At 32.4% G+C, this 57671-nt stretch carries 47 protein-coding genes and 1 tRNA gene (1 of these 48 running past the window's edge); 24 read left to right on the forward strand and 24 right to left on the reverse strand.

Annotated features, from left to right (window positions below; all coding sequences use genetic code 11):
• Window positions 1-246 precede the first annotated feature (246 nt).
• From ACZIYX_RS13635 to ACZIYX_RS13645, 3 genes are all read right to left on the reverse strand, one after another.
• On the reverse strand, window positions 247-2559 hold the full coding sequence (locus ACZIYX_RS13635; RefSeq protein ID WP_462682801.1) for a DNA topoisomerase 3: 2313 nt from the start codon (window positions 2557-2559) through the stop codon (window positions 247-249).
• Window positions 2560-2785: 226 nt separating this feature from the next.
• On the reverse strand, window positions 2786-3490 hold the full coding sequence (locus tag ACZIYX_RS13640; RefSeq protein ID WP_462682802.1) for a LytR/AlgR family response regulator transcription factor: 705 nt from the start codon (window positions 3488-3490) through the stop codon (window positions 2786-2788).
• Window positions 3480-4505, reverse strand: a complete 1026-nt coding sequence (locus tag ACZIYX_RS13645) for a sensor histidine kinase (protein WP_462682803.1) — start codon at window positions 4503-4505, stop codon at window positions 3480-3482. The genes ACZIYX_RS13640 and ACZIYX_RS13645 overlap by 11 nt, the downstream gene beginning before the upstream one ends.
• 243 nt (window positions 4506-4748) lie before the next feature.
• Between ACZIYX_RS13645 and ACZIYX_RS13650 the strand changes: the two genes are divergently transcribed.
• The 7 genes from ACZIYX_RS13650 to ACZIYX_RS13680 all read left to right on the forward strand — a co-directional run bounded on the left by ACZIYX_RS13650 (window position 4749) and on the right by ACZIYX_RS13680 (window position 11305).
• Window positions 4749-5312: a YceI family protein gene (locus tag ACZIYX_RS13650; RefSeq protein ID WP_462682804.1), complete on the forward strand. Its 564-nt coding sequence runs from the start codon at window positions 4749-4751 to the stop codon at window positions 5310-5312.
• Between the two features lie 675 nt (window positions 5313-5987).
• Complete coding sequence (locus ACZIYX_RS13655) at window positions 5988-6992, forward strand: L-tyrosine/L-tryptophan isonitrile synthase family protein (protein WP_462682805.1); 1005 nt, start codon at window positions 5988-5990, stop codon at window positions 6990-6992.
• 46 nt (window positions 6993-7038) lie between these two features.
• Window positions 7039-7875 carry a TauD/TfdA dioxygenase family protein gene (locus ACZIYX_RS13660; protein ID WP_462682806.1) on the forward strand — a complete coding sequence of 279 codons (837 nt, stop codon included), beginning with the start codon at window positions 7039-7041 and terminating at the stop codon, window positions 7873-7875.
• A complete protein-coding gene (locus ACZIYX_RS13665; protein WP_462682807.1) occupies window positions 7872-9347 on the forward strand; it encodes an FAD-binding protein in 1476 nt (491 codons plus the stop codon). The genes ACZIYX_RS13660 and ACZIYX_RS13665 overlap by 4 nt, the downstream gene beginning before the upstream one ends.
• Window positions 9348-9434: 87 nt before the next feature.
• Window positions 9435-9638, forward strand: a complete 204-nt coding sequence (locus ACZIYX_RS13670; protein WP_462682808.1) for a tautomerase family protein — start codon at window positions 9435-9437, stop codon at window positions 9636-9638.
• Window positions 9639-9651: 13 nt separating this feature from the next.
• Window positions 9652-10452 (forward strand): nuclear transport factor 2 family protein, encoded by an 801-nt coding sequence (locus ACZIYX_RS13675; protein ID WP_462682809.1) that lies wholly within the window; start codon window positions 9652-9654, stop codon window positions 10450-10452.
• 160 nt (window positions 10453-10612) lie between these two features.
• The gene (locus ACZIYX_RS13680) at window positions 10613-11305 is read left to right on the forward strand and encodes an HAD family hydrolase (RefSeq protein ID WP_462682810.1); all 693 of its coding nucleotides are present in this window, start codon (window positions 10613-10615) and stop codon (window positions 11303-11305) included.
• A 59-nt stretch (window positions 11306-11364) separates the two neighbouring features.
• Here the strand turns inward: ACZIYX_RS13680 and ACZIYX_RS13685 are convergent, their stop codons facing one another.
• The 9 genes from ACZIYX_RS13685 to ACZIYX_RS13725 form a co-directional block, all read right to left on the reverse strand.
• On the reverse strand, window positions 11365-11730 hold the full coding sequence (locus ACZIYX_RS13685) for a DUF4907 domain-containing protein (protein ID WP_462682811.1): 366 nt from the start codon (window positions 11728-11730) through the stop codon (window positions 11365-11367).
• 489 nt (window positions 11731-12219) lie between these two features.
• Window positions 12220-13995 (reverse strand): IPT/TIG domain-containing protein, encoded by a 1776-nt coding sequence (locus tag ACZIYX_RS13690; protein WP_462682812.1) that lies wholly within the window; start codon window positions 13993-13995, stop codon window positions 12220-12222.
• Window positions 13996-14902: 907 nt separating this feature from the next.
• Window positions 14903-16216, reverse strand: coding sequence for a UDP-N-acetylglucosamine 1-carboxyvinyltransferase (murA, locus tag ACZIYX_RS13695; RefSeq protein WP_462682813.1), 1314 nt, complete (start codon window positions 16214-16216; stop codon window positions 14903-14905).
• A gap of 37 nt (window positions 16217-16253) precedes the next feature.
• Window positions 16254-16919 (reverse strand): DUF4290 domain-containing protein, encoded by a 666-nt coding sequence (locus tag ACZIYX_RS13700; protein WP_462682814.1) that lies wholly within the window; start codon window positions 16917-16919, stop codon window positions 16254-16256.
• Window positions 16920-17205: 286 nt separating this feature from the next.
• The gene (locus ACZIYX_RS13705) at window positions 17206-17499 is read right to left on the reverse strand and encodes a DUF493 family protein (protein WP_462682815.1); all 294 of its coding nucleotides are present in this window, start codon (window positions 17497-17499) and stop codon (window positions 17206-17208) included.
• 54 nt (window positions 17500-17553) lie between these two features.
• The gene (locus tag ACZIYX_RS13710) at window positions 17554-18180 is read right to left on the reverse strand and encodes a nucleotidyltransferase family protein (protein ID WP_462682816.1); all 627 of its coding nucleotides are present in this window, start codon (window positions 18178-18180) and stop codon (window positions 17554-17556) included.
• Window positions 18158-19144: an XdhC family protein gene (locus ACZIYX_RS13715; protein WP_462682817.1), complete on the reverse strand. Its 987-nt coding sequence runs from the start codon at window positions 19142-19144 to the stop codon at window positions 18158-18160. Before ACZIYX_RS13715 ends, ACZIYX_RS13710 begins: the two co-directional genes overlap by 23 nt.
• A 76-nt stretch (window positions 19145-19220) precedes the next feature.
• Window positions 19221-21374, reverse strand: coding sequence for a molybdopterin cofactor-binding domain-containing protein (locus tag ACZIYX_RS13720; RefSeq protein ID WP_462682818.1), 2154 nt, complete (start codon window positions 21372-21374; stop codon window positions 19221-19223).
• A 21-nt stretch (window positions 21375-21395) separates the two neighbouring features.
• Window positions 21396-21857 (reverse strand): (2Fe-2S)-binding protein, encoded by a 462-nt coding sequence (locus tag ACZIYX_RS13725; RefSeq protein WP_462682819.1) that lies wholly within the window; start codon window positions 21855-21857, stop codon window positions 21396-21398.
• Between the two features lie 177 nt (window positions 21858-22034).
• On the opposite strand from ACZIYX_RS13725, the gene ACZIYX_RS13730 reads away from it, so the two are divergent.
• The 5 genes from ACZIYX_RS13730 (at window position 22035) to ACZIYX_RS13750 (ending at window position 26578) form a co-directional block, all read left to right on the forward strand.
• Complete coding sequence (locus ACZIYX_RS13730; protein ID WP_462682820.1) at window positions 22035-22571, forward strand: AAA family ATPase; 537 nt, start codon at window positions 22035-22037, stop codon at window positions 22569-22571.
• Window positions 22571-24478 carry a RecQ family ATP-dependent DNA helicase gene (locus ACZIYX_RS13735; RefSeq protein WP_462682821.1) on the forward strand — a complete coding sequence of 636 codons (1908 nt, stop codon included), beginning with the start codon at window positions 22571-22573 and terminating at the stop codon, window positions 24476-24478. The genes ACZIYX_RS13730 and ACZIYX_RS13735 overlap by 1 nt, the downstream gene beginning before the upstream one ends.
• Window positions 24475-25422: a methionyl-tRNA formyltransferase gene (gene fmt, locus ACZIYX_RS13740; RefSeq protein ID WP_462682822.1), complete on the forward strand. Its 948-nt coding sequence runs from the start codon at window positions 24475-24477 to the stop codon at window positions 25420-25422. Before ACZIYX_RS13735 ends, fmt begins: the two co-directional genes overlap by 4 nt.
• Before the next feature lie 187 nt (window positions 25423-25609).
• On the forward strand, window positions 25610-25882 hold the full coding sequence (locus tag ACZIYX_RS13745; RefSeq protein ID WP_140589563.1) for an HU family DNA-binding protein: 273 nt from the start codon (window positions 25610-25612) through the stop codon (window positions 25880-25882).
• A 135-nt stretch (window positions 25883-26017) separates the two neighbouring features.
• The gene (locus tag ACZIYX_RS13750; RefSeq protein WP_462682823.1) at window positions 26018-26578 is read left to right on the forward strand and encodes a YqgE/AlgH family protein; all 561 of its coding nucleotides are present in this window, start codon (window positions 26018-26020) and stop codon (window positions 26576-26578) included.
• On the opposite strand, the gene ACZIYX_RS13755 is transcribed toward ACZIYX_RS13750, so the two are convergent.
• Window positions 26575-27423: an aminotransferase class IV gene (locus ACZIYX_RS13755; protein WP_462682824.1), complete on the reverse strand. Its 849-nt coding sequence runs from the start codon at window positions 27421-27423 to the stop codon at window positions 26575-26577. The two genes, ACZIYX_RS13750 and ACZIYX_RS13755, sit on opposite strands and share 4 nt — an antisense overlap.
• A gap of 60 nt (window positions 27424-27483) precedes the next feature.
• Window positions 27484-27876 carry an START-like domain-containing protein gene (locus tag ACZIYX_RS13760; RefSeq protein WP_462682825.1) on the reverse strand — a complete coding sequence of 131 codons (393 nt, stop codon included), beginning with the start codon at window positions 27874-27876 and terminating at the stop codon, window positions 27484-27486.
• A 199-nt stretch (window positions 27877-28075) separates the two neighbouring features.
• Between ACZIYX_RS13760 and ACZIYX_RS13765 the strand changes: the two genes are divergently transcribed.
• Window positions 28076-28149, forward strand: a tRNA-Met gene (locus ACZIYX_RS13765).
• Between the two features lie 361 nt (window positions 28150-28510).
• Here ACZIYX_RS13765 and ACZIYX_RS13770 read toward each other — a convergent pair.
• Together ACZIYX_RS13770 and ACZIYX_RS13775 are read right to left on the reverse strand one after the other, a co-directional pair.
• Window positions 28511-29314: a tetratricopeptide repeat protein gene (locus ACZIYX_RS13770; RefSeq protein WP_462682826.1), complete on the reverse strand. Its 804-nt coding sequence runs from the start codon at window positions 29312-29314 to the stop codon at window positions 28511-28513.
• Window positions 29311-29883, reverse strand: coding sequence for an RNA polymerase sigma factor (locus tag ACZIYX_RS13775; RefSeq protein WP_462682827.1), 573 nt, complete (start codon window positions 29881-29883; stop codon window positions 29311-29313). The genes ACZIYX_RS13770 and ACZIYX_RS13775 overlap by 4 nt, the downstream gene beginning before the upstream one ends.
• Before the next feature lie 532 nt (window positions 29884-30415).
• On the opposite strand from ACZIYX_RS13775, the gene ACZIYX_RS13780 reads away from it, so the two are divergent.
• Both ACZIYX_RS13780 and ACZIYX_RS13785 read left to right on the forward strand, forming a co-directional pair.
• Complete coding sequence (locus tag ACZIYX_RS13780; protein ID WP_462682828.1) at window positions 30416-31723, forward strand: S8 family peptidase; 1308 nt, start codon at window positions 30416-30418, stop codon at window positions 31721-31723.
• 190 nt (window positions 31724-31913) lie between these two features.
• Window positions 31914-34661, forward strand: a complete 2748-nt coding sequence (locus tag ACZIYX_RS13785) for a CHAT domain-containing protein (protein WP_462682829.1) — start codon at window positions 31914-31916, stop codon at window positions 34659-34661.
• Between the two features lie 129 nt (window positions 34662-34790).
• On the opposite strand, the gene ACZIYX_RS13790 is transcribed toward ACZIYX_RS13785, so the two are convergent.
• The 3 genes from ACZIYX_RS13790 to ACZIYX_RS13800 form a co-directional block, all read right to left on the reverse strand.
• Complete coding sequence (locus ACZIYX_RS13790) at window positions 34791-35558, reverse strand: hypothetical protein (protein WP_462682830.1); 768 nt, start codon at window positions 35556-35558, stop codon at window positions 34791-34793.
• 118 nt (window positions 35559-35676) lie between these two features.
• Entirely contained in the window at window positions 35677-37578 is a 1902-nt protein-coding gene (locus tag ACZIYX_RS13795; protein ID WP_462682831.1) for a T9SS type A sorting domain-containing protein, read from the reverse strand.
• A 722-nt stretch (window positions 37579-38300) separates the two neighbouring features.
• Window positions 38301-38846, reverse strand: coding sequence for a pyridoxamine 5'-phosphate oxidase family protein (locus tag ACZIYX_RS13800; protein WP_462682832.1), 546 nt, complete (start codon window positions 38844-38846; stop codon window positions 38301-38303).
• 367 nt (window positions 38847-39213) lie between these two features.
• Between ACZIYX_RS13800 and ACZIYX_RS13805 the strand changes: the two genes are divergently transcribed.
• Window positions 39214-42081 carry an esterase-like activity of phytase family protein gene (locus ACZIYX_RS13805; RefSeq protein WP_462682833.1) on the forward strand — a complete coding sequence of 956 codons (2868 nt, stop codon included), beginning with the start codon at window positions 39214-39216 and terminating at the stop codon, window positions 42079-42081.
• Between the two features lie 272 nt (window positions 42082-42353).
• On the opposite strand, the gene ACZIYX_RS13810 is transcribed toward ACZIYX_RS13805, so the two are convergent.
• Together ACZIYX_RS13810 and ACZIYX_RS13815 are read right to left on the reverse strand one after the other, a co-directional pair.
• A complete protein-coding gene (locus tag ACZIYX_RS13810; RefSeq protein WP_462682834.1) occupies window positions 42354-42851 on the reverse strand; it encodes a hypothetical protein in 498 nt (165 codons plus the stop codon).
• Between the two features lie 2 nt (window positions 42852-42853).
• Complete coding sequence (locus ACZIYX_RS13815; protein WP_462682835.1) at window positions 42854-43615, reverse strand: MBL fold metallo-hydrolase; 762 nt, start codon at window positions 43613-43615, stop codon at window positions 42854-42856.
• Window positions 43616-43783: 168 nt separating this feature from the next.
• Here ACZIYX_RS13815 and ACZIYX_RS13820 point away from each other — a divergent pair, with 168 nt between their 5' ends.
• From ACZIYX_RS13820 to ACZIYX_RS13830, 3 genes are all read left to right on the forward strand, one after another.
• Complete coding sequence (locus ACZIYX_RS13820) at window positions 43784-45232, forward strand: TonB-dependent receptor (RefSeq protein WP_462682836.1); 1449 nt, start codon at window positions 43784-43786, stop codon at window positions 45230-45232.
• Window positions 45233-45622: 390 nt separating this feature from the next.
• Window positions 45623-46204, forward strand: a complete 582-nt coding sequence (locus ACZIYX_RS13825; protein WP_462682837.1) for a helix-turn-helix domain-containing protein — start codon at window positions 45623-45625, stop codon at window positions 46202-46204.
• Between the two features lie 253 nt (window positions 46205-46457).
• Entirely contained in the window at window positions 46458-46895 is a 438-nt protein-coding gene (locus ACZIYX_RS13830) for a hypothetical protein (RefSeq protein ID WP_462682838.1), read from the forward strand.
• Between the two features lie 298 nt (window positions 46896-47193).
• Here ACZIYX_RS13830 and bcp read toward each other — a convergent pair whose 3' ends face one another.
• Entirely contained in the window at window positions 47194-47643 is a 450-nt protein-coding gene (gene bcp, locus ACZIYX_RS13835; RefSeq protein ID WP_462682839.1) for a thioredoxin-dependent thiol peroxidase, read from the reverse strand.
• 438 nt (window positions 47644-48081) lie between these two features.
• On the opposite strand from bcp, the gene ACZIYX_RS13840 reads away from it, so the two are divergent.
• The 5 genes from ACZIYX_RS13840 to ACZIYX_RS13860 all read left to right on the forward strand — a co-directional run bounded on the left by ACZIYX_RS13840 (window position 48082) and on the right by ACZIYX_RS13860 (window position 56945).
• Window positions 48082-50718: a tetratricopeptide repeat protein gene (locus ACZIYX_RS13840; RefSeq protein WP_462682840.1), complete on the forward strand. Its 2637-nt coding sequence runs from the start codon at window positions 48082-48084 to the stop codon at window positions 50716-50718.
• A 142-nt stretch (window positions 50719-50860) separates the two neighbouring features.
• On the forward strand, window positions 50861-53131 hold the full coding sequence (locus tag ACZIYX_RS13845) for a tetratricopeptide repeat protein (RefSeq protein ID WP_462682841.1): 2271 nt from the start codon (window positions 50861-50863) through the stop codon (window positions 53129-53131).
• A 171-nt stretch (window positions 53132-53302) separates the two neighbouring features.
• Window positions 53303-55447 (forward strand): tetratricopeptide repeat protein, encoded by a 2145-nt coding sequence (locus tag ACZIYX_RS13850; protein ID WP_462682842.1) that lies wholly within the window; start codon window positions 53303-53305, stop codon window positions 55445-55447.
• Window positions 55448-56197, forward strand: a complete 750-nt coding sequence (locus tag ACZIYX_RS13855; protein ID WP_462682843.1) for a LytR/AlgR family response regulator transcription factor — start codon at window positions 55448-55450, stop codon at window positions 56195-56197. It abuts the gene before it with no gap.
• Between the two features lie 82 nt (window positions 56198-56279).
• Window positions 56280-56945 (forward strand): endonuclease III domain-containing protein, encoded by a 666-nt coding sequence (locus ACZIYX_RS13860; RefSeq protein WP_462682844.1) that lies wholly within the window; start codon window positions 56280-56282, stop codon window positions 56943-56945.
• A 22-nt stretch (window positions 56946-56967) separates the two neighbouring features.
• On the opposite strand, the gene ACZIYX_RS13865 is transcribed toward ACZIYX_RS13860, so the two are convergent.
• Window positions 56968-57114 (reverse strand): hypothetical protein, encoded by a 147-nt coding sequence (locus ACZIYX_RS13865; RefSeq protein WP_462682845.1) that lies wholly within the window; start codon window positions 57112-57114, stop codon window positions 56968-56970.
• 78 nt (window positions 57115-57192) lie between these two features.
• Window positions 57193-57671, reverse strand: partial view of an RNA polymerase sigma factor gene (locus ACZIYX_RS13870; RefSeq protein ID WP_462682846.1) — the 3' portion only. It continues 106 nt past the right edge of the window; the window shows 479 of its 585 coding nt (coding positions 107-585); its start codon lies off the right edge, out of view; the stop codon is at window positions 57193-57195.

The raw sequence follows: 57671 nt of genomic DNA on the forward strand, positions 1-57671 counted from the left end.
CTTCGAACCACCTCAGTCACCCTTCGAACCACCTCAGTCACCCTTCGAACCACCTTAATGACCCATAGATGGTTGCAAGCAAGGGGGTACCCCCTTATGTGTATTCATTGTTTTTTGTCATTCCAGCATAGGCTGTGGAATCCATTTTGATATAGTATTGTCAATGAGTGGATTCCGTTCTTCAACGGAATGACAAATCTACTCATCCTATATATCACGTAAATTTTTGTCATGTACAAAAAACACTTAATTTGTTTTGTTTTTTTCTTGCAATAGCGAAAAAACCAAAGAAGCGGTTAATGGTCTTCCTTTTGCTTTTTCCCGAACTGTCTGGAATGGATATCTAAAGTCGCAACCATTTTTGTATGCGCTGCATCCATAAGCAGTTTTGCCTTTTACAACGGTTCCTGTATTACAAACAGGACAAGGCATAGGATTAGGAATCTTATCCGGAGTAGAAACACTTGTGGTTTTCTTTTCTTCTAAAAGTATTTTAAATTGATCGTCAAAACGAATCAATCCCTCTTTATCCCCTTCAGTAGTTTTAAAACCTTTAAGATTAACGGTACATCCTTTTTGGAGTAATCTAATATATTGTTTGTTGGATATTTTCTTACCTTCAAAATAAAAAGGAAGCACAAAATCACATCCATTTTTATAAGCACTGCATCCATAAGCAGTTTTACCTTTTATAAGTTTTCCTTGCTTACATTTTGGGCAAGCCTCGTCATTAATTGTTTTTTCTTTCTTTACCTTTTTAGAGTCAGAAACCTTAGTTATTTCTATATGTGAGATATTGGCATGTGTTTTTTCTGTACGAACTTCATATACCAAATCATCCACCATTTTTTTCATGTTTTTAATGAATGTACCTGCATAAAAGTTTCCTTTTTCGATTTCTTTTAACTGCTTTTCCCATTGTCCGGTAAGCTCGGCAGAAGTGAGCAATTTATTTTGTATAGTATCTATAAGCTGTATTCCTGTTAAAGTTGGCAGGATTTGTTTTTTATTACGTTCAATATACTTTCGTTTAAAAAGTGTTTCGATAATATTAGCCCTTGTAGAAGGTCTGCCAATACCGTTTTCTTTCATCAATTCACGCATTTCATCATCGTCTACTTGTTTGCCTGCGGTTTCCATGGCTCGTAATAAGGTAGCTTCGGTATATTGATTTGGTGGTTTGGTTTCTTTTTCTAAAAAAGAGGGCTCATGGGCTCCTTTTTCTCCTTTTACAAAAGAAGGCAGTATATCTTTTTCTTTTTTTTCTTTAGAGCTTGCTGTTTCAAATACTACTCTCCATCCTTTTTCTAAAATTTCTTTCCCTGTGGTTTTAAACGTTACCGTATCTGCTTTTCCTATTACGGTGGTATTTGCTACCGAGCAATCCCCATAGAATACTGCAATAAATCGTTTTGTGATAATATCATACACCTGTTGTTGATTGTACTGTAAATTGATCTCAACACCTGTAGGGATAATGGCATGGTGATCTGTTACTTTTTTATCATTAAAAACTTTAGTAGATTTTTTAATTTTCTTACTCAATATGGTTTGTGTAAGATTTTGATAGCGACTCAATTTTTTTAATATTCCGGGTACTTTGGGATAAATATCATTGGGTAAAAAAGTAGTGTCTACTCTGGGGTAGGTAATTACCTTTTGTTCGTATAATTTTTGCGCTATTTTTAAGGTTTCCTCTGCAGAAAACCCAAATTTAGTATTACAATACACCTGTAGCCCTGTTAGATCAAAAAGCTTTGGGGCATATTCTTTTCCTTTTTTTTTGGTTATGGATACAATCTCAAAATCACTTTCTTTTACCACTTTGGCAAAGGCTTCTCCTTCTTCTTTTTTTAAAAACCTGCCTTCTTCGCAATTAAAAACAGTGTCTCTGTATACTGTTTGCAGTTCCCAATACGGTTGTGGTTTAAAATCCTTAATCTCTTTAAATCGGGTAACCAGCATAGCTAATGTAGGTGTTTGTACTCTGCCTACAGATAATACTTGTTTATACCCCCCATGTTTAACGGTATATAATCGTGTAGCGTTCATACCCAATAACCAGTCTCCTATTGCTCTTGAAAATCCTGCATAATACAGATTATCATATTTTGCAGAAGGTTGTAGTTTTTCAAAACCTTCTTTAATAGCCTCTGTAGTTAATGAGGAGATCCATAAGCGTTGTACTTCTCCTTTATAATTTGCCTGATCTATAACCCATCGTTGTATCAGCTCTCCTTCCTGACCCGCATCCCCACAGTTAATAACTACGGTTGCTTTGTCAAATAATTTTTTTATAATACCAAACTGTTTCTTAATCCCCGAATTATCTACTACCTTGGTTTTAAACTTATCGGGCAACATAGGCAGGTTGTTAAGATCCCAGCTTTTCCAATATGGTTTATAATCATTAGGCTCCAATAGTGTGCATAAGTGTCCAAAAGTGTAGGTTACAGCATACCCATTACCTTCATAATACCCATCGCATCTGGTATTAGCACCTAATACAGAGGCAATTTCGCGGGCAACACTTGGTTTTTCGGCAATACAGACTTTCATAACTAAAAGCAAAAATAGCTAAAATATGATAAGAATATAGTTCTTATAAAAGAACCAGTGTTATCTGTTAAAAATTTAAGATCGATATGTTTTTAAGAAACAAAAGTTTAAACTAAATTTTAATGTTTTAACGACTAGTATTTTGAAATAGTTCCTATAAAAAACAGGGGTCTTTTAAGAACAGAAAAAAACAACCTCTTAAAAAATTATAAGGATATTCATTTTATTAGTTACCCCATTTAGAAAATAATATTTTTTTATAGGTTTCGCTAACAGGTATTTTTTGATTACCTACAGAAATCTGGTTACCTTCGATATATTCAATTGCCTCCAGATTAACAATATAGGATCTGTGTATTCTAATAAAATTAGAATCTTGTAATTCCTCTTCCAAATTTTTTAAGGCTCCCAGAATAAGTATTTTTTGTTTATTTTTAAGATAATAATTTACGTACTCATTTTCGGCTTTAATAAATAAAACATCAGATAGTGCAACTTTAATCTGTTTACTTTTTTGCTTTAAATAGATATATTTTGTTTTTTCTTGTATAGCGTTGTATGGTAAAGGAACAGATCTAAATTTATTCTCTACTTTATTAATGGCTTTTAAGAATCTTGAAAACTCTATTGGTTTAAGCAGGTAATCCAATACATCAAACTCATACCCTTCTAATGCATATTCCCTGTACGCTGTTGTTAAAATAACTTCTGGGGTTTTATCTAAAGTTTCTAAAAAATCAAGTCCGGATATTTCTGGCATTCTTATATCCAGAAACATGATATCTACTTGTTCTCTTTTTAAAATTGGTATTGCCCCCAAAGCGCATTTAAAGGCACCTAAAAGCTTCAGGAAATCTATTTTGGCAACATAATTCTCAATAAGTTTACGTGCAGGTTGTTCATCGTCTATTATTATAACATTAAATGTCATTAGTATCTATATTTAACTCTATACTATATATATTATCTTTAACATCTATACGCAATTGGTATTGTTTATCATATATCAATTTTAATCTTCTTTTTACATTACTAACTCCGATTCCTCTGGACGCATCTACAGATTTTTTAGGCGCATACGTGTTTCTGCAAATAAACTGTAAAACTCCATTGTTTGTTTTTAAACTGATCTCGATATATCCGTTCTTTACATCTTCTACATTACCATGCTTAAAAGCGTTTTCTACAAAAGGAATAAGTAGCATTGGTGCGATTTTCAGGTTTTTATCAATACCATCGTACACAAAAGAAACTTTTTCAATTTCATCATCTTTAAGTTTAAATAAATGTATAAAATTAGTGATGTAATTAATTTCTTCTTCCAGGCTTACTATTCCTTTTTTGGCACCATATAAAGAATAATCCAACATTTTGGATAGTTGCATGATCCCCTCTGCTCCTTTATTATTATCATTAAGGGTTAGCGAGTAAATATTATTTAAAATATTAAACAAAAAATGCGGGTTTATTTGAGATATTAAAAAATCTTTTTCTGCATTTATATAAAGAATTTCCTGCTCCTTTAGTTTTTTTTGTTCTGTATAGGTATAAATAATAAAACTTATAAAAATAGCCAAAAGCACAGGCATCATGTGGTTAAAAATGATTTCTAAACTGGTTAAATCAAAAAATTTATAATTAAAAATAGTGTCAAAAGTAAACCCATATCCGGATTTATCACAATACAGGGAAACTCGTATCAAAAAATCGATAACAAAAACTCCGAATAAAAGAAGCAGCACATTAAAAGAGCTATAACTCAGGTATTTTTTTTGCTTGTAAAACCCGGGTAATAAAATTTTTAGATTCAAATAAAATACTATTAATTGCATACTTACCATACCAATGGCTCTTAACAGGGCTTGATAAGAATCTGTAAGGATATTGAATATCATATAAATGAATACGCTATACAATACCCAAAACAATATGTGTTTGCTTTTCAAATAAAATCTATTTAACAATTTCTTTGTAAAAACAAATATAATCTAACCTGTAATTACAGAAGGTACTATTCTATCAATTACCTTTTATTTTAAGTGAATTACTTTAAAAGATCAGTAAAAGCTATAATTCTATCTTACTTAAAAAAAGTTACGCTTAACTGAAAATCTGCTTCTACTTATAGATTTTTATTTTTCAATAGAACGTACAAGAATACATTAGCGAAAAATTAAAAGAACTTTTAAATGAAAAAACAAGTTTTCACACTTTTAGCTATAATAACCCTACTATCTGCGAATGCACAAACTATTTGGAAAGTGGATAATGCACACTCTTCTATTAATTTTTCTGTGTCTCATTTTATGATTTCTGAAGTAACCGGAAATTTTACAAATTTTGATATTACTGCAACTAGTAATGAAAAGTTAGAAAAACCTGTATTTAAGGTAACTATTGATGCTTCCTCTATTAACACTAACAACGAAGGAAGAGACGGGCATTTAAAATCAGATGATTTTTTTAATGTGGAAAAAAATCCAAGCATTAGTTTTGAAAGCACATCCTTTAAACAATTAGAAGATAACAAATTTAGTCTTACTGGTAATATAACCATTAAAGACAAAACAGAAGCTATAACGTTTACAGGAAAACTTAACGGTATTATAAAAGACCCCAAGAGTGGTAAGCATAAAGCTGGTTTAAAATTAAACACATCCTTAACAAGAGAAGACTTTGATCTTGGTAACGGCATGACTCCCATAGGAAAAGAAGTTGAAATTACGGTTCATTTAGAAATGAATGAACAATAATTTTTTACACAAACAAAAAAAATCTTCCTTTTTAATTCTTAAACTATAAAAAAGGAGGTGATTATATCCAAACCTTCAGATTCCTAATCTTAAAGTGTATTGTAATAGAATATAAATACAGCATTTTAACTTTTAGAAACAATATACCGTTTCGCCTCGCAATAAAAACAAAACCCAATAGATAACATATTTCTCACACATATAAATCTGCTTTATGCCTATGTAAAAAAATACTTTTTTCTTAAAACCAAACTCAACTATGCCACATATTCAAAAGGCAATATACTATGCCTCTTCGCAAGTATCCAGAATTATAAAACCGGTAGTGAATGCAATAACCAACTATTATTGCATTCATGTAACCGAGGATAAAATTAGTATAAAAAATTGCGTTCATAAAACTATCCGGTTTTTAAAAGCATACCCCTGCATATTAATCAACAACAACTTGTTGATAGAAATTAGTGTCACGAAAATTCTTACTAGACACAAAACTATTTTTATACAAAGGTTAATCAACAACCTCAAAGCAAACTCACAAAGTATACTTGTCAATAATATAACCCTTTGGAGAAGAAAACCTCAACAAGGGATTAAATCTCTTTGTATTCCTTTCATTTAAAAACTCTTTCAAAAAAGTTTATTTAAAAACACCAACTTAAATATCAAATCATTATGAAAACCTCAAACAATGAACTAATCAAATCCATTAGCGTTGACAGAGCTACAGATCTGGCCAAAAATATTTTGACCAAAGTCATGCAGTTTAGGCGAATGGTAGAATCTGAAAACACTTGCTCTACTACTTGTACAAAATGCCATAAACCACATTTAGATAAAGTGGTTACAGCAATTATGCAAGAAAAGAAAGTTAGATTTGTCTTACCTGCATTTCCAGGAAAATCTCCTAACCCTGCAAAAGTTTTAGGACATCTGCCGGATATGGCAGAAAAGCAGGCACTTAAATTTTTAAATAGTTTATGCAAACAAATCCAGGAGATTTACGAACAGGGAGCTGAAGTAATAATATGCTCAGACGGCAGAGTTTTTAGCGATGTTGTAGGAATTTCTGAAAAAGATGTAACTTCTTATCAAATCGAAATTGATCGCCTTATTGAAGACTTAAACCTTACGGCACTTTCTACTTTTAACCTCGATGATATAAATATTAATAGTGATTTTGATCAAGCTCGTTCTGAGCTTATAAAAAATTATGGGCAAGACATAAAAAGTTTAAAAGACAAAATAAAAAAAGGAGGTAAAGACTCCAACAATCCTGAAGAAATAGAAGCCAATCGAATGTATTGTGGTCTTACACGTTTTTTAGTAGAAGATCGTATGGTTCCCGGGCAAACGAGATCTAAAAGTTCTATTCAAAAAGAATGTAAAGAAAAAGCCTATCTGGCAATTATAAGAAGTAATGCCTGGACTGCTTTGATTGCAGAAAAATATCCTCACGCCATACGATTATCTATTCATCCACAAGCGTGTGGTTCTAAAAAAATAGGGATCCAGCTTATTGGGATCGAAACATGGATGACCCCCTGGCATGCTGTTGCTGTTGATACCGGTAACAAATTTATATTAATGAAACACCGCGAAGCTAAAAAGTTAAATACAAAATTAGTTCAAGACAAAAATGGACGCTCCAGTCACTATGAACTTATTACTCAAAATTAAGAGGTAAACTACAAATTTTTTAGGCAACAAAATTAAAGAGCAGATTATGAATTTTAAAACCACAAAATTAAATCCATTTGGTTTATTGATTGAACCTGTTAACGAAAAAAAAGATATTCGGGATTTAAGTACAGAAGAATTGAAAGATATTTTATCCAAAGAACACCTAATTGCCCTAAGGGGATTTAAAAGCTTTGATAGTGCTGAAGATTTCTCGAACTATTGCGAAAAATTTGGAGAAATTTGTTTATGGCCTTTTGGAAAAGTTCTGGAACTTGTGGAACAAGAAAATCCCGAAGATCATATTTTTGACAACACCTATATCCCTATGCATTGGGATGGTATGTACCGTAAACAAGTCCCAGAAACTCAAGTGTTTCATTGTGTAAGTGCCCCTGGTATTGACAACAAAGGAGGAACCACTTTTAGCAATACAAAAATGATTATAGAAAATGCTTCTGAAAGTGCTCTGGAATCCTGGAGTAAAGTACGTTGTACTTACTCACGAAAGATGGAGTTTTATGACAGTAAAACTGTCGCTCCAATTCTTAATAAACACCCCGAAAGAGAGTATTCTGTAATTCGCTATTGCGAACCCCCTTTGGATACCGATGAATCTTTTGTTAATCATCCTGGTTTTGAAGTCGAAGGTATCCCGGAACAAGAAGTCGGGGATTTTCTTCAAAACCTTAATAAAACACTTTATTCCCCCGAATATCTTTATACCCACAGATGGGAAACAGGTGACGTCGTGTTTTCAGACAACAGCACTCTGCTACATGGTCGCGAACCTTTTACCAAAGGCGCTCCCAGACATCTTAGACGAGTACAATTAGTAGGAAAAAATACGCTTGGTAACCCACATCTTATATATACAAAATGATAACGACAGAAACAGATATTTTTATTGTAGGGGCCGGTCCTGTTGGACTGGCATGTGCCTATCTTGCAGAGCTTTCCGGACTAAAAACAATGATTATAGATAAGTCTGAAGGACCTCTGCAAGTAGGAAGAGCAGATGCACTTAACGGTCGAACTCTGCAACTATTAGAGGTCGCAGATCTATTCGAAGAACTTTACCCTCTTGGGTTACCCTGTAATACAAGTTCTATATGGGAAAACGGAAAATTTGTGTCCCGACAGTCTCATTGGTGGGAGGCACTCGAAGGTTGTTTTCATAAACATTTTTTAATGTTAGGACAATCCTTTGTAGAGAAGCTTCTAAATGAAAAACTTGACTCAATTAATGCTTCTGTAGTACGCCAGACAACCTTAGAAGATATTCAGGTTACAGATCAGGGATGTATTGCTACGCTCTCTAACGGAGATATTATAAAGTCTGATTATCTCATCGGCTCAGATGGTTCTCACTCTTTCGTTCGAAAATATTTTAATATCCCCTTCGAGATCACACGTCCGCAAATTGTATGGGCAGTAATCGATGCGGTACTCGACACAGATTTTTCAAAAGTACCCGAGATCATTGTTTTTCAATCAGAAACATCAGATGTTGCATGGATTCCCAGAGAAGGAAATATTGACAGGTTTTATGTAAGAATGGATCGTAAAGATTTTGTGATAGAAGATGCCATGAAAAAAGTTAATATCGCAATGGCTCCACATACTGTTACAATAAAAGAACTGGTTTGGCACTCTCAATTTTCTGTAAAAGAATCTGTTGCAGAAAAATATCTTATCCAGGATCGCGTGATTCTTGCAGGAGATGCTTGCCATATTCACTCTGTAAATGGTGGGCAAGGTTTAAATACAGGACTTGCAGATTCATTCAACCTGATTTGGAAATTAAACATGATAAAAAATCATGGAGCAAATCCAAATCTGCTTAATGCATACGAAAGCGAAAGAAAACCGGTAGCTCTAAGTGTTATTCAAAGCTCTGGAGAGCTTGTACGTTCTACGAAATATTCAAATACCGGTACCCATGCAAAAGATTATGTTAAAATAGTAGAAAACAGAGCTGGTAATATAACAGGTATGGGTATTCGCTACAGCCAAAAGGGAATAGCAGGAACAAGGGTTTATGATTTTATAGTAAATAACGGGAAAGAAAAAAAACGACTGTATTCCCTTCTTAACTATACAAACTTTACGCTCCTGTATTTTAGCGATCAAAAAATAAATTTGGAGGTACCGGATTTTGTAAAGTTAATACAAATTTACCCGGATAACTCACAACAAGGGTTTTGGACAGACAGCAAATATTATAAAGATCAGATTATTGTAGTGCGACCAGACTCTTATATAGAATCTGCAGGGGAATTAAGCGAAGTAGATTTCTTAATTAACAATCTTATGAATAAGTATTCGATAAATAAACACAGTATCCATTCTTGATGAACAACCTCAAAGCTGACCATTGAGGTTAGCTTTGAGGTATGAAAAATTAAAACGAGATAATCATAAACTTAAAATCTTAATAATATGCCATATATAGCATTTGAATCTGGTACGCTTGAAAAAAAAGTGAAACAGAAATTAATCGAACAGCTAACAGATATATCCGCAGATATTACAGGAATCCCAAAACATTTATTCCTGGTTTCTATAAAAGAAATCCCGGATGATGATATAGCTGTTGGAGGAAAGACTGTAACAGAAATGAAGAAAGAAAAAAATAATACTTGAAAAAACTACTTAGATGGATAATAAAGAGAAGGCTAAAGCATACTATACTGCTGTAAGTAACTATGATGAATCCACCATTAAGAAAATGGTGGATAAAAACTATATTCAGCATAATCCAAAAGTTGCTTCAGGAAGAGAGGCATTTCTTTCTATGATCCCTAAATTAAAACAGTACGGTAGTACAATCCAGAATATTCGCATGTTAGAGGACAATCAGCACATAATCATGCACCATAAATGGCTAAATGCTACTCCGTTTGGTTATGATACAACAGCTGCCTTTCATATCATTCGTTTTGATAATAACGGTTTAATTGCTGAACACTGGAATGTTATGACAGAAATGACTCCTGCAAACCTATCTGGCAGATCTTTACTTAACGGAGAAACAGAAATAAAAGACCTAAATAAAACTAAAATCAATAAGTCTAAAATCACAGCGCTTTTTGATATCCTAACAAGCCAATCCACAGAAAAGATAATAGCTGCACTACCGCAATTTTTTCAGCCTGATTTTCATCAACATAATGCAGCACTTGGGGATGGTCTTCAAAATCTTATACAAACTATTCGAGAGAAAACATTATTTTCTCAGTATAAAAAACAACATGCTGTTTTTGGAGAAGGAAATTTTGTTCTTTCGATTAGTGAAGGATTGTTTTTGGAAAAAAATTCTGCCCTATATGATCTGTTTAGGCTAGAACAAGGAAAGATAGTATCCCATTGGAGTATTTATCAAGACATCCCAACAAAAGATGTAGCCAATACCAATACAATGTTTAACTTTTATAAGAATATAACAACCTTAAAATAAGATTACACCAAGGTATGTTGCTAAAAACATATCTTGTTTTTGAAGCAAGCCCTAAGAAATAAAAAATTAACAAGGAATCAAATAACGTTTAACTTACAAAGAGTAAGAGTTTACAGAAATAAAAGTTTTTATATTTAGAACGTAAAAAAACAATGGCTATATGTCGATAAAAAAGAAATACAAAGGAGTAATTTTTGATTTAGATGGTACTCTTTTAAATACCCTTGGGGTATATACCCATATTATGAATGGGCTTATGGTAAAAAATAATTTTCCAACACATACTATAGAAAACTATCGTGAGTTTATCGGAAACGGAACTAAAAATCTTATAACGCGATCCATTCCTGAAGAACATAGAGAAGAAAAATTAATTGAAAACTTATTACATGAATTTCGTTTACTCTACGAAAACATGTACACACAACATACCCGAGTATACACAGGGATTTTAGAAATTTTAGACGAATTACAATCCTCTGGAGTAAAATTAGCTTTGTTATCTAATAAATTTCATGATTTAACATATAAATGTGCCAATCATTTTTTTCCTGATATTAAATTTGATGCGGTTATTGGTCAATCAGACCTATATAAAAAACCAGATCCAAAAGGAGTTTTAGATATTTCCTATTTACTTAAAATCCCTCTAAACCAATTAGTATTGGTTGGTGATACCGAGGTAGATATACTTACTGCCAAAAATGCTGGTATAGATAGTATCGCTGTTACCTGGGGATTTAGAAAAGAAGAAAACTTAATTACACAATCTCCAGATTGTATTATTAGAGATAGTAATAGTTTAAAAAACTACTTTTCTAATCACATTACAGCAAGTTCTGCAATACATTAAAAACATTTTGATCTCTTTTGCTACAAACTTATGGAAGAATTGGCATAACGTTTAATGTTTTATAAAACGTTTAAGCTATCTAACTCCTCTCTGGCTATAGATGGCGGAAATTGATTGTTTTTAATTTTATAGATTACGAGTTTTGCTACTTTAACAGCCTTTTCTTTTGTTTGAAAGCCTTTATTTCCTGGTTGCCCTGGGATTGTAGGTTGATCAATAAACAAACGATTATCCATCATAATAGCATACCCATATCCTGTAGTTTCTGATTTGGTAATTTTATAGGTTAATAAAGCTACATCTTTATTCATGGTTTTTTTTTCAATTGTATGGATGCCCTTTTTCTCTTCTGGTTTTTGTCTTTTTTCTGAGCATGAAAAAACTGTAAATAATAAAACGAAGAAAAAATATTTAGAATAATTCATATCATTTCATTTTAAAAAGTTAATAAAGAAGGAGTCGTAATACTCCTCCTTCTTTATCTAAATTTTGTAACAGATTATTAATCCCAGATTATGCAATAGAAAATCTATTTCATCTGTAATCTACTGCAAACACTGTCGCCTTGCTTTGTTTTTCACTTTAACCATAGCCCTTCGATAAACTCAGGGTAAACTGCTATGCTAAAAGTAAGAAAACAACAGTGTTCATTGTATCTCAAAGCTTCATAACGAAGTTCTATTGCATAATCTGGGCAATGTCGTTTAGTTAAGCTGTATCTTTTTGAGGATTAAATGTCTGTAAAAACAAAATACCCCTTTACTTCCATCATGGATTCCAACCTACGTTGGAATGACAAGCAGAAAGCATTGTGTTTTGGTTATTTTGTCATTCCGTTGAAGAACGGAATCCACCATTAACAAACTTTAAATCAATAGTTTAAATTCTTAACTAAACGACATTGATAATCTGGGTTAATTTGCTTTAGGAACATATTGCCAAAAATCTTTTGTTTGAAAAGTCATGGTTCCGGCTCCAGATCCTGATCTGCCATTTCCTGTACCAATATACCCTTTGTTTCCTATAGCAAAACCAAATGCTTTATCACGGTTTCCCCCGCCATAGTCGGCAACTTGGGTCCAGGTATTTGCTTGCGGGTCATACTCCCAAAAATCTTTATCTGATTGTGATGGTGTTCCCAGCCCACAATATCCTTTATTGCCGATAGAAAAGCCTGTAGCATTATACCTTGCATTGCCTCCAAAATCGGCTATTTGAAACCATTGATCGGTTGCTGGGTTATACTCCCAAAAATCTTTTCTTCTGGCAAAACCTGTATCTTCTCCTGATCCGATATAACCTTTATTACCAATAGCAAAACCAGCTCCTCTAGTCCTTCCAACCCCACCAAAATCTGCCTTTTTAGCCCAAGTATCTGTATCTGGGTTATACTCCCATAGATCCTTATTTCTTGTAAAAATATCGGGTCCCATTCCTGTACCAATATATCCTCTGTTACCGATAGAAAAGCCTACCGCATTTGCTCTGGTTCCTCCACCAAAATCTGCTTTTCTGGTCCAGGCATTAGTATCTGGGTTATACTCCCAAAAATCACCAATAAAATTAGTATCTGTCCACCCTGTTCCAATATATCCTTTTCCTTTGGACTCTATGACAAATGCCACTGCCTGATCTCTTGCTGCCCCTGCAAAATCAGCTTTTTGGGACCAAGTATTATTCTCTGGATTGTATTCCCAAAAATCTTTGGTTTTGGCACGAGCGTTATTATCAAATCCTAAGCCTACATATCCTTTATTACCAATAGAGAATCCCGAAGCTCCATCTCTTGCCATCCCTCCAAAATCTGCTTTTTGTACCCAAATATTGGTTACCGTAAACAGGTCACTACTCTCTGCTGTTTTACTACCTGTTGTTACAGAAATTTTTCCTCCTGTTGCTCCATCAGGAATTTTAAATGTTAAAGATGTTGTGGTAGCAGCACTTACCGTTACTATTGTCTCCCCTACTTTTACTTCATTTTCTGTAGCTGTAGTGCTAAAGTTTTTACCTGTAAGGATTACCTCTGTTCCTATCTCTCCCGATACAGGTACAAAACTTGTTATCACAGGTGGAAACTCTACTGTAAAATCGCCTGTACTAATTGCAGTGTTACCTCCAACTTTTACCGATATCTTACCTGTGGTAGCTCCTTCTGGCACAGTAACGGTTAACGAAGTGGTAGTAGCTGCATTTACGGTAGCTACAGTTTCATTAAACTTTACTTCATTATTGGATACTGTGGGGCTAAAATTTGTTCCTGTAAGGATTACCTCTGTACCAATTGTACCAATCTCTGGAGAAAACTTGGTAATTGTAGGAGGCAACACTACGGTAAAATCTGTAGTACTTGTTACCTCCATGTCTCCCACTTTTACTTTTATTTTACCTGTAGTAGCTCCTTCTGGCACAATAACCTTTAGAGATGTTGCTGTTGCTTCTTTAACTGTAGCGCCTATATTATTAAATGTTACTTTATTATTTGTTGTAGTAGTACTAAAATTGGCTCCTGTAATAGTTACCTCTGCTCCTGTTTCTGCCAGAGTTGGAGTAAAACTGCTAATCTTTAATCCTTCTGTAGGCTCTACTACTGGTGTTATTACACCATCATCATCTTTTTTGCATGATAATACACATATAATCGAAAATAAACCGACCATCAATAGCCATGCGCTGTTTTGTCTTTTTTTCATTTTAGGTTTCTTGTTATTTAATATTTGTATTAAACAATTTAAAGCCAAAATTAAGCAACTGTACAGACAACAAAAGTTATAATTGTTATTTGCCGGACTATCGCAGATATTTGATAGACCTTATTTGATATTTGAAGAATATTTAATGATTTTAGAAGCAGAGGAGTTTCCCAAAATCTTTATCCTAAAAGGCTAAATAGCAAAAAACTATATTATTTTTCACAGATTCAAGGTTGGAGGTTGGAGGTCGGGAGTCCGATGTCGGAGGTCGGGTGTTGGGTGTTGGGAGTCCGATGTCGGAGGTTGGAGGTCGGGAGTCCGATGTCAGGAGTCGGGTGTCGGGTGTCGGAGGTTGGAGGTTGGAAGTTGGAAGTCGGGAGTCCGATGTCGGAGGTCGGAGGTCCGATGTCGGAGGTTGGAGGTTGGAGGTTGGAGGTTGTTGGAAGGTTAAAATATCCCTGTTCTCACAGCACCCTGCGGAACATCAATCTATGTGTGTTGTAGTTATTCTGACAGGCTGATTTAAGGTGCAAATCCTTCTTTTTAACACATTTTTTTGTCGTGAATATGTAACCAAAATTATACAATAAAAAATCTATTACACCTTTAATCTACTGCAAATACAACCGTTACTCTTGATCTTTCAATTTAACCATAGCCTTTTATAAACTCAGGAGAGACTAACTATAGCTAAAACTAAGAAAATCATTATGTTTAGGATAGCTCAAAGTCTCATCATGAAGTTCTAATTGTATAACCCGGATTTAAAAAATAAATTCATTTTTATACACACAAATTTCAAAGTGAAAATGATATAAATTCAAACAATAACTGGTATAACAAAGCCCCCAATGTGTGTTTGTAAACACACATTGGGGGCTTTGTTATAAAAAAAGGTATTTGTTATTTATTCTATTCTAATAATTTTTGCTCCAATTGCTCTTAAACGTTCGTCTATATTTTCATATCCACGATCTATTTGTTCTATATTATGAATTGTAGATGTTCCTTTTGCGCTTAATGCTGCTATTAATAAAGAAATCCCGGCTCTAATATCTGGTGAAACCATTGTAGTGGCTTTTAATTTGGATTTAAAATCATGACCTATTATAGTTGCCCTGTGTGGATCGCATAATATAATCTTTGCGCCCATATCTATTAATTTATCTACAAAAAACAGACGGCTTTCAAACATTTTTTGATGTACCATAACTTCTCCTCTGGCTTGTGTTGCTACTACCAATACTATACTTAGTAAATCTGGTGTAAAACCTGGCCACGGGGCATCGGCTATAGTCATAAAAGATCCATCGATATAGCTTTCTATTTGATACCCGTTTTTATGTGCGGGAATATATATATCATCGCCTTTTTTTTCTATAGTAATCCCTAATTTTTTAAAGGTATTAGGTATAAGTCCAAGGTTTTCCCAGCTTACATTTTTAATAGTAATTTCGCTCTTGGTCATTGCAGCCAGTCCTATCCAGGATCCTATTTCGATCATATCTGGCAATACTTTATGGTCACATCCTGCTAATTCTGTCACTCCTTCGATTACCAATAAATTTGAACCTACTCCGGATATTTTTGCTCCCATAGAATTGAGCATCTTACACAACTGTTGTAAATAGGGTTCGCAAGCTGCATTATATATAGTTGTGGTTCCTTTAGCCAAAACAGCGGCCATAACAATATTGGCAGTACCTGTAACGGATGCTTCATCCAGTAACATATAGGTGCCTGTAAGTCCTTCCGGGGCTTCAACCCCATAAAAACGCTCTTCTTTATTATATCTAAACTTTGCTCCCAGATTTATAAATCCTTCAAAGTGGGTATCCAAACGTCTTCTTCCTATTTTATCGCCTCCTGGTCTTGGGATATATCCTTTTCCGTATCTGGCCAAGAGAGGCCCAACAATCATTATAGATCCCCTAAGCCCGCTTCCTTCTTTTTTAAATTGTTCGCTCTCCAGATATTGCAAATTAAGCTGGTCACTCTTAAATGAATATTTTCCTTTGCCCAGTTTTTGGATCTTTACTCCTAGATTACTAAGAATATCTATTAATTTATTTACATCCCTAATATCCGGTATATTAGAGATCACAACTTCTTTTGGCGTTAGTAATACTGCACAAAGAATTTGCAAGGCTTCATTTTTAGCTCCCTGAGGTGTAATTTCACCTTTAAGTTGATGCCCTCCTTCTATCTGAAAAGTACCCATGTAATCGTAAGTAGTTATTGGTTATTTTAGGTTGGATTTAATAGCGTTTCTTTCCTCTATTATTATTGTTATTGCTTCGATAATTTTTTTTAGCTCCGCTATTACTACTAGTGCTATGTTTTTTCTTTTTACTTCTCATTAAATTGGTAGAATCTGTAAGGTCTTCATCACTACCTTTCAAATTTATTTTTCCACCGCTCAATTCATAAAGATGATTAAATATTGCGCTATCCTCTACGGTATCTTTATTCCAATTCAGATAGCATTTTTTCATGTGGTTTGCAATGGTCAAGGTAAGGGCATTTTTCAAATCTCCGTCTTCCCAACTATTTGCCACATCTATCATCCTTTTGATGTTATTTCCGTAAAAACGGTATTTCGGAAAATTTTGAGGATAATCTAATGGTTCTGGTCTTTCTTGTAATTTTTCTTTGGTCAATACCGGAAAAGGAGTATCAACATCCAGTTTAAAATCACTTATTATAAATAATTGATCCCACAATTTATGCTGAAACTCGGGTACATCACGAAGGTGTGGCTGTAGGTTTCCCATCACTGCTATAATAGACTTAGCTACTTTATTTCGTTCTTCTCTATCTTCAATAGCTACAGCATAGTTAATCATTTTTTGTAAATGACGACCATATTCCGGAATAATAAGCTTTTCACGCTCAGTATTGTATTCTATATTATATATATCCATAAAATGTATGTAAAAATTGTGTAGAAATAGTTTTAAAAATCAATATGTATAGTGCTGCTAATGTGAATTTTTGAAAATAATCTATAAGTATTTCTTTTATAAACTTATATAGATTTTCTTTAGCAATTGATTATTTTTTGGACTATTCTATAATTTGGTTCGCAAAATACTAAAATAAAACTAAGTATATAGTGCGATTATTAAATTTATTTGCTTTTCAAAGTGGTTTTAGAACTTTTTTGACTTGACCATCTTGTTTTATATTAAGCTATCCTGTTTTTTTGTACTATAAAGATATTACGCCTTCTACTTTAGAAATTACTTCTTTATATTTTATAATTACATAGTCCGGGTTTTTCATTCGTACATTTATAGATACACTGGTATACTTGCCGTTTTTTGATTGCTTGGTAGTAATCACTGCACCATGGTTATCAAAAATCGTTTCTATTTGGCTTATTTTACTATTATCTGTGGGTACTATAAATTTGTATAAATATACTGTTGGCCATAACGCTGTATCTGCTAGTTGTGTTTTTAGCTTTTTATAAAATTCTTCCTGGTCTTTTTTACCATCCATAAATTCAAAATTTGGGTCAAAGATACAGTTTATGAAATATAAAATTAAATACTTTTAAGGATTATCGTATAGCGAAATTGTTTTTAATACTGCTTTATATTCCTTTTGTGTATCTATATCTGCCCCTTTATCAAAGGCCGAAACCACTACTACTTTGTTTTTATTTTGCTTGAGAATATATCTTGCTCCAAAATCTTCTTTCAAATCCAATAGTTGATTAAAATGGCTTGACGGAATAATAGCGGGCACTCCTGCTCTGCTTTTTAAGCCGGTGGCTACAAAAAGATTTGTATTTGTTTTATATTTGGTAATTAATCTATCCAAATGTTGATTATCTATTAAAGGCTGATCTGTTAATAAGATCAATACAGCATCGTAATACGCATTATTTTGTATTATATTTTTAATTCCAAAACTTATAGAAGATCCTATTCCGGACTGCCAGTTTGTGTTATGAATTACAGTTACCGGAAAATGACGTATTTTATTATAAATTAGTTTATAATTTGCTCCCAAAACAACATAAACTGATTTTTGTTGTAAAGCCAGTGCTTGTTCTACAGAGTGACCGATTAGTGTGGTTTTTTTCCATGGCAATAATTGTTTTGGGCTCCCCATCCTGCTTGAAGAGCCTGCTGCCAGAATAAGTACGGCTATTTTAGGGTTTAACAGATGTTGCATCCATAGTTTTTTGATTAGAACTGGTATGAATAGCGCCTTTTTTTTCTTGAAGCGGTATTGGATTTTGTTTTCTGATAACAGATAAAATTTCGGCTATAATCGAAATAGCTATTTCCTGAGGGGTTTCTGCTCCCAGGTTTAAACCTGCGGGACCGTGTATACTATCTAAAAACGGGTCCGGAACATCTGGAAAATATTCTATAAAGGCAGAAAGTATTTTTTCTCGTCGACGCGCTGGTCCTAACAATCCAATATAAATTGGTTTGGTATCTTTTATAGCTTGTAGATATAATAAATCTTTGGCAAAATTATGGGTCATTACTACAATTGCAGTTTGATTATCTAAATGTCCAATGTTTAAATCCTCTGGAGAGCTTAGCAGTATTTCTTGTACCCCGGGAAAATCTTCTGTTTTTTTGGGATTTTTGGGCGATCCTATTACAATAACTTCCCATCCTGTTGCACTAGCTAATTTACAGAGTTCTGCTGCATCATGTTCTGCTCCTATAATAAACAACCTGAAACATGGTAGTATATCTCTTTTAAAAATATCTAAGGTAAGATCTGACTGATTAATTTCTGAAAAAGAAAATTCATTTCCATTTTTAAATTTAATAACAGATCCCATTGTTGGAGAACTGCATTCGGTTTTTGAATACCAGGAACTAATTTCAAAGGGGATCCTTAATGTTAGATGTTTCTGTATCTCTGCAATAGTATTGGTAGTTGCCTCTAGTTTTTCAATTAAAATATACAATACCCCTTCGCACCCTAAACGGTATTTGCCATCATAGGTCATTATTTTTGGTTTTCCTGAGACAAAAACAGATTGTGCTTGTCTTAATACTTCTTTTTCTACACAACCACCACTAACTGCTCCTGTTGTTTTTCCATTTTGAAGTATCAACATTCCCACTCCTGGTCTTCGATAAGAAGATCCTTCTACATCTACTACTGTAGCCATAACAGCCGGTATTTTGAGCTGCTTGGCTTTTTTATAACCTTCTATTATTTTTTTAAATTCATGCGTCATAAAAATACTATCCCAGTGGTGCTTTGTAATTCATATTATTAATAAATGGTTGTTTATACAATCGCACTCCTTTGGCTGCTTTTATTGCATTGGCAACAGCTGCTCCTGCAGGTGGTAAGGTTGGCTCACCTAGTCCTGTGGGGGCAAAATCATTATCTATAAAATGGGTTTCGACCATTGGGGTTTCATTTAAACGTATCAAACGATAGGTATTAAAGTTTTTATCTTGCGGTTCTCCTTCTTTAAAAGAAAAATCCCCGTACATTGCATGTCCTACACCATCTATTACTCCTCCTTCAATTTGGTTTTTGGCCCCCAATGGATTTACTACGATACCACAATCTACTACACATGTAATTTTTTTAACTACCGGGATATCATTTTCCAGTACAACATCTGCAACTTCGGCTACGTGAGTATTATGGCAATAATATGCACTAAATCCTTGATATACACCTTGTTTTGTTTTGCCCCATCCGGATTTTTCTACTGCGACCTGAATTACTTTTTCTAATCTTTCTGGCGAATATTGAATCCTTTCGTCTGTAGTTCCTTTTACTTTTTGCAATAAATTTAAGCGAAGCTGGATTCGATCTATCTCTAACAGTTCTGCCAGTTCATCAAAAAAGCTCTGCTCTGCAAAAGATAAAAAATTAGTATATGGTGCCCTCCATGCCCCTGTAGTAATATTACTGGTATAGTTTGCCACATCTACCTGATAATTTTCTATAGCTCCTGCCGGAAAAAAATTGGGAATCAATCCATACATATTTGAATTTACAGATGCTTCTTTAAGATGATACCCTGTAATATTGCCATCTTTGACCGAGGCACTAATTTTATATTTAATAGCTGGTCTGTATATACCGGCAGACATATCATCCTCTCTGGAATATATTACTTTTACCGGTTTTTGTGCGATCTTCGATATTTCTGCAGCTTCTAAAGCAAAATCCCCATAAAGGCGTCTTCCAAACCCACCTCCCATTCTGGTCATTTCTACCGATACATCTTGTACATCCCTCTTTAATAATTCTGCAACTCTTTGTGCAGTTCCTTCTGGTGTTTGTATTGGCCCTACTAAACGTACTTTATCTGCGGTAACATCTGCAAAAAAATTCATTGGTTCCATACAATTATGTGGCAAAAACGGGGATTCATACACTCTTTCAATTATTTGATCTGCCTCGGCAAAGGCTTTTTTTACATCTCCATCTGCACGTAAGGTTGTAAACTCTTTACCATCCAAAAGGTTTTTCAATATTTTATCATGTTCCTCTGTACTTTCTAATTTAGTATCCGGGGTCCAATTAACTTTTAAGGCTTTTTTAGCTTTCATTGCAGTCCATGTATCTTTTGCCAAAACAGCAACTTTATCCCCAAACTTAATTACATCTATCACCCCTTGCATAGCTTTAACCTCTGCATCATTACAATCAACCATTTTTTTACCAAAAGCAGGAGGTCTTAACACACTTGCCAATACCATTTTTTGCTCTTTATAATCTATCCCATAAAGAGGTTTTCCTGTAATAATTTTATCTATATCTACATTAGGAATGTCTTTTCCTATAATTTTAAAATCTTTTGGGTCTTTTAATATTACATTTTCAGGAACTTTTAAAATTGCTGCTTCTTTAACTACTTCTCCATATCCTATCGTATCCCCTTTTGCATTGGTAATCACTCCATTTTTTGTTGTACATTCTGATGCTTCCACTCCCCATTTTGCTGCAGCTGCGTTAATAAGCATTTGTCTTGCTGTTGCTCCTGTTTGCCTTAACGGCTCCCAACCATGTCTAACAGACTGGCTTCCTCCTGCTACTTGCCTGGTAAAATTTTTGGTATCTAATGCTCCCTGAACAACGTGAACATTGTCCCAGGACACATCCAGTTCTTCTGCAATAAGCATAGGCATAGAAGTTTTTACTCCTTGTCCGATTTCGGGATTTGGTGAAAAAATAGTTACCATTCCGTTATCTGCTATCTTGATAAAAGCATTAAAATCATTAAAGTTTAATTGAGAAATATCAACAGGAGGTGTCACTTCTGGTTTACATGCCTGAAACAGGTTAAATCCAATTAACATTCCTCCGCCTGCTAATGCCGATGTTTTTAAAAAAGATCTTCTGCTAAAAGGACTTGAAATAGAATTTTTCATTTTATTATTTATTTAATTAGATTAACTCAATTTACCAGCGGCAAGTTCTACCGCTTTTTCTATTCTATTATAAGAAGCGCATCTACAAATATTACCACTCATGGCATCTCTGATCTCTTTTTTATCCGGATTTTTATTTTGGTTTAAAAATGCCGCTGCAGACATTATTTGTCCTGCCTGACAGTATCCACATTGCGGAACATCTATTTCTTTCCATGCTTCCTGAACGGGGTGTAGCGTATCTTTAGACAAACCTTCTATCGTTGTGATCTCCATATCTTCTACTCCAGAAACTTGCAACAAACAACTTCTGACAGCAGATCCGTCTACATGTATGGTACACGCTCCGCATTGACCAATACCACAGCCAAACTTTGTACCAACCATATCCAGATGATCTCGTAACACCCATAAAAGCGGTGTATCCTGTTCTGCCTCTACCTTATGTGAGGTGCCATTGATTTTTAAATTATAAACGGGCATGGGTTTTAATTTTAAGATTAATATTTAAATAGTCTAAATAAACAAATTTTCTATTCTTGTTAAGAAAGTTAGTAAAATTTCACTTTTATGATATAACTTTAACAGAGCTTTATACTTATTGCAATATGATTTTCATAATCCTTTTATAATTACGAAATTTGCAGTAAAATTATTCCTTTGGCAAAGAAAAAAATTGTTATCATAGGGGGGCCTTCTACAGGAAAGACCACAATCATTGAATATCTTGAATTAATTGGAGAAAATTGCCTTCATGAGATATCAAGGCAAGTTACTCTGGAAGCGCAACAACAAGGTATAGATCAGTTATTTTTGGAAGATCCTTTATTATTTAGTCAAAAACTTATAGATGGCCGCATAAAACAATATACCGATGCGACCAAAATGTCAACATCCAGAATATTCTTTGACAGAGGTATCCCTGATGTAATTGCATATATGAACTATATTAATAAATCCTATCCTGCAGAATTTATGACCGCATGTGAAAAATACAGATATGATCATGTGTTTTTACTCCCCCCCTGGGAAGATATCCATAAAACAGATAATGAACGTTACGAAAGTTTTGATCAGGCACTACGCATACATCATCATCTTTATGAAGCATATAACAATTTTGGATATCATTGTACAGAGGTTCCTTTTGGGAATATTAAAGAACGTAGTGATTTTATATTACAAAACGTTTTATAATGACTACTCCTTTACAAATATTGCAACATTATTGGAATCATAATACTTTCAGGCCTCTTCAGGAAAAAATCATTAACTCTGTACTGGAAGGAGATGATACTTTTGCTTTGTTACCTACAGGAGGAGGAAAATCAGTATGTTTTCAAATCCCTGCTTTATTAAAAGATGGTATTTGTATAGTTATTTCTCCATTAATAGCATTAATGGAGGATCAGGTAAAAAACCTGCAACAAAAAAATATTAAAGCTATTGCATTACCCAGTGGTATCAAATATACTGAACTAGATACTCTTTTAGATAATTGTATTTACGGTAATTATAAGTTCTTATATCTATCTCCAGAACGGTTACAACAAGATATTGTGCAAGAGCGTTTAAAAAAAATGAATATTAACCTTATTGCGGTAGACGAAGCGCATTGTATCTCGCAGTGGGGAAACGATTTCAGGCCTTCCTATAAAAAGATAGAAATACTACGAAAAATACACCCCTCTGTACCAATGATAGCTTTAACGGCTTCTGCCACCACAGAAGTTATAGAGGATATTATTACCGAGCTGGATCTTTTTCAACCAAAAATATGGAAACAATCTTTTTTTAGATCTAATCTTGGATACCGGATAGAAAAAGTAGTCGATAAAAATTATAAACTTACCCAAATATTAAATACCTACCCCGGTACTTCGATCGTATATGTAAGAAACCGAAAATCTGCTGTAGAATTAAGTGATTTTCTTAACGCAAACGGATACCCTTGTGCATACTATCATGGAGGTGTAGATGCCGAAAAGAAAGCCAAACGATTTACCCAATGGCTAAAAGAGGATATTAGGGTAATGGTAGCCACAAGTGCTTTTGGAATGGGAATCGACAAATCAAATGTTCGTACCGTAATCCATTATACTATTCCCGAAAGTATAGAAAGTTATTTTCAAGAAACGGGAAGAGCAGGAAGGGATGGAAAAGAATCTTTTGCTTTTCTGTTAAAAAATGAAAATGACAATCAACGATTAAACAATCAATTTATAAAAGTATTACCAGATATAGATACCGTAAAATTGGTGTATAGAAAACTTTGCAATTATTTTCGAATATCTTATGGGGAAGGTGAACAAAGCATTCATGATTTTGAGTTTAATACATTTTGCAAAACATACAATTTTAATACTTTAAAAGCCTATAATACCCTTCAATTTTTAGATCGTTGCGAGGTTATCCGGTTTACACAACGGTTTACCAAAAAAAGTAGTGTTCATATTACAACTACAGGTAATCAGTTTTTGGAGTTTATGGAGAACAATAAAAACCATGAACTCATAGCTAAAGCTATTTTAAGAACCTACGGAGGGGTTTTTGATGAAGAGGTAGAAATTAGCCTCCCCCTTATTGCTTCTAAAATCAATACTCCAGAATCTACAATTATTGCTGTTCTCAACACATTGCATGAGGCAGGATTATTGAAGTTTACCCACCACATCTCTGATGCCGAAATTATTTTTTTGATCCCCAGAGAAGATGACCATACCATAAATCGTATAAAACATCATCTTATACGACAAAATGCTTCTAAAATAAAAAAAATAAACGCTATTATAGAGTTTACTGAAAATAACAGGATATGTAAAAGCAAACAATTACTTCATTATTTTGGAGAGAAAGAAACAAAAGATTGTGGTATATGCAGTTCTTGTATTATTAACAAAACTAATTCTGATTTTACAAATCTTAATAAAATACAAGAAGATATATTAAAGCTTTTAGCGATAAAAAACTTATCTTCAAGAGATTTACTGGCACAATTACCATATTCTGAAAAACTATTGTTAAGGGTTTTACAAGAAATGAACACACATCAAATTATAAAAATCAATACTGACAACAACTATCAATTAGTACAGAACCAATGAGAGATTTAAGAATCCTGTTTATGGGAACGCCAGATTTTGCTGTCGAAACCCTAAAAATAATAATAGAACATAAATATAATGTTGTTGGCGTGATTACAGCACCCGATAAACCTGCTGGCAGAGGCAGAAAACTTAGAGCTTCAGCAGTAAAAGAATATGCGTCCTCCAAAAATTTAAAAGTCCTTCAACCTACCAATCTTAAGGATGAAAAATTTATTGAAGAATTAACTTCTTTAAAAGCAAATCTTAATATTGTTGTAGCATTTAGAATGTTGCCAAAGATAGTCTGGGATATGCCAAAATATGGCACTTTTAATTTGCACGCTTCTCTTTTACCAGATTATCGGGGAGCAGCACCAATAAACTGGGCAATCATTAATGGCGAGAAAAAAAGCGGGATTACTACTTTTTTTATTGATGAAAAAATAGATACTGGTAATGTTATATTTCAAAAAGAAGTTTGCATAAACGATGAGGATACTGCTGGCATATTGCACGACAAACTTATGACAGAGGGCGCTAAACTTGTTTTGGAAACTATAAAAGCCATAGAAAATGATTCTGCAAGTGTTAAACCTCAACCAAAAGAAGATACTTTTAAAACAGCTTATAAATTAAATAGAGAGAACACCAAAATTAATTGGGAAGAGGATATTAACACTATATACAATTTAATAAAAGGGTTAAGCCCCTACCCTGCCGCATGGTGCAATTTGTATAATAAAGGGGTATCTGAGACTATAAAAATATATAATGCCAGCCCTGTATCAGAAACCCATAATTATAAAACAGGAAAGATTATTATTGAAGATTCAATTATCAAGGTTGCTGTACAAAACGGGTATATTTTAGTGAACCAACTTCAATTACCTGGTAAAAAAGTAATGGAGTCCAAAGCTTTGCTAAACGGGTATGACTTTTACAGAGATGCCAAAATGAGTTAAATCCTATGTATAATAAGGGTTAAAGAATCTATAAAAAACAACATTGGTTATTAACAATCGTATTGAGTTATCAACAAATCCCTGTATTTACTGGGCTAATGCTTGCATGAATCATAAATCCGTATAAATTTGTAAAGCGTTTAACATAAAGATTGGTTTAACCAACAATTAATTTAAAAACAGAATTATGAACAAAACAGAATTAATCGATGCAATGGCAGCTGACGCTGGAATTACTAAGGCAGCGGCTAAAAAAGCCTTAGAATCTTTCTTAGGAAACGTTGAAGGTACTCTTAAAAAAGGAGGACGTGTTTCTTTGGTTGGATTTGGATCTTGGTCAGTATCAAAAAGAGCTGCAAGAGAAGGTAGAAACCCACAAACTGGTAAGACTATTAAAATCGCTGCTAAAAACGTTGTTAAGTTCAAAGCTGGTGCTGACTTATCAAATTCAGTAAACTAATCAGTTCGTTTTCGATATTATTCAGAAGCCTCCTCTTGTATGGAGGCTTTTTTTATGATTTGATTACAAAAAACACATTACAGCTTTGATTTTTAGAAATAATTATTTAGATTTAAGATAACCAAAATTATCAACATGATATCACTTCAACCCACAAAAGGACATTTATTAATAGCAGAGCCGTCTATTATAGGGGATGTCTCTTTTAATCGCTCGGTAGTTCTTTTGGCAGATCATGGTGATCAAGGGTCTATTGGGTTTATAATGAATAAACCCCTTGACTATTTTCTTGCTGATCTAATCCCCGAAATAGAAACCGAATTTAAAATATACAATGGTGGTCCCGTAGAGCAGGATAATCTGTATTTCATACATAAAGTACCAGATTTAATACCCAATAGCGTTGAGATATCCAGTGGTATTTATTGGGGCGGAGATTTTGCTATTGTTTCTAAGCTTATTACCGAAAACAAAATAACCCCTAATGAAATCAGGTTTTTTCTGGGATATTCTGGTTGGGATTCAAAACAATTAAACCAAGAATTGGAAGCTAATTCCTGGGTCATTGTTGAAAACAATTACAAAAAGAATATTTTTGGTAAATCCTATGATACTTTCTGGAAAGAAAAAATGATAGAATTAGGTGGGGAATATATGCTTTGGTCCAATGCTCCAGAAAATCCCGCCTATAATTAATCCCCCAACCTTACTCTGGTATTTAATATCCCTAATAATCTTTTGCTGGTTTTTGATCCATAGCTCTTTTTCCTAAACTTTGTTACAGGCAAAATACCTGTAATTACATTAGTAATAAATAATTCATCTGCTTTTTGTAATTCGAACGGAGAGATAGAAGCTTCTTCTAATTGATATTCTGGCAGTTTATCAAGAATACGCAACAATTGTGTTCTTACAATTCCTTTAAGGCACCCATCTGTCAAAGGAGGAGTTTTTATAGTGTTTCCTTTTACCAAAAACAAGTTGCCGTTTAAAGCTTCAACAATCATTTTATTAGAGTTTAAAAGTAAACAACCATCAAACCCATTCTCTTTAGCAAAAATTCCTCCAAGAATATTTATCAATCTGTTATTTGATTTTAAAGTAGATAAAAGATCTGCTGCTACATAATGATCCTTAAACAAAGTAATTTCATACTCTTTTTCTGTAATTGTGTAAAAACCAGATTGCAAAGCCGAAACCGATATCGTATATTCTATTTTGTTAGACAAAGGGGTATATAACCCACCTGCTACCCTATGTACCATTAACTTTACTCTTGCCGAACTGTTGCTTAACCCATTTTTTGAAACAATATCTATAATCTCATGTTGCAAAAACTCTGGAGTAAATTGCATTGGTATTTGCATCCTAAGAATACGCATAGAAGCCATTAACCTAAAATAGTGGTCTTCCCAAAATAAAATATTTCCAGAATTAACCCGAATAGTTTCAAATAACGCATCCCCATAGTTATATCCCCTGTTATGAATAGTAAGCAATGCGTTATCGTCCTCTAATAAATTTCCATTAATATTAATCATAAAAAAAGCCCCATAAAGTTTATTTTATGGGTTTTAAAATTTAATGTGTAAAAAGAAAGCTTATGCCGAACCCAAAACTTGTTTAAGGTTGCTAATCATATTATCCCAAAGCATTTTACTTTCAGGAATCTCATCTTCTTCAGAATAATCTGTAATCATAAGAGAAACATCTTTGGTTATTTCATCTACCTGAATACGTAATTCGAAAAAATAATCGTTTCCTTCTTCTTCATCTTCTATCCATCTAAATTTAATTCTCTCTCCACTTTTTCGGCTTAGGAGTTTTGCTTCCTCTTCAGAGTCATCCCAAATAAATGTAAATAGCTCTCCTCTGGAGTTTACATTATCTGCAAACCACTCTGATAGCCCAGATGGTGTTGAAATATATTGATATAATAATTGCGGTGATGACTGTACCACAAATTCAAGTTCATATTTTGTTTTTTCAGACATATCATATAATTGTTGGTAAGCCAATATATAGATTAATTATATACTATAAAAGTACATTGAAAAAAAAATTAATTATCCATAAATGTTTGCCACAATCTAATTTGTTTTTATATTTGCACCCTCTTAAAGAGTACTACAAAAAATGCTCTGCTTAATAAAACGATTTAAAGCCGTTTTGTTTTGTTGTAATAAGAAATTTGGCGAGGTAGCTCAGCTGGTTAGAGCGTCGGATTCATAACCCGGAGGTCGGGGGATCGTGCCCCCCTCTCGCTACAGATCAAAAACCACGATAATCCTAGTAAAAATGCGCCTTAAGGCGCATTTTTTTATCCCTTTAACCTAGGCTTCTAATATTACGTTTCTAAAAACAATATAATTTTATGCTTTGTTTAGGTTCAAAAAACATTTGTCTTACTGCTTATTTTTATTCTTTAAAAAAGTTTTCATAGATCATAAAAGGGTAAAATAAATATACTTTTATAGATCTTTTAAAAAAGTGTTTCTTGCACAAACGACAATATTTTTCAGGCAATTTATGAGTGAAAAAAGTAGTAATAGTAAAATAAATCGGCTGTTTTAGCCTTCTTCGTATAAAAAAACGTCTATAATTTTATTCCGGCAGATAAAAAAATGCTCACTGTAACCTGTTTAAAAGTTCTTTTGCTTCTTTATATTTATAATCCTGAGGTTTTCTTGACAGGTTTTGTAACTGCTTTTTAGCTTCTTCAACTTTATTTATCTTTAAATAAGTTAAAGAAAGATACCAATATGCTTTTGACGCATCCAGTGTCTTGCTGCCAAGTAATTTTTCAAAACTTTTTATCGCTGCTTCGTTTTTATCTAATTCTAATTGAGTAACTCCTATATATAATAAAACTTGTGGATTGCTCTGTATTGAGTTTTTGGATATGTAAGAATTAAATATTGGTAATGCTGCATCGTACTCCTTTTTTCTAAAAAGTATTTCTCCTTCAGATAAACTTGTAACGCCATCCCTTAAGCTTAATGACGGAAGGTCATTCCAGTTTTTGTACTCGGCATATAAGCTTTTAGCATCTATATCTTTATTTAATTGTATAAAAACAAATAAACCTATTACCAACAATGCGGCTATAGATCCTGCATACACTATTATCTTTTTAATTTTTGTAGAAGAAGAACTAAAATAGGCATCTTCTGCTTTTTGTATTTTTTTGGCTATCGATTTTCCTTTTTCGCTTTTTAAAAAAGTTTCATAGGTAGTAATTTTATCGTTTTGAGCAGCATTATTGGATACCTCCCAATCTGCATCATTATATAAGGTATGCATTTCCTTATATATTTTAAATTCTTTTTGTGCAACGGGATCTGACTCTATTTTTTTTTCAAAAGCTTTCTGTTCTTCCAGGGTCATCTCTCCGTTCAGATACATTTCTATTTCTTTCTCTAAATTATTCATAACTCCTTTAATTCATTATATCGAGAATCGGTTTGTATGGCTTCTTTAAGCTTTGACTTACATTTAAAAATACGTTGTCTAACGGTATTTTCTGTAGCATACCCTAATGTATCTGCAATTTTAGAATATGGTATCTTATTAAAAAAAAACTGAAGTATTTTTCTGCAATTTTCTGAGATTTCTTCTAGTTTTTGTTGAAACAATTCCCATTTTTCTTGCTCATAAGCTGCTAAAGCTATTTCTCTTTCTTCATGTACCAGATCTATAACTGTAGAATTTGTTACCCTGGATTTATGAATTTTAACTTCTCGTCGCCAAACATTTTTACATGTAGTAAAAAAATAGCCTTCAAAACTAGAGGTTATTGCAAAATCTTTTGCTTGTGCTCTAACAGATAATTGTAGTAGTGCTTTTTGCATAACATCCTTAGCATCGTGCTCTGTACCATCATGGGTTCGTACATAGGTAAAAACTTTTGGGTATACTTTTTTATAAATATCTTTGATTCCCGCCTCATTACCATTAACAAGGCTTTCTAATAAATAATTATCGTACTTTTGGGTACTCATGTACTACAAAGATTGGTTAGGTTAGATCTAAATTTGGGTACTATTTGTGGCTTTACCAACATACCATACTACAAACTTAGATATAATTTCGAGATTTGTACAGGGGGAAAACCTAATTTATTAAAAATGTATGATGTTTACCTCCCTCCTTAAAAAAACAATAAAAATATACTATATAAACTCTTTGATTTCATCTTCTTTATATTGAACTCATCTTGACTTTTTCTATTTCCTAAAAAAATGGCTGAAATTCACCCATATTTTATTACTTTTCTTACCCGTAGCGCTGCTATAGCTTTCAAAAAGTGCTTTATCTGGTCAAATTTCAACTTATTTTCGGTTAAAAACAAAAAGTCAAGATGAGTTCATTCTAATGTTTATAAAACCGAAAAAATAATAACAGTAAAAGGGTAACATTTTATTTATTTTGCGCTCTTGTTTGCAAATATTTATAAACCAAAAACATATCAAAGCTCTTGGGGAAGAAAATTATGCTTTGATATATTAAAATTTAAAGAACATGAAAAAAAGTATGAAATTAATTACAATATTATGTCTTTTAGCAATTTGGAGCTGTACTACAGATGAGGGAAATTTTGTTGAAAAAGATAGTATCCAAAATATTACAAAAAGTACAGGGACTGTTCCTATACCTGACATAGTAAATAATCAAATAGTAATTAAGTTTAACAACCCATTATTACCTTCAAATCAAAAACAGGCAATAAGAGATACTATCCAAGCTCGACACAAATTCACAATACAAAGCATCGAAGTTTGTGACTGTGATCCTAATGGCCCAGAATTATGGACTATAGGTATTACACAAATTGGTTTTTTGGGAGTTGAAGAGCTCGTTAAAAATTTGGATAGTAACGCTTCTGAAGGAGGTGTAGAAGGAGATCTTCAGTTTTATATTAATATAAGTAACAATCCTTTGTCAGGATTATACTCTAGCTCTATGAGTTCTAAAATTGCAACCAATAGTAGTCCAGATATTGTGAATATTGCGATTTTAGATACAGGTATAGATTATAGTTATTTCTCTGGACAATTTCTATATAATACACAAAACACCAATAATGGTGCTTCTGGTATTTCTGGTTGGGATTTTGTAAACCATGATAAAGATATACAAGATGATCATGGTCATGGAAGTATTGTTGCCAAAGTTATTACTACAGAATTAGACATTACCAATACTCCATATAATATACTAGCTGTTAAAGCATTTGATAAAAGAGGAAAAGCGACCTATTTTGATGTTGTTTGCGGAATGAATTATATATCAAAACTTACCAATATTCATATAATCAATATGAGTTTTGGTTGGTATGGAAGAAACCAACAGTCTATCTTAAGAAATTTAATGGATGATGTAAAAAATAATACTTTAATAATTACCTCTGCTGGTAACCTTGGGCTAAATACAGACGAAATCGAGAATATGCATTTTCCATCGGGTTATAGGCTAGATAATACAATAGCAATTGGTGGGTATGAGTTAGAATCAGAACAACAAAATCATTGGGGAGTACAAGACATATTAGATAGGATTATAATCCATAAATCTAACTATGGTTCTGAGAATATAAATCTCGTTGCTCCTTTGGATGGTTATAATCTTGTTTTTAATATGCAAGCAGGAAATCGAATAGAAACCGTTCATCCTATCGGAACCTCTTTTTCTGCTGCCTATGTTACAGCAAAAGTAGCAGAATTATATGATAGACAGCTTTCTGTTTCTGATCTTAAGAATCAAATAATGCTTACTACACATAGCTTACAAAGAATACAAGCATCTATAATGGATGGAAACGTATTAGTACGAAATCATTAGAATAGAAATATTTAATTATAGTACAGAAAATCTTAAATTTTAAAAGAAACCATAAAAAAAGAGTACCAAATACATAACAGATCTGGTACTCTTTTTTTTATTTTAAATAACTACTTTTTATTTTAAATAACTACAAATTTTTCTCTTCCATAGAATTTGTATTCCTATAATAAATTTATAATTTTATTACATGAAATACAGACTCGTTGTTTATTTATATTTATTTACTTTTTTTTCTTATTCACAAGATTACAAAATTTTTCAAAAAAAATTATCCCCCAATATTCCTTTAGAAATAGCTGAACAGAAAATTGACTCTTTTGTCAACAATGCTACAAAAATTTTACCTCCGATTGAAATAGCAGATCATTACCATGAATACGGATTGTGGTATTTCCAAAAATGGAATATCATTAAAGATATTACTCTTTTAGAAAAAGCATTTTTTTATACTGAGAAGTCAAAAAACATTAAAAAAGCAATATCTAACATTGATCAACAATCGTTAAATAAGACTTTATACAATTTAGGTCATTTCAGCTTTAGAAAGCATGATTTTTTTGAAGCCATAAAGTATTATTCTGAAATAATCAAGGCAGATGGAACTAAAAAAAGACTCCTCTTTTCTCACATAGCACTAGGGGAAACTTATACAAAAATCGGAGATTTTCATAAAGCTTTACATATTTTAGAAAAAGGAATTGAACTAGCTGGAAGCGATAAACTTTATCAAAAAAATATAATAGATGGATATATACAACTAGCAGATACATATTCACTAATGGGGTATGAAGAATATTCTTCAGAAATTCAATCAAATTTACAAAAGGCAGACTCTATTTTAGATTTGGTTTCATTTAATACAATACGTCATAAAAACTATATCTATCAAATAGAAGGAAATCGGTTACTTAAAACTAAAAAATATCTGCAAGCTAATTTCTTTTTTCATAAAACTTTAGAAAATTTATATTCTAGCGATTCTTATAACAAAGCAATTACCTATAATAGTCTTGGAGTATCATTCCATAATTTACGAAAATTAGATAGTGCACAATTTTATATACAAAAATCAATTTCTGTAGCCCCAAATTTCACTCCCGCACATGAAAATATGGGCGATTTATACATAGAACAAAAAGATTTTATTAAAGGATTACAGGCATATCAAAAAGCAATTGACTATTCTGTTTCTAATGATAAAAATTCAGGATATAAAAATTTGATAACAATTCAAGAATTAGAGGTAACAGTTAACAAATATGATTTATTACATCACCTCATCCAAAAAGCCAATGGGTGGATGCAATATTATCATCATGATAATGATAAAAGTCACCTCATACAAGCTTTAAAAACTTTCAAATTAGCAGACAGACTAGTAGATATTATTCGTTTTGAAAGTACCGAGTATAAATCTAAATTGTTTTGGCGAGAGCAAGGAGCGTCTTTATATAGGAAAGCAGTAGAAACTTGTTATCTACTTAAGAAATCAGAAGAAGCCTATTATTTTATGGAAAAAAATAAGGCGTTATTATTACTGGAAGATATCACCAATGAGCAAGCTAAAGAAAATACAAAACTACCTGTAGTAATAGCAAAACGAGAGTTTGCACTAAAGCAAAAAATATATCTATCCGAAAACGAATTAAATACTTCTCAAAAACTATCTAAAGATAGTATCCAGATTATAAAAGAAAAAGTATATCAAAATAAGCGTGTGTACGAACAATTTGTAGATTCTATATCCAAAATATACCCGGAATATGCTGTAAGTAAAAAAAAGATAGCGGTATTGCCATATTCTGCTTTTACCACAAAATACATTTTAGAGGATGAAGTGGTACTACAATACATACTCGATAAAGACCAAGGGTATGGTTTACTTACTACCTCTAACAAATCTGTTTTTTTTGAGATTAAGGATGTTCCTGTACTTATAGAGAATATTAGCCTTTTACGCAAGCAATCTTCGCAATGGTTTGCTAATCAAAAGCAATTAACTAGGTACCAAAAAAATGCAAATATTATATTTCAAAAATTAGTACCGCAACAAGTTTATACTCTTATTAAAGAAAAAAAAGTAACTATAGTGCCAGATTATACTTTACAACAAATATCTTTTGATGCATTAACTACCTCTGCACAACCGCATAGTTATTTTATAAAAGATGCCGAGATACGCTATGCCTATTCGATGTCGTACCTGGATAGAAAAGAACAGGTTACAACTACTTCAAAGTACCCGTTTATAGGTTTTGCTCCCGTAACTTTTTCTAACGACAAATTAGGAGAGCTGCCACTTAGTAAAGACGAAGTACTCTCGATTGCAGGATTATGCAGCGGTGATACACTCCTTGAAGAAAAGGCTACCAAAGCTAATTTTCTGGATACTATTCAAGAATATAAGGTTATCCACCTGTCTACACATGCCGACATTGGGGATATTGCAGATCCCTGGATTGCTTTTAGGGATCAAAAGTTATCTTTACATGAAATTTACGCTACTAAAAATCAATCGGATATGGTGGTGTTAAGTGCTTGTAAAACTTCTTTAGGAGAATTAAAACAGGGCGAAGGAGTTATGAGTCTTGCCAGAGGTTTTTTTCATTCTGGCGCAAAAAGCGTAGTATCTTCTTTATGGGCTACCAATGATAAATCTAGCCAGGAATTGATGCTGGATTTTTACAAAAAACTAGATAAGGGAGAAACTAAAGCATCTGCTTTACGTAATGCTAAATTAAACTATATACAAACGCATAATGGTAGTGAATTATCTCCTTTTTACTGGGGATCTTTAATTTTAATTGGAGACAACTCCCCTATTGCTTTATCTCAAAACACCTATTATTGGTATTGGAGTGGCTTATTTGTAGTTTTAATACTTATTACTGGTATTTTTTATCTTAGACAAAAAAACAAAAAAGCTAAACGATAATACTATCTATTTAGCCCTTTCTTAAAACAACATGAAATTTTTATTTATCCTTTAGTTTATAGAGAGATAAAAAAACATTGAAGATGTATTCTTATCTCTTCTGGATTTTATTTAGTAAAATAATACGATTTATGGCCTTTTTGAAGTTGCTGAAAATGAGGACACCTTATCATTCCAGGACTGGCGCCAAAACCACCATCCAGACAATGTGTATCGTCTTAGGTCATCTACTCTTAAATTTGGATCATTATATGGTTTAAAAAAAGTGTAAGACTTTCCTCTTTTGCAAATATCCTCAAATAATGTTATAGAAACTTCCCACCGGTATAAAGAGCTGCACATAAAAGAGCTTAATTGGTCATTATACACCCCTAAGTGGTTCTTAGTATAGTCTTTTCTCTTAAAAGCTGTTATACCTGTCATTTCGTCAAAATAATCTATATCCTTATAAAAACGATAATCTATAGGTCCGTATGTATCTACATCCTCGCATTCATTTTTTTGATTCTTTGTATCAGAAATACCTGAACCATCCTGTCCTAAATATGCAGTGGCTTCTTTATAAGTATTAAAAACTTTGGATGTAATCCAGTTGTTAGTATTATTTTCTCCATTCATAATAAATACAACAGATTTAGATTTTGATTCTTCACCAAAAACCTTTGCTGCCATTTCAATATCTCCTTCTGTACGAACAACTTTATTTTCTTTGGTATCTAAAAAATAAGCTACTTTAAATATTTCACCATAATAATCATACTCATGTGTAATTATATCTACAGATTCTTTAGTTTTTTCGGTTTCGGTATTTTCGGTATTTGTTTCTTGCAATATGTCTTCATGTGTGCATGCAACACATAGCATACTAAATAGTAGTATCTTAAAAATATTTTTCATTTGTAAATTTTTTATGTGCGTAAATTGATTTAACTGTATCTCGTTATTATATTAGATTACACCATTTAATGAACTACCCCCATAATTCATTAAATGGTTATGTAACCTGTTTTACTTTTTATTGTATCGCTACTTGTTTGGTGATTATTTCTCCGGATTGTTTGGTGATTCGCACAAAATACATTCCTTTAGAGATTCTCTCATCTATTGGCACTTGGATATTTTCTTTTTGTATGGTATATCCCAAAGAGGTACTTTTTCCTGATAAGGTTACTAATTCTATCTTTTGAATAGTATCCCTGGAAGATGTAGAAACCGTAAGTGTTTTTCCTGCTTGTACGGGATTAGGATATATTTCAACTTTTGAATCGGATACGGGTTGTTTTTCTTTGGTATACTCTTGGTATAGTTCATAGATAGCTCCGGAGGTTATCTGATCATTAATTTTTTGTGTATACCTGCTATCCGGCTCATAAGGGTATTCTTTGGTCTCTAAAATAAATCGAATAGGATCATTGTTGTTTCTACTCTTTTGTGTTTGCACTCTAAAGTAAATTCTGGTTTCTGTCCATCCTATACAATCGTTCCAGATACCATGTTTGATATAATACCAGGTGTTGACACTTAGTCCTGCATACGATACCGCATCTACAGAACAGCAATAGGTGGTTCCTACTACATTATCATTACTGTCGTATAAATCCCAAAGATGATATACATTAACAGGGTTTGTATCTGCTTGAGTATTAACTACTACATTTCCATTAAAATCTGTAGTTAAACTAATATTAAAATCAGAGGTTTGTCCTTTCCAGCTAACTGGTGTAGTAACTGTTTGTCTACTCTCTTGCCAAGGGTAACAAGCATCTTTATCACTATTTTTCCATACGCCGTGTTTGATATAATAATTTTTAGTCCAGCTTAATCCTGTAAACGTATGAGTGTTTCCTGTTTGTATAACACCTACTTGTGTACCTCCTGTAGTAGTACTTGTAGAGGTTTCAAACAATCCCCACCATTGGTTTGCTGTAGGTTCTGTGGTAGTTACCTCTGCAGAAATGGTACCATCTCCTGCACAAAAAGTATTCATTGTAAAATTAGGGTTGAATAAAACATTACCTAATACAGTAAATCGTTTGGTTAATGGTACCCAACCATTACAGGCATTGTTAAGAGCAACTTTGATTTCATATTCATATCCAATCTCAAAAGTGGTGCCAGCGGCTCCAAATAATGCCGTAATATCTATGGTATCTAATTCTCCTACGGTCCACCCTAATGCAGATACATACTGAAAATTACCCGTACTCCCTTTTGGTCTTCGCCATGCATCTATAAAATAATTGTTCTCGTCTGTAGATGCAGAACCATCTAAAAATATACTGTCTCCTGCACAAAACGTATTTGTAATCGCTCCAGATGCATTTTCAAAATGAAAATCTACTGTAAGATGATCTTCTACAATAACAATATCATCTATAGACATTTCTGCCTGTGGTGCGCTCCCGGTATGCAATGGGTTAATTAATAATGTCGAAAAATTTGTTGTAGGGGTAAAAGAAACGGTTATAGATTGCCAGGTATTTAAGTAATTTCCGCCTATAGTATTTACATATATATCTTGTTGGCTTTGTATACCACCATTCTGCAAATTAACCGCTCTCAAATTTATGGTTCCATTTGTATTGGTATTTGTGTTACCATGATCATTGGTTCTCACTCTAAAAGATACGGTATAGCATTTTCCTTGTTCAAAAGCCACCGGGGTTTGCAGGGCTTCAAAACTTCCGTTTGCAGACCACATCCATGCGTAAGGATTAGCTGGCACACCCCATAAAGAAGGATGGTTTCTAAATTCTGTCCATCCGGCTACACAGCTATTTTTAAACGCAAAATTAAAACTCTGACAATCAGCATTATATTGTGAAAAATCCCCGTTATTCACCAGATTGTTTTGCGCTGTACCACAGTAAGAACAGACCGTTAAAAAAATAATAAGTAGTGTGTTTTTTAGTTTCATTGTATTTATTTTTAAGAGTTGCCTACTCATACGCTTTTCGGCTTTCGCGATCTATGTTTTATTACATAGAATTACAATGTATAGGCGGATCCAACCTTTAGTAATTGCTAATTTGTGAAATGGAGTAAGTAGTATGCAGAATGTTACCCTTATATTTTAAAAAAATGATTAATATACTTTATTGAACACTCTCTACTCCTTAATAAATAACATCTCGTCAACAATCAACAAATATGCATTTACACTTGTCTGAGAGCTATAGTTACTACAATGTATATGGTCTGCATGCAGACTATCTTAATAAGTTTTAACTTACCTGTTTATGAGAAGTATTTTAAACAATTACTGATTAATACCATTTTAACTATAGCTAAATTAATATGAAATGGCATAAAAGATTTATAAAGGAAAAAAATCGAAGTTCTACTAGAAAGATTAATATTATACCAATTACACTTTGAATTTACCGCAATAAAACACCCTTTTTTCCTTTCTGTTTCATCATAAAATGAAACCGTAACTAAGGCTATGCTTTAATTTTCTAATTCATAAAAAGAAAAAAATCATTATTTTCTTTTACGGTAAATTCAAAATATAATTGGTATTATTTTATGTTGATTTAGCCCTTATATATATAAAAAGGGTAAGACTATAAAATAGTCAAACCCTCGATATTTTAAGTGGCACATTTAATAAAATAGTGCTGGAACAAACTACGCTAGTTACATATCCATTATTCTGGTATCAAAACCATCAATGCTTTTTGAGTTTTTTTCTTTCCTATAGGTTTCCAGTCTTTCTCTTCCTTGTTTTTCTGCCCACGAATTTAAGGTTGTTCTTTCCTCCTTAAAATCCATAAAAGGCACTGCAAACCCACAAGATGTTTGTACCAGATCTACTTCCATCTCTATAATTTGTCTGGATCCCATTATTTCTGGAAACAAACTTATATGTTTGTGATATTCTTTATCCCGATTATGATAAATGGTCGCTTTGCCATATAATCTTAATATAAGAGGTTTTTCTTCAAAGGCACAAAACATAATGGTCATCCTATCATTTTTTATCAAATGTGCTGCGGTTTCATTTCCACTCCCTGTTAAATTTAACCATACAATTTTATTAGGATCAAGCACCCTAAATGTATCCATTCCTTTAGGAGAAATATTTACCCTGCCTTCTGCCGCTGCTGTACCAACAAAAAACAATGGCTGCCTCTCTATAAATTCGGTTAATTCAAAACTTATTTCGTCAAATTGTTTTCCCATAATTATGATTAAAATTATAATAAAATACAAACTATACTCATCATAAAATAGTATAATTAATAAAGAGGATAGTAACTATTTAACTTTCCCTGCTTCTTCCTTTTATTCAAAGCTAAAAAAATAAGGAACAAACCCTGCTATGAGGGATTAGAATTATTGAATTTTCAGTGAATTTTTGTTCATGCAATAAGGACTTTACAAAACAGCAAAACGATTTTGTTACAATAATATGGATCTGGGTTCCTACAAAATCGAAGTATCCTTAACCTTATACTAATCATTTGTTTAAAAATTACAAACAATAAAAAGATATTAAGCTTGTAATTTTGAACTGTCATTAACCAGTCAAAACTTAAATACACCACACATGAAACGTCATCGCCAAATCATTGCAAAAACAAGGCATAAAATCCTTTTAAGCATATTATGTGCAGGGGTTACGGTATATGCTCAAGAGCCTGTTATTAAAGAACAAGGTACAGAAAAATCAAAATTTGATATTCCCACAGATAATTATTTTAATACTAAAACATACCCAAAAGGAACTGGTAAGTCCTATATTAACTTTGGAGATATATTGATATCCAGAGCAGTTTTGCCTGCTGCTAGCTTCTCTCAAGGCCTCACCTCAGGACAATTTATAGATCAAGGATTAATCAATCAACAGCCAGTTCCTTTTTTTAACAAGCAACCTGTACAAGGTTTTTCTTCTGTAATCAATAATTATGACAAAACTTTTACGGTACTGTCGGATAATGGTTTTGGAAGCATCGAAAACTCTTCAGATTATCATCTTCGCTTATATACAATTCGCCCAAATTTTAAAAACATTATTGGTTGGGGAGATGGTTCTATAGAAATTTTGGACTATATAGAGTTAAGAGATCCCAATAAGCTAATTCCTTTTGCTATTACTAATCATTTTAGTGACTCCAGAGTCCTTACCGGAGCAGATTTTGATATAGAATCCATACAAAGAACCCCTAATGGGGATTATTGGATTGGGGATGAATTTGGACCATTTTTATTGCATTTTGATAAAAACGGGATATTAATAGACACCCCCGTTTCTTTACCTGATTTTGATAATCCGGGAAAAGAACTTCGTGCCCCACAAAATCCATATAGCGAGGAGTATAGCGCATTACGGGTAATGAACGCTATGCGGTCTCATGCACAATCTTATGGAAGCAAACCTCCTGTAATGTCTCCTTGGTTTGTAATGCTCGATGACAAAAATAATGCTACCATTGTGGATAACCGAAAAAACCCGTCTTCGGGACTCAAAACGGCTTCCAGCGAATTATTTAATGTATCTTCATTAAACCGTGCTGGTCATCAGGTAGTTGTATATACTGTTAATGATTTAGAAAACATAAATCTGCTTTTAGATCTTGGGGTACAAGGAATCATTTCTGACCGCCCTGACATACTATTAAAGGCCTTGCAAAGTTTTGATAAAAACAAAGATGGGAAACCTGATTATATAGATAAAGACGGGTTAATTGATGTTACTTTATTTGATGCACAAGGACATAGAGGTGCCAGAAATTTAAGACCAGAAAATACTCTGCCAGCAATGGAGGCTGCATTAGACTTTTTAATGCCAACTTTAGAAACCGACTGTGGTATTACTTTAGATGGTATTCCTGTTTTAGATCATGACCCTCATATCGAAGCTGCAAAAACCCGAAAAGCAGACGGTACTCCTTATGCACTAAAAGATGAAGTTTTGGTAAAAAACCTTTCTTTACATCAAATTCAAAATACATTTATTGCTGATAAAATTTTGAATGGAAGACCAGACCAAACTAATGATCTGTCTTTATCTCCTGTTGCCGTATCCTATGCAAATCAAAATGGTTTTATAAATCCTTATATAATGCCATCATTGCAACAACTTTTTGATTTCGTTAGTTTTTATATTGAATTTTATAAAAATGGTATCGGGATATCTCATCCAGAAGCAACAAAGCGTTGGAAAAATGCGTCTAAGGTTAGGTTTAATATAGAAACCAAAATCAATCCAAGAACAGATACCGATGACAGAGGGGATATTTTTGCAGAAAGAACTGTCGATGCCAAAACTTTTACAAAAGCTATCGCAGAGGTTATTGTCGCAAATAACCTTACAGATCGAGCAGACATACAAAGTTTTGATTTTAGTACTTTACTAATTGCACACAAAGAGTATCCAAAAATTAGAACCGTGTGTTTATTTGGTGATTTTCCTAAAGTTGGGGATTCTGGAGATGGCACTAATTTACAAGATCAAAACGGAAGTAATACGCCTTGGTTGGGAGGACTATACTGGCCATACCGCAATACTAAATTAGATACTCCTTTTAAAGTAAAAAGTAGTGGTGGTTTTGAAGGAATGGCTATTTCTACAGATAAAAAAACATTATTGCCGTTATTAGAAAAACCGCTAGAAGGTGCTGGTAATACCAACTTATGGATACATGAATTTGATTTGGGCAGTAAATCCTATACTGGCAAAAAATATGAATATCCACTTCATAAAAAAGCCAGTGCTATAGGTGATTTTATAATGTTTAACCCTACAAGAGGATTAATCATAGAACGTGATGGATCACAAGGAGACTTGAATGGGTTTAAAGTCATCTACGAAGTTGAACTATCCCAAAGCGAGCAATTAGTAAAGAAAAAACTTAATACCGACCTTTTAAAGATCAAAGATATTTGTAAAATTTCTGAACCCGGATTAGATGGGGATATTGGTATCGGAAAAGATTTTGCTTTTCCTTTTGTGACCATAGAAAGCGTAGTGGTATTCAATCCTTTTTTAATAGGAGTAATAAATGATAACAACTACCCTTTTAGTATTGGTCGCCATGTTGGTAAAAGTTTGCCCGATGATACTGAGTTTATTCTTTTATGGTTAGATGAGCCATTAGGAAGACCCTGGAGGAAAGAAAAAACCAATAATAAGGATCTAATAGCAAATAACGATATCAAAGTATATCCAAATACATTTAATGAGCAGATTACTTTTTCCAGAGATACTGCAAAAGATAATATAGTATCTATACATATTTATGATTTGCAAGGTAATCTTGTTCGCAAATTAGCAGATCGTATACAAACACAAAACGGTTTTTCTTTTACATGGAACGGAACCTTAAAAAACGGGAATGAAGTCGCAGATGGAATCTATATAGCAGTTATCGAAATGGATGGAGAATTTATCAAGAAAAAAATATTGAAAAAATAAAAGTATACTATACCAACTTTTTAATAAATATATTACACATTACGCTGAACTCATCTTGACTTTTTGTTTTTAACCGAAAATGAGTTGAAATTTGACCAGATGAGGCACTTTTTGAAAGCTATAGCAGCGCTACGGGTAAGAAAAGTAACAAAATATGGGTGAATTTCAGCCATTTTTTAGGAAATAGAAAAAGTCAAGATGAGTTCATTTATAAAAAAGACAGATTGGTTAGCTATCTGTCTTTTTTTATAAATTATATCCAACTGCAATATCTAATCCTTTGGGTACAGGAACGATTTTTCTACTTCAAAATCTACTACTCCCCCTTCTTTGACTTCATAAACAATAAAAAGCTCGCCCCAATAAACACCATCTGTAAAATCTGCAATAATCCATTTATGGTTTAGCAATCTAACCTTATTGATACTCATATTCCCTTCCATACCAACAAAAGGGATAATAGGATTGTCTTTACCTGCTTTGTTTTGGCTAATAATCTGATCGCTTATCGTTAATGCCAGTTTTTTTGCATCATATCCCATTTCCTCAAAATAACCAATTGCATCTTCATTGCTATCCAGCGAAAAATAAGTAAGATCCATATTAGCATTGGTTAGCGAGTCTATTATAGATTCTTTTGCTGTTATTTTTTCTTTTAAATTGTCTATTTTTAGATCATAAGATTCCTTTGCTTTTTTTGCATTCATAAACTGAAAAAGAATAAATAGGCAAGCAAAAATAAACAGATATAAAAAGATTTTATTTTTCATATTCAAATAGTGATTTTTAAGTTATCGTAAGCTATATATACATTTTTTGGCAATATTTTTTCTACTTCTTCATGAAACCCAAGCATGTGACTAATATGGGTTAGATACGCTTTTTCTGGCTGTATTTCTTCTATAAACCGAAGAGCTTCTTCCAGATTAAAATGCGAATGATGAGGTTCTATCCTTAATGCATTAACTACCAACACCTTTACCCCTGTTAATTTTAACCTTTCCTGTTCTTCTACTGTTTTAACATCGGTTAAATAAACAAAATCTTTAAATCGAAATCCAAAAACCTGTAATCGGTTGTGTAACGTATTTATAGGAACTACTTTTAAATTGCCTAATAAAAAAGGTTGGTTAATCAACTCATTTTCTATAACACTTGGTGCTCCCGGGTACTTGTTTTCTGAAGAAAAAATATAATCAAATCTCGTTTTAAGTGCCTTCAAAACTCTTTTGTGCGCATAAATAGGAATATCTCCCTGTCTAAAAAAAAACGGACGAATATCATCTAACCCCATAGTATGATCTGCATGCTCATGAGTAAAAACAATCCCATCTATTTTTGATACTTTATTAGAGAGCATTTGCTCTCTAAAATCTGGTCCGCAATCTATAACATATCGATAATTATCCCAAGAAACAAGAACCGAAACACGCAATCGTTTATCTCTTGGATCATTACTTAAGCAAACAGGATGGGTGCTTCCTATTACGGGAATCCCTTGTGATGTACCTGTACCGAGAAATATTACTTCCATAAAATTATATACGCAGAACAAATGTACTTATATTTTTTTGGTCAAAAATAACATCATATCTATAAATAATAGTTAACATACAACTACCTGTTAGAAATTTACTTTCAAACTTTTTTTATACTTACGGTATTAGTACCTTTACAGTAAACAAAAAAAGCCCTTTTTACTATGCCTATTAAGATAATGGGAGATAAAGAATTTGAATCTGTCCCTTCACTAAAGAGTAAAGCTTTGCGCATTAATTTGAATCAGAATATCTACGGTACTTTTGCAGAAATTGGTGCTGGTCAGGAAACTGTCAGAAACTTTTTTAGAGCAGGTGGTGCCTCTGGTACCATCGCAAAAGCAATGAGTGCTTATGATAAAGATTTTAGCGATGCTATTTACGGAATCGAAGATGATAAACGTTATGTTACAGAAGCTAGATTAAAAAAAATGCTGAGACATGAGGTAAATCTTATAGAAAAAAGAATCGTTAGAGAAAAACACCCTAACAAATTATTTTTTAGTTATGCCAATACAGTAGCTACCATAGATTTTGCAAAAAAATATAAGGGTCATGGTTGGGTAGGTATTCGATACCAAACTACTCCTAACGAAGACTATAACGAAATTGTATTGCATATTCGTTTTCATGAAAATGATGCCAGATTACAACAAATGACCTTGGGGATTTTGGGAGTTAATCTAATTTATGGAGCATATTATAAATATGATAACCCAAAAAAATTATTACGATACCTTTATGATCATTTAGACAAGGATCAGATAGAAATCGATACTATTAACTTTTCGGGGCCACGATTTACAAAAGTAGATAACCGTTTAATGAGCCTGCAACTGGTAAAAAATGGTATGACCGAAGCAGTAATGTTTGGCCCGGACGGAAATAACATATTACCCGCAGCAATACTGTATAAGAAAAACATTTTAGCTCTTCGTGGTAGTTTTAGACCTGTTACCAAAGTAAATATGGATATTTACAAGACATCACTTAACATGTTTTTGAGTGAAAATAAAGTAAATAAAGATAAAACCGTGGTGATTTTTGAAATAACACTTTCTAATCTTAGAGCAGAAGGTGAAATTGATGAAGAAGATTTTATGGCAAGAGCAAGATTACTCTGCTCTTTAGGGCAAACCGTTATGATTTCTAATTTTAAAGAATACTATCGTGTAGTAGAATATTTTTCAAATTACACCAAAGAACGTATGGCATTAGCTATGGGAATTAATAATTTGGTAGATATTTTTGACGAAAAATACTACAGGCACCTTAGCGGCGGTATCCTTGAAGCTTTTGGTAAATTATTCTTTAAAGACCTTAAAGTATATCTGTATCCTCTAAAAGATCATGAAACAGGAGAAATAATAGATAGCGACTCTCTTAAAGTCCATCCCAGAATGAAAGAACTTTATAAGTTTTTTAAATACAATGGCAAATTACAGGATATTACAGACTACGATCCTACAGTAATGGAAATTTTTTCACGAGAAGTCCTTCAAAAAATTCAAGATGGAGAATCAGGATGGGAAGATCAATTACCAGATCTTATCCCTGAAATGATCAAAGCAAATAACTTTTTTGGATATAAAACAATTGAAGCGGTTAAATAAATCCGGGTTGTGATATCAAACAAGCATTTTTAAGTAATATTAGATCTTTTATACATTACTATTTTTTTTTCAATACCAAATCTATCTATTTGGTATTGAAAAAAAATAGTATCATATACTACCATCCCCTTCTTCCCAATACTATTTTTATTTTTCAGGCAAGCCCCAAGAGAAAATAAAACCCTTAACAAGGGATTAAACAAAAATCTAACCCTGTCCATTTTCTGGCATTCAATTAATCATTTTTTGCACTGTACAGTATATTCTGTATACACATATTCTCTCAAAAAGTTAATTTTTTAATAAAAGTAGAAAAAAAATTAGGGTATATAGAATGTGCAATGTTGTATAGTAAAACAAACGTCTTTTAAATTTTTAATTTTTTGAAATATGAATTGGTTAGACAATAATTTCTTGGTATTTATTTTGATTGCCCTATCCATAATTGTTGATACAATTATGATAGTATCTATAACAAATCTTACTAGTATTCAAAAAGAAAGGAAAATAGCTTTTGATGCTACATCAAAAAAAATAGAAGAAGAACTCAAAGAAATTAGATGTGAATTAAAAGAAAAACACCAAAAATCCGACCTTTCATTTAATTTGGTCAATGATTTTAAAAAAAAGCTTATATACCTAATGGAAGAGGAAAAACCATACAGGGATGCAAACTTAAAATTAATGGATTTGGCATCCAAACTAGGTATTTCAGAACATCAGACTTCTCAGATTATCAATCAAAAATTTGGAAAAAGTTTTTGCTCCTTTATAAATATGTACCGAATAACCGAAGCGATTAAAATCTTTAAATATGGTACTTGTTCCAATATTTACGATACATTATTTGATGTAGGATTCAATAATAAGGAAACATTTGATGAAGCTTTTAAGAATTATACTTTAAAAACCCCTATTGAGTTTAATACAGAAAATATTGCAATGATGAATTTCAAATTCACTCCCTCATAGAGGTTCTGATTCCTCTGCGTTTTATCTGGGTTGCAGGCTTAGACTTTTTACCTTGAATAATTAAAAAATAAATTCAATTTCTATACACACGATTTCAAAGTAAAAATAATATCAATACACATGATTTTTGAAGGGGAATTAATTTAATTCCTTTCGTAAAAAAGTGATTTTTAGTTTATAGGTACTTATAAAATCCCTTACAATCATTGCTACATTCATTATACTGTTTTAAATAAAATAACAATAAAAAACAATGTCTATATTTAATTTTAACCTATTCTCAAGTGATGGAAGCAGGCATAATCCTGCCGAAATAAACCTAAACAAAGTTCTGCTCTATTATTCTAAGACCCCTCGTATGAGTATGTATCCTGAGTTTTATTTATGGATCTACACAGATGGTAAAGTTATATACAAACGAACAAATGAAAACAGAGAGATCAGAGGAATCCTGTCTCAAGAAGAAATTGATGATTTTGAAATATTGCTGAAAAAAGATTTAGATTGTTTCAGACATGCCAGAAGAGTAAGGAGTTTTCCTATTACTATCTTAAAATCTGACGAAAATGAATTTGAATATCATTCCTTAACAATCAGTGGATCATTAAAAACAATCGACAATAAGGTAAAGTATTTGCTAAAAAAACTACAAACCCTTTCTTCTGAAAATACTACAGTAGAAGAATTTTAATTTTTTTTGCAGACTTGTGTTCCCTGTTTGCTACCTAATAATTTTTTTCATACCATAGTTAGTAACCAGCAACATTTTAAAGGAAAATTTTGGAAAGTTACACCATTTACACTTTAAATTTACTACAATAAAACTTTCTTTTCTGGTAAATTTAAAGTGTAAATGGTATTAAACTCCGCATTGTAGAGTTTAATTCTCTGAAGCTTGTTCTGTTGGTTATTGCCAAATCATTTTTTGACACTATATATAAAAAAAGAGGCTAAAAAGTCAAACCCCTCCCTTTTTATGCTAAATCTGTTTACAATATTTGTGCTGCGTGATCTTTGGTTTTAACTTTAGTGATGATTTCCGATATTATTCCGTTTTCATCTATAACAAAAGTCGTACGGTGAATTCCATCATATTCTTTCCCCATAAATTTTTTAGGTCCCCAAACTCCAAAAGCTTCAATAACTTTTTTGTCCTCATCTGCCAATAATGGATAAGGTAATTCATACTTATTTTTAAAATTTTGCTGCCTTTTTTCACTATCTGCGCTTACTCCTAAAACCTCGTATCCTTTACTTTGAAAAGTATGGTAATTATCTTTAAGATTACAAGCCTCTGCCGTACATCCTGGAGTACTGGCTTTAGGATAGAAAAAGACCACCAATTTTTTACCTTTATAATCCTGTAATGTAATGGTATTACCATCTTGATCTATTGCCGAAAAATTGGGTGCCTTATCCCCTGCTTTTAATGTTGTCATTATGTATAAATTGAATGTAGTTTATAATATCTTTACAAGTAAATATCGTAGAAGTGGTTTAAACTTTTTTCAATTCGCTATAAAAATGCTCTTTTTTACTCAATTTTTGTCTTTTTCTTACTTCGTAGCGCTGCTATGAAGTGCAAAAAACACTTCAATTGATCAAAAAATAACTATTTTTCGCCAGAATCAAAAAAGTTTAAACCACTTCGTAGTCTGAAATTAACAAATAATAAAGTTCAACCTATCTATTAATTGCTCCTTAAAGTAAAACGCAAGTTATAAAATTTAAAAAAATACAACCATGTTTTTCTCTAAATACTTGAATAAAATGTTCTTATATTTATTACCATCACATCCCTTTTGTTTCGTTCACATATTTGTGTATCCTTGTATATAAATATTATTTGATATATGTCGTTTCTTTCTTTTCTAAATATGGATAAAAAAAAACTTCTATTCGCTGTTTTTGTTTACATAAGTGTATGTAGCGCTCTTGCTCAAAATCAGGTCAAAATTGATTCTCTATTACAAGTATTAAAAATTAAAGTTCAAAAAAAAGAGCAGATTGACATTTACATTCTATTGGCTGAACAATACTCTAATTCTGACCATGTTAAGACTTCACACTATGCTAATCAGGCCGTTGATTTATCAAAAAAAATAGAGTATATAGAAGGGATTGCGGATGCTTATTTCGTAATAGCTCAATCTACAATAGGAAACAAAAACTATCTTGAGGCAACCAAAGTATTTGAAAATATATTGAAGATATCTCAAAATGCAAAATATACCAAAGGGGAAGCGAATGCATATAATGGTTTAGGGATTATAGCATATAAACAAAATAACCTCTCTCAAGCTTTAGAATATTACTTTAAAGCTTTAAAACTAAAAGAGGAATTGGGCGATGAAAAAGGGCTAGCTAGTATTTTTTATAATATAGGGATCATACATAATAATCAAAATAATTACCCTCTTGCACTTGAATTTTACACTAAGTCATTAAAGTTAAAAGAAAAATTAAACAATAAAAAAGGAGTAGCCAACTGTTACATTAGCATTGGACATGTTGTTAAGAGTCAAAATAATTACCCTCTAGCATTAGAATACTATTTTAAAGCTTTGAAAATTGCTACAGAAATTGATAAACAAAGAGTAATCGCTATTTGTTATAATAATATTGGTATCACTTATCGTAAACAAGCGGAGTATGCTCTGGCTATAAAATTTTTACACAAATCACTAGTCATCAAAGAAAAACTAGGAAATAAAAAAGATATCGCTTCTGCCTACAATAATATTGGAAATGTTCATTCTAAGCAAGGTAATTATACGGAGTCATTAAAATATTATTTTGAAGCTTTGAAAATTGCAGAAAAAGAGGAGCATAAACATATATTAACATCAACCCATAATAATATTGGAAATGCTTATAGTAAACAGGCTAATTATGAAATGGCTTTAGAGCATCTTTTTAAGTCATTAAAAATAAAGGAGGAAATAGGAGATAAACAAAAAACAGTTTCTAGTTACAATAATATTGGGACTGTTTATAATGAACAGGGAAATTATATTGAGTCATTAAAATATAATTTCAAAGCGTTAAAAATTGCAGAAGAATATAATGATAAACATGGGCTTGCTTCAACTAATAATAATATTGGGAGTGTGTATCAGAAACTCTACAATTACTCCTTATCCTTGAAGTATTTTCGTGAAGCCTTAAAAATTGCCGAAGAAATGGGGTATAAGAATCAAATTTCTTTATTTAATAATAACATTGGAGAGCTATATTTTTATCAAAAAAAGTATGATAAGGCTATTAATTATTATAACAAATCATTAAAAATTGCAGAAGAGCTAAATAGTAAAAATCTAATCGCTATAAATTACAATGCTATTGGTAAAGCTTATCAAAATAAAAACAACTATTCTAAAGCTTTAAATTATTTACAAAAAGGTTTAAAACTTAATCAAGAAATTGGGGATAAAGTAAATTCTATAGAAGCCTTAATTCAATTAGGTATAATTAATTGGAATTTGAACAATTACATTCAAGCCAAAGAATATCTGGTAAAAAGTATTCGTCTTGCTCAAGAAATAAATTATCCAACAGGAATAAGAGATGCTTCAAAAACTCTTGCTAAAATCCAAAAATCGTTAGGTAATCATAAAGAAGCACTAGAATCTTACGAATTATACCATGCAACCTATGATTCTTTACTTGGTGAAGAAAAAACCAAACAATTATCACAATTACAAGTACAGTATGAAACCGAGAAAAAAGAACAGGAAATCAAGAGTCTAGCACAACAAGCTTCTATCCAATCTTTAGAATTAAAACAAGCCAATTTTAATAAAACCATTTTTGGTATTGTAAGCGTGGTTTTATTACTTCTGGGGTTAGTATTGTATTTGGTAAACCGACAAAAAAGATTAGCATTGCAACAAAGAGCACAGGATATCGAGCAAAACTTGTTACGCGTACAGATGAATCCTCATTTCATTTTTAATGCCATGACTTCTATACAAGATTATATGAATCAAGGAAACGCAAAACAAGCAAGTTTATATCTGGTAAAGTTCTCAAAACTGATCAGACAGGTATTGGACAATTCTAGAAGCGAGTTTATTAGTTTGGATCAGGAAATCAATATGCTGGATAATTACCTGAGTATACAAAACCTAAAACGCGATCATCCTTTTACTTTTAAGATTGAAATAGAAGAAGATTTGGATGTTGATGAGATTGCCATCCCTCCTATGTTTGCACAACCCTTTATAGAAAATGCTATAGAACATGGTGTTGCTAACATAAAAGAAGGCGCTACCATTACAATTCATTTCTCGATGGAAGGAGACCATTTGGTATTAAAAATATTGGATAACGGATCAGGAATAGAAGAAGCTATGAAGATAAAACGTAAAGATCACGTATCTCACGCTATAAAAATCACCGAAGAACGTATCGATCTCTACCGTAAAATGAGAAAGAAAAAAATTGCGTTTGATATTCAGAATCTTTCTCAAGGAACACAAGTAACATTTAACTTACCTTTTCAATATTTGTAAGTAATTACTATTCGAAATATTTATACAACAAGAAGAAGTTTTATAAATTTGCCTCCAATACTTTCGCGCCTATGTACTTACTAAAAAAGTATGGATAAAAATAATCAAATCCTGTGTTTGGAGATCAACATGAATTTATAATATGAAAAAAATTACACTAATTATCTTTTTCTTTTTAGTCACTTTTAATGTTTTTACACAAAATCAGATAAAAATTGATTCACTCAGCCAAGTACTAGAGACCAAAATTACCGAAAAAGAAAAAATTGACATTTATAATCTTTTGGCTTTTGAATATACAGATATTGATTCTGTACAAACTTCATATTATGCTGATAAAGCTATTGATCTATCTGCAAAAATCAATTACCCTGAAGGTACTGCAGATGCATATTTCCGGATAGGATGGGCAGCTATGGAGTCTAGTAATTATACAAAAGCAAACAATTTATACCTTAAAGTTCTAAACATATCTAAAACTTCGCTGTATTCTGAAGGAGAAGCTAATGCATATAATGGACTAGGGAATTTACATAATTATCAAGGTAACGCCGATCAGGCTCTAGAATTTTTCAAGAAATCTTTGGAGATCTACAAAAAACTAGGTGATAAAAAAGGACAAAGAGATTTATACTCAAATATTGGCGTTTTATACAAAAGAAAAGGAGATTACACCAAGGCATTAGAATACTATTTTAAAGCATTAGAACTGGCTAAGGAACTTGGACACAAAAAAGAGTTAGCTAAAAGATATGGTAATATAGGGCTGGCATATACTTGGTTAGGAGAATACCCTAAAGCATTAGAATATAACCTTGAAGCCTTGAAAATATTTAAGGAATTAGGTGATAAAAAAAATATAGCTAGCATACTCAATAATAATGGAATGATTTATTACAATCAAGGAGAATACCCCTTGGCGCTAGAACAATTTTTAAAATCTACAGAAATAAAAAAACAGTTAGGAGGAAAAAGAGAAATAGTAAACAGTCTTAATAATATTGGTTTTATATATGAAACGCAAGGTAATTATACTGAAGCTTTAAAGTATTTCCTTGAATGCCTTACAATTCATAAAGATATAGGTGACCAACCTGGAGTTGCCTATGATTACCTTAGTGTTGGTAATGTTTATTTTAAACAAAAAGATTTTACAAAAGCCTTAGATTTTTCTTTAAAATCAACAGAAATCGCAAAAAAACTTGATATCGAGCATCTTAAAGCCTCCAATTATTGTTTAACTGGTGGTATTTATGCTCATCAGAAAAAGAATAAAGAAGCTCTGAAATATTTAAACCAAGGACTGTCGATAAGCCAAAAAATAGGAGAAAAATCCTTATCTGCAACTGCCATGAGTACTCTAGGTAAAATTCAGTACGAATTAAAAAATTATGATCTTGCTAAAGATATACTTACTAATGGTATCTCATTAGCGCAAGAAATTGGATCACCTGCAATTATTAGAGACAGCTCAGAAATATTAGCAAAAGTTCAAAAAGCACTAGGCAATCACAAAGCAGCGCTTGAATCTTATCAACTTTATCATGCCACATATGATTCTTTACTTGGTGAAGAAAAATCCAAACAACTATCCCAATTACAAATACAATACGAAACCGAAAAAAAAGAACAGGAAATCAAGAGTTTAGCACAACAAGCTTCTATCCAATCTTTAGAATTAAAACAAGCCAATTTTAATAAAACCATTTTTGGTATTGTAAGCGTGGTTTTATTACTTCTGGGGTTAGTATTGTATTTGGTAAACCGACAAAAAAGATTAGCATTGCAACAAAGAGCACAGGATATCGAGCAAAACTTGTTACGCGTACAGATGAATCCTCATTTCATTTTTAATGCCATGACTTCTATACAAGATTATATGAATCAAGGAAACGCAAAACAAGCAAGTTTATATCTGGTAAAGTTCTCAAAACTGATCAGACAGGTATTGGACAATTCTAGAAGCGAGTTTATTAGTTTGGATCAGGAAATCAATATGCTGGATAATTACCTGAGTATACAAAACCTAAAACGCGATCATCCTTTTACTTTTAAGATTGAAATAGAAGAAGATTTGGATGTTGATGAGATTGCCATCCCTCCTATGTTTGCACAACCCTTTATAGAAAATGCTATAGAACATGGTGTTGCTAACATAAAAGAAGGCGCTACCATTACAATTCATTTCTCGATGGAAGGAGACCATTTGGTATTAAAAATATTGGATAACGGATCAGGAATAGAAGAAGCTATGAAGATAAAACGTAAAGATCACGTATCTCACGCTATAAAAATCACCGAAGAACGTATCGATCTCTACCGTAAAATGAGAAAGAAAAAAATTGCATTTGACATCCAAGACCTTTCTCAAGGTACACAAGTAACCTTTAATTTACCATTTCAGTACTTGTAAAAATATTTTTTTCTATTGAAGATATCTTTGTAGGTAGAAGTAGTTTTCTACATTTGCCTTCTAAAGTTATTATTTATATATTCTTCTTATTAAAAAAAGAATGAACAAATACAGTGAAAAAGAAATCAAATCTTGTATTTCGGAGATAGATATGAATTTATAAGTCTGACTATGAAAAAAATTACTCTTATTATCTTTTACTTTCTAACTACTTTTATTGCTTTCTCGCAAAATCAAACCAAAGTTGATTCCCTTTTACAAAAATTAAAGACCAAATCATCAAATAAAGAAAAAGTAGATACGTACAATACTATTGCCAAGCAATATGCATTTACCGATTCTTCACAGACAGTTCTATATGCTAATAAAGCAATCGAACTAGCCGAAAAAACAGACTACCAAGAGGGTATTGTAGACGCCTATTTTCAAATTTCTTGGGTAAACATTCAAAAAGGAAACTATAAAGAATCTTTAAAAATTTTAAAAAAAATTCTAAAAACATCGGAAAAAATAAAATACGAGAAAGGTATTTCATTGGCTTACAAAGGGTTTGCTTATATAAATAGTAACCAAGGAAATCTTAATAAAGCTTTAGAATATTATTTTGCAGCCATAAAAATTGAAACCAAGATAGGGGAAAAACTAGCTGTTGCTAAAAACTATAGTAATATAGGAGATACTTATCAAGAACAAGGAGATCTTGATAAAGCCCTAGAATATCAGTTAAAGTCATTAGAAATATATACTGAATTAGGACATAGTGCCAATGAGATATATAATTCTATCGGGGTGATCTATCTTAGAAAAGGAAATTATAGTCGAGCATTAGAATACTATTTTAAATCCTTGAAAATAGCAGAAGATCTTAACCATAAAGACAACATTATATTTGCTTTTAATAACATAGGCCTTGTGTATTATGAACAAGGTCTTTTTAATAAAGCTCAAGAATATTATTTTAAATCCTTGAAAATAGCAGAAGAATTAAAGGCTCTATATTTTATAGCTAGTATCCAAAATAACATTGGAATCTCATATAAAAAGCAAACTAATTATACTAAAGCTCTGGAATATTATCTTAGTTCATTAAAAATTAGAGAAGATATAGGCGATAAACGCGGTTTAGGTTCAATTTACACTAATATTGGTGGATTATATAGTACTAAAGGTGAATATGTAAAAGCTTTAGAATATTTACAAAAAGGTTTTTTTTTAGGCCAAAAAACTAAGGATCAACCCTTAGTCATTTCGGCTATGAATTCTATTGGGGAAATTCATTGGAAAACAGGAAAGAATATAGAAGCAAACGAATACTTAATTAAAAGTATTCAAATTGCACAAGAAATTGATCACCTCCCAGAAGTAAGGGATGGTTCTCTTATTTTGTCAAAAGTTCAAAAAGCGTTAGGCAATCATAAAGCTGCTCTGGAGTCATACGAGTTATATCATGCTACATACGACTCGCTTTTGGGCGAAGAAAAATCCAAACAAATCTCACAACTACAAATTCAATACGAAACAGAGAAAAAAGAACAGGAAATCAAGAGTCTGGCGCAACAAGCAGAAATACAATCCCTGGAACTTAAACAAGCCAATTTTAACAAAACCATTTTTGGGGTTGTAAGTATTGTTTTGCTACTTGCAGGATTAGTGCTATATTTAGTAAACAGGCAAAAGCAATTAAAACTAAAACAAAGAGCACAAGATATAGAGCAAAACCTGTTGCGGGTACAAATGAACCCACATTTTATCTTTAATGCCATGACCTCTATACAAGACTATATGAACCAAGGAAACGCCAAAAAAGCAAGTTTGTACCTCGTAAAATTTTCTAAACTGATCCGGCAGGTATTAGACAATTCCAGAAGCGAATTTATTAGTCTGGACCAGGAAATCAATATGCTGGACAATTACCTGAGTATCCAAAATTTAAAAAGGGACCAGCCTTTTACTTTTAATATCGAAGTAGAAGACGGATTGGATTGTGAGGAAATTGCCATACCTCCTATGTTTGCACAACCCTTTGTTGAAAATGCGATTGAACACGGGGTTACGTCTATAAAAGAAGGAGCTATCATTACCATTCATTTTTCTATGGAAGGAGATCATTTGGTTTTAAAAATTACAGATAACGGATCAGGAATAGAAGAAGCTATGAAGATAAAACGTAAAGATCACGTATCTCACGCTATAAAAATCACCGAAGAACGTATCGATCTCTACCGTAAAATGAGAAAGAAAAAAATTGCATTTGACATCCAAGACCTTTCTCAAGGAACACAAATAACCTTTAATTTACCATTTCAATATATATAAATGAAAGTAGTCCTCGTAGAAGATAACCCGGCAGCAAGAAGAAATTTTTCACAACTACTGGATCAGTATTGCCCAGATGTACAACTTATAGGAGAAGCAGAAAATGTAGCCCAGGGATTAGAATTATTAACAAATTGTAAGCCAGATCTTGTTTTTTTGGATATTGAGATGCCAGATGGCACCAGCTTTGATATATTACGAAAATTACCCGAGATAAATTTTCAGATTATTTTTGCCTCTTCTCATGAAAAATATGCGCTAAGAGCCATCAAATTTAGTGCAATAGATTATATACTTAAGCCTATCGATCCCGAAGAGCTGGTAAATGCCGTTAAAAAAGCAAAATCAGAACTTACCAATCACAAAACCTCGCAAAAAGTACAAGCATTAATACATAATACCAATAATCAAGAAAAAGATCCTAACAGATTAGTATTAAAAGATAAATACGGAATCCAAATTGTACCTGTGCAAGATATTATGCATCTTGAGGCAAATGGCAGCTACACAAAGTTCTACATCCATAAACAAGACAATCTTTTAGTTTCCAGAGGTTTAAAAGATTATGAAAACATACTTTCAAAACAACAATTTTTTAGATGTCATCAATCTCATTTAATTAATCTGGATTATTTATTACGATATGATAAACGAGATGGAGACTATCTGGTATTAAAAGATAAAAGTAAAATTCCGCTGGCTACCAGAAAAAAAGAAGTTTTATTAAAAATCATTGATGATATTAATTAGTTTTCTCACGCATTTTAAACCACATTTTTGGTAAACCTCATTATTAATTATTTAGTATTTTAGCGTAAAACAAGCAGGAAAAATGACCAAACAGGAAAAGGTAGATTTTACTATTAAGACACTTCAGGAATTATATCCTCAAATACCAATCCCATTAGATCATAAAGACCCATACACATTGCTTATAGCAGTTTTAATGAGTGCGCAAAGTACAGATGTTAGAGTTAATCAAATTACTCCTCTTTTATTTGAACGAGCAGACAATCCGTATGCTATGATAAAATTATCAGTCGAAGAAATTAGAGAAATCATAAAACCAGTTGGCTTAAGCCCTATGAAAGCAAAAGGTATTTATGGATTATCCCATATATTAATTGATAAACATAATGGCGAGGTTCCTCAAAGTTTTGAAGCTCTTGAAGAATTACCTGCTGTTGGTCATAAAACTGCAAGTGTAGTTATGTCACAAGCATTTGGGGTACCTGCTTTTCCTGTAGATACCCATATTCACAGACTAATGTATAGATGGGGATTTACAAATGGGAAAAATGTAACCCAAACTGAAAAAGATGCCAAAAGATTATTTCCAAAAGAACTATGGAATGATCTTCATCTTCAAATTATATGGTATGGTAGAGAATACTCGCCTGCAAGAGGTTGGGATATGGAGAAAGACATAATTACCAAAACTATTGGCAGAAAAACTGTTCTTAATGCATACCAAAAAAATCAAAAGCCAGCTAAATAACTGGCTTTTGATTTTTATAAGTTTAGTTTAAAATCGTTTCAAACTTAAAGTTCTGGTATTCCATAACTTTTAATGATTTTGAATAACTAAGAAGAAAATCTGTTGTTCTTCTACTTGGTACTAGATGTTTTTCTTCTTTTTCTGAAGACTTAAAGTAAAATTTTGCCATACTATTGGATCTTAAATTATAAAGGTTATTAATAATATAAGAACGGCACTATTTATACTTTATTGTTTATAATAGTTGTTAGTTTGTTAAAACTATGTTATTTTTCTCTATTACTTTTCTTAAGTTAATTAAAGCATAACGCATCCTACCAAGAGCAGTATTAATGCTAACCCCAGTTTTATCCGATATTTCTTTAAAACTCATATCCTTATACATGCGCATGATTAAAACTTCTTTTTGGTCCTCTGGTAATTCTTGAATCAAATTACGCAAATCTTCTTCTACCTGATCTTTTATTATTCTTTTTTCAGCATTTAGATCTCCATCACTAATTACTGAAAAAATACTAAACTCACCATTGTCCTCAAACTTAGGCATTCTGTTTCCTTTTCTAAAATGATCAATTACCAGATTATGAGCAATACGCATCACCCAAGGAAGAAATTTTCCTTCTTCGTTATACTTTCCGTTTTTTAATGTACGGATCACTTTAATAAAAGTATCTTGAAAAATATCTTCAGAGACATCTCTATCAAAAACTTTTGAATAAATAAAAC

This window comes from Aquimarina sp. (assembly GCF_977115655.1).

Excerpts from the sequence above, each read along its gene's own strand:
- ACZIYX_RS13635 (WP_462682801.1), bottom strand. The coding sequence starts at position 2,559 with ATGAAAGTCTGTATTGCCGAAAAACCAAGTGTTGCCCGCGAAATTGCC.
- ACZIYX_RS13640 (WP_462682802.1), bottom strand. The coding sequence starts at position 3,490 with ATGACATTTAATGTTATAATAATAGACGATGAACAACCTGCACGTAAA.
- ACZIYX_RS13650 (WP_462682804.1), top strand. The coding sequence starts at position 4,749 with ATGAAAAAACAAGTTTTCACACTTTTAGCTATAATAACCCTACTATCT.
- ACZIYX_RS13655 (WP_462682805.1), top strand. The coding sequence starts at position 5,988 with ATGAAAACCTCAAACAATGAACTAATCAAATCCATTAGCGTTGACAGA.
- ACZIYX_RS13660 (WP_462682806.1), top strand. The coding sequence starts at position 7,039 with ATGAATTTTAAAACCACAAAATTAAATCCATTTGGTTTATTGATTGAA.
- ACZIYX_RS13665 (WP_462682807.1), top strand. The coding sequence starts at position 7,872 with ATGATAACGACAGAAACAGATATTTTTATTGTAGGGGCCGGTCCTGTT.
- ACZIYX_RS13670 (WP_462682808.1), top strand. The coding sequence starts at position 9,435 with ATGCCATATATAGCATTTGAATCTGGTACGCTTGAAAAAAAAGTGAAA.
- ACZIYX_RS13675 (WP_462682809.1), top strand. The coding sequence starts at position 9,652 with ATGGATAATAAAGAGAAGGCTAAAGCATACTATACTGCTGTAAGTAAC.
- ACZIYX_RS13680 (WP_462682810.1), top strand. The coding sequence starts at position 10,613 with ATGTCGATAAAAAAGAAATACAAAGGAGTAATTTTTGATTTAGATGGT.
- ACZIYX_RS13685 (WP_462682811.1), bottom strand. The coding sequence starts at position 11,730 with ATGAATTATTCTAAATATTTTTTCTTCGTTTTATTATTTACAGTTTTT.
- ACZIYX_RS13690 (WP_462682812.1), bottom strand. The coding sequence starts at position 13,995 with ATGAAAAAAAGACAAAACAGCGCATGGCTATTGATGGTCGGTTTATTT.
- murA (WP_462682813.1), bottom strand. The coding sequence starts at position 16,216 with ATGGGTACTTTTCAGATAGAAGGAGGGCATCAACTTAAAGGTGAAATT.
- ACZIYX_RS13700 (WP_462682814.1), bottom strand. The coding sequence starts at position 16,919 with ATGGATATATATAATATAGAATACAATACTGAGCGTGAAAAGCTTATT.
- ACZIYX_RS13705 (WP_462682815.1), bottom strand. The coding sequence starts at position 17,499 with ATGGATGGTAAAAAAGACCAGGAAGAATTTTATAAAAAGCTAAAAACA.
- ACZIYX_RS13710 (WP_462682816.1), bottom strand. The coding sequence starts at position 18,180 with ATGCAACATCTGTTAAACCCTAAAATAGCCGTACTTATTCTGGCAGCA.
- ACZIYX_RS13715 (WP_462682817.1), bottom strand. The coding sequence starts at position 19,144 with ATGGCTACAGTAGTAGATGTAGAAGGATCTTCTTATCGAAGACCAGGA.
- ACZIYX_RS13720 (WP_462682818.1), bottom strand. The coding sequence starts at position 21,374 with ATGAAAAATTCTATTTCAAGTCCTTTTAGCAGAAGATCTTTTTTAAAA.
- ACZIYX_RS13725 (WP_462682819.1), bottom strand. The coding sequence starts at position 21,857 with ATGCCCGTTTATAATTTAAAAATCAATGGCACCTCACATAAGGTAGAG.
- ACZIYX_RS13735 (WP_462682821.1), top strand. The coding sequence starts at position 22,571 with ATGACTACTCCTTTACAAATATTGCAACATTATTGGAATCATAATACT.
- fmt (WP_462682822.1), top strand. The coding sequence starts at position 24,475 with ATGAGAGATTTAAGAATCCTGTTTATGGGAACGCCAGATTTTGCTGTC.
- ACZIYX_RS13745 (WP_140589563.1), top strand. The coding sequence starts at position 25,610 with ATGAACAAAACAGAATTAATCGATGCAATGGCAGCTGACGCTGGAATT.
- ACZIYX_RS13750 (WP_462682823.1), top strand. The coding sequence starts at position 26,018 with ATGATATCACTTCAACCCACAAAAGGACATTTATTAATAGCAGAGCCG.
- ACZIYX_RS13755 (WP_462682824.1), bottom strand. The coding sequence starts at position 27,423 with ATGATTAATATTAATGGAAATTTATTAGAGGACGATAACGCATTGCTT.
- ACZIYX_RS13760 (WP_462682825.1), bottom strand. The coding sequence starts at position 27,876 with ATGTCTGAAAAAACAAAATATGAACTTGAATTTGTGGTACAGTCATCA.
- ACZIYX_RS13770 (WP_462682826.1), bottom strand. The coding sequence starts at position 29,314 with ATGAATAATTTAGAGAAAGAAATAGAAATGTATCTGAACGGAGAGATG.
- ACZIYX_RS13775 (WP_462682827.1), bottom strand. The coding sequence starts at position 29,883 with ATGAGTACCCAAAAGTACGATAATTATTTATTAGAAAGCCTTGTTAAT.
- ACZIYX_RS13780 (WP_462682828.1), top strand. The coding sequence starts at position 30,416 with ATGAAATTAATTACAATATTATGTCTTTTAGCAATTTGGAGCTGTACT.
- ACZIYX_RS13785 (WP_462682829.1), top strand. The coding sequence starts at position 31,914 with ATGAAATACAGACTCGTTGTTTATTTATATTTATTTACTTTTTTTTCT.
- ACZIYX_RS13790 (WP_462682830.1), bottom strand. The coding sequence starts at position 35,558 with ATGAAAAATATTTTTAAGATACTACTATTTAGTATGCTATGTGTTGCA.
- ACZIYX_RS13795 (WP_462682831.1), bottom strand. The coding sequence starts at position 37,578 with ATGAAACTAAAAAACACACTACTTATTATTTTTTTAACGGTCTGTTCT.
- ACZIYX_RS13800 (WP_462682832.1), bottom strand. The coding sequence starts at position 38,846 with ATGGGAAAACAATTTGACGAAATAAGTTTTGAATTAACCGAATTTATA.
- ACZIYX_RS13805 (WP_462682833.1), top strand. The coding sequence starts at position 39,214 with ATGAAACGTCATCGCCAAATCATTGCAAAAACAAGGCATAAAATCCTT.
- ACZIYX_RS13810 (WP_462682834.1), bottom strand. The coding sequence starts at position 42,851 with ATGAAAAATAAAATCTTTTTATATCTGTTTATTTTTGCTTGCCTATTT.
- ACZIYX_RS13815 (WP_462682835.1), bottom strand. The coding sequence starts at position 43,615 with ATGGAAGTAATATTTCTCGGTACAGGTACATCACAAGGGATTCCCGTA.
- ACZIYX_RS13820 (WP_462682836.1), top strand. The coding sequence starts at position 43,784 with ATGCCTATTAAGATAATGGGAGATAAAGAATTTGAATCTGTCCCTTCA.
- ACZIYX_RS13825 (WP_462682837.1), top strand. The coding sequence starts at position 45,623 with ATGAATTGGTTAGACAATAATTTCTTGGTATTTATTTTGATTGCCCTA.
- ACZIYX_RS13830 (WP_462682838.1), top strand. The coding sequence starts at position 46,458 with ATGTCTATATTTAATTTTAACCTATTCTCAAGTGATGGAAGCAGGCAT.
- bcp (WP_462682839.1), bottom strand. The coding sequence starts at position 47,643 with ATGACAACATTAAAAGCAGGGGATAAGGCACCCAATTTTTCGGCAATA.
- ACZIYX_RS13840 (WP_462682840.1), top strand. The coding sequence starts at position 48,082 with ATGGATAAAAAAAAACTTCTATTCGCTGTTTTTGTTTACATAAGTGTA.
- ACZIYX_RS13845 (WP_462682841.1), top strand. The coding sequence starts at position 50,861 with ATGAAAAAAATTACACTAATTATCTTTTTCTTTTTAGTCACTTTTAAT.
- ACZIYX_RS13850 (WP_462682842.1), top strand. The coding sequence starts at position 53,303 with ATGAAAAAAATTACTCTTATTATCTTTTACTTTCTAACTACTTTTATT.
- ACZIYX_RS13855 (WP_462682843.1), top strand. The coding sequence starts at position 55,448 with ATGAAAGTAGTCCTCGTAGAAGATAACCCGGCAGCAAGAAGAAATTTT.
- ACZIYX_RS13860 (WP_462682844.1), top strand. The coding sequence starts at position 56,280 with ATGACCAAACAGGAAAAGGTAGATTTTACTATTAAGACACTTCAGGAA.
- ACZIYX_RS13865 (WP_462682845.1), bottom strand. The coding sequence starts at position 57,114 with ATGGCAAAATTTTACTTTAAGTCTTCAGAAAAAGAAGAAAAACATCTA.